Raw genomic sequence first — 44,302 nt, forward strand, 5'->3', positions numbered from 1 at the left:
GGTCAGCGGTGCGCTGGCGAGCCAGCGGGACGTCCTCGACGAGGTCGCGGCCCTGCAGGCGACCACCGACGGGCTCATCCGCGCGAACACCGAGCTGCTGGGCCTGCAGTCCGCGGAGATCCGCCAGGCGAGCAGCGACCCGGCCGTCGCGACCGAGACGATCCGGCAGTCCTTCGACCGGATCTACGCCTCGATCGACGCGATCGACGGGTTCCGTGCCGACGCCGTCGCCGCGATGGCGGCGACCGTCGAGTCGCTGTCCGGCGAGGTCCGCCGCGCCGAAGACCACCTGCGGCGTTCGCACGAGGGGGAAGCATGATCAGGAAGGTGCCGGCGCTCTTGTTGGGCGCCGCGTTGCTGGCGGGGTGTTCCGACTCTTCGTCCGCACCACTGGGGGATCCCGAGCCGGGGACGTTGCGGATCCTCGCGGGCAGCGAGCTGGCGGACATGCAGCCGGTGCTCGACGAAGCCGCGCAAGCCACCGGTGTGAAGGTGAAGTTCACCTTCACCGGCACCTTGGAAGGCGCCGAAACGCTGGCGAACGGCAGCGCCGACGGCAAGTACGACGCCGTGTGGTTCTCGTCGAACCGGTATCCCGCCGGCATTCCCGAAGCGGCGAAACGGCTCGGCAACCAGGTCAAGATCATGAGCTCGCCGGTGGTACTGGGCCTGGCCACGCCGGTGGTGCAGCGGCTGGGCTGGGCCGGCAAGCCGGTCAGCTGGGGCGAGATCGCCGCGCAGGCCGGGAAGAAGGCGTTCAGCTACGGGATGACGGACCCGTCGGCGTCGAACTCCGGGTTCTCGGCGCTGGTCGGGGTCGCGTCGGCGCTGGCGGGCGCGGGCAACGCGGTCGACGCCCAGCAGATCGCTTCGGTCACCCCGCAGCTGACGCAGTTCTTCAGCGCCCAAACGCTCTCGGCGGGTTCTTCGGGCTGGTTGTCGGACGCGTACGTCCGGCGCGCGAGCGGGCCGGACCCGGTCGACGGGCTGATCAACTACGAGTCCGTGCTGCTGTCCGCGAACGCGTCCGGGAAGCTGCCCCAGCCGCTCACCCTGGTCTACCCGAGCGACGGAGTCGTCACCGCCGACTACCCGCTCACGTTGCTGGCCGACGCCGGTTCCGACGCGCGCTCGGCCCACCAGCGGCTCGCGGACCACCTGCGGACGCCCGCGGTGCAGAAGCGGATCATGGAGACCACCCAGCGGCGCCCGGTCGTGCCCGGGGTCGCGCTGGGGACGCAGTTCGCGCTGCGCGACCTCGTCGAGCTGCCGTTCCCGGCGACGCAGCAGGCGGTGGACGCGTTGCTGTCGGCCTACTTCGACAAGCTCCGGCGTCCCTCACGGACGCTGTACGTGCTCGACACGTCCGGGTCGATGGCGGGCGAGCGGATCGACTCGCTGCGGTCCGCGCTGGTCGGGCTGACCGGCGCGGACACCTCCCTGACCGGGCGGTTCCGGCGGTTCCGGAGCCGGGAGGAGGTGACGATGCTGCCGTTCGACACCGGGCCGGGTGCACCGCGGACGTTCACCGTGCCCGAGGCGAACCCCGAGGCCGAGCTGGCGCAGATCAAGACGTTCGCCGAAGGACTGGCCGCCCGGGGCGGAACGGCGATCTACGACAGCCTTTCCCGGGCGTACCAGGTGCTCCAGCCGCTGGCGGCCGCGGATCCGGACCGGTTCACCTCCATCGTGCTGATGACCGACGGCGAGAACGCGAACGGCTCGTCGTTGCCGGACTTCCTGGCGTCGCTGGGGTCGTTGCCGCCCGCGGTGAAACAGGTCCCGGTGTTCACGGTCCTGTTCGGCGAAGGCAGCAGCGACGAGCTGACCCAGGTCGCGACCCGGACCGGCGGCAAGGTGTTCGACGCGCGCAACGTCCAGCTGTCCCGGGTGTTCCAGGAGATTCGCGGGTACCAATGATGCTGCGTTATCTGGGGTCGACCAAGAACCTCGCCGGCTGCGTCGGGGGCCTGCTCGGCGTCGGGCTGTACCTGACCGGGGTGGTCGGGTGGTTCTGGCCGTTCGTCGTGGTGGCGCTCTACGCCGCGGGAGCGCTGCTGGCGCCGGGGGAGAAGGTGCGGCTGGTGCCCGATGCGTCCGCCGGGCTGCGGGAGTCGCTGGACGGGCTCGAGGCCGCGGTTTCCGCGCAGGCGTTGCGGATGCCTGCGTCCTCTGTGGACACTGTGCACCGGATCGCCGAGGTGCTTCGCGACCTGCTTTCCCGGCCGGAGCGGCTTTCGGGCGATCCCGAGCTGCAGCACGCCGTCGTCCGGCTCGCGGGCACGGATTTGCCGCTGTCGCTGGAAACCTACCTCAACCTCCCGCGGTGGTTCGCGGCGCGGCGCAGCGGTGCGGGCGCGGAATTGGTGACTCAGCTGGGTTTGCTCGAGGCGGAAGCGCACCGGGTGGCCGAGCGGTTCTACGCGACGGAGGTCGACCGGCAGGCCGATCACACGCGGTACCTGCGGGACCGGGAAACCTGAACCCCTGTGGGTGATGATGTTCGAACGCGCGTTCGAGTAGCGTGGTCGATATCTCACCGGGAAGGGGAAATCATGAACGCGCACCGAGGTTCGGCAGAGTCAGCGTCATCGCGGCGGTGGTCAGCCAGCTCAGCAGGTCCGGCAGGGGAATGCGGGAAAGCCGTTCCGGCCATTCCTCCGCCACTGTGTGCAGCACGAGCTCGTCGTGCCGCGGCTCCACCTTCGTCAGTTTCAAGCCGGGCGGGAGTTCGGGCAGGGGAAGCACGATGGGCTGGAAGCGGCGGGGCGGCCGCAGCTGCCGTTGTCCGATGTGGAGGGTCTGTGGCACGAGCACCACGCCGTTGTCCGCCACTTGCGGGCGAAGGGTCAGGTGTCCCCAGTGTGGCCGCTTGGCCCAGTGGATCCGGAGCAGGCCGCCGTCGGCCGGTGTCGCGACGATCCCGGGGCGGGCTTTCGCCACCCGGTCCCGCAGCACGTCGGCGGAAACGGCGATCGCCAGCTGCACCCGCGCGGGTTTGGCGGCCGGCGTGGGCAGCGAGCGGAGGCGGACGTCTTCGGCGAGCACGGTGACGCGGCGGAGCGGGATGCTTCCGGCCGCGCCACCGTCGCCGGCTTGGGCGTCTTCGGTGTCTTCGGTGTCCGGTTCCGGCCAGTCGACGTCCTCGGCGACGATCCGGACGTCGCCGAGGCGTCCGGTGGCCAGCCGGAGGCTGTCGGCCGGGTAATCGAGTTCGGCGAGGGTGAGGCCGACTTCGCGGCCGCCCACCTTCGCGGTCAGCCGGCGGCCGACGAGCTGTCCGGTGACGGTGCGCACCAAGGCGGCCGGCGTGACCGGGACGTTCGGGAGCAGTGAACGCCCGGCCGCGGCCAGCCCGGCCAGCTCGGGCCACGGCGACCAGCCGTCGAACCACCTGCCGTCGCTCATCCGTCCAGTGTCGCCCACGGACACGAACGGCGGCGACGGCGGGTGGTTCCCGGGTGGCCCAGCGGATCGCCTCCGGTCACCGGCCCGCGAAGCGGGCGATGATGCCGGTGATGACGAGCCAGAACACCGCGGCGAGGCCGAAGTCCAGGATCACGGCCAGGCTGGGGTTGTCGACCGGGAACAGGCCGGGCCAGAACAACGCGAGAGGAACCGCCAGTGACTTGATGAACTGGAAGAAGGCATTGCCGGCATTCGCGCCGGCGAGCACCATGATCATGTAGAGAACTTCGATCCCCGCGAAGATCGCGCCGATCGCCGTGATGACCCGCACGGCCGTGTTCCGTCTGGTGGTGGTTCGCCAAGGAGACATGCCGCGAAAATTCCCGGATTGGGTGACCGATCAAACGCTCCAAGGCCCAGATTGCGCCGTTTGGCCGCTTCTGTTGCTCTCCGTCAACGCTCTGGCGCAGCTGGTGAGCAAATCAAGCCCGGTGTCGGCCCGCTTGTCCTTTTCGTAGTCCGCCTCAGGGGCGGTCGTCACCAGGTTCACCGGTCGCGGTCGCCCCCGAACCCACATCAGATGGCCCACCTGGCTACCTGTCGTAGCGATGCGGCGCGCTCCCTGCCGCGCCAGCTGCGTCCGGTCGGAGCGCTCTGGCCGACCTGGTCCTGTTCTACGCCGACTTGCCGGTGAGGCCATCCGCCTCAGCAACCGCATCACTGGAGGTCGTCTCGCGCTGCGTCGGCGGCATCGCCAAGGCCGGCCGGCGGCCTGAAGCCCGTGCCCAGGGCACACCTGGCCGCCTACGCCGGCATCACCGAGGTCGCCCGCAGTCCCGGAAGAGGCATCAAAGGCGAGCACCCGACCCGAACCGGCTACCGTCGGCTCAACCGCGCCTTCTCTTTCACCCGCGCGAGCCGTCCGCCTGGCCGGCCGTGTCGTCGGCCCCTATCCGCGCCTCCCCGCCGCCTCACCGGAGGTTGCTCGGTCCCACCAGCCGGCCTACAACCACAGGAAGAGAGCCGAGAGCGAGAAACGCAATTACCCCGCCTGCCTCGCCCGCCACCACTGCAACCACGCCACGTCCCCGCAACTGCACCCCACCCCCGCCGCGGCCTGACACCACACAGGGGGACCGCCAGGCGCGCAGGCCGTCAGCCTGGGCCTACCCGCGCCTCGCCGCCGCCTCACCGAGCAGCCGGGCCACTGCCCAGTCCTGCACAGCGAGCCCAACGGACTTGAAAACCGTCCGCCCACCAACCGCCGGCGGCGTACGCAGCGCCGACCCCAGCTCGATCAGCTCACCACGCTCGAGGAGCCCGCTCTCCACCGCGTGGATCACCTCGCCCGCCTCCTCAAGGGCGGCGTCGATCTGATCCACCACCACGCACCCCGCGGTGGCGAGCAACTCGGCGGGAAGCTCCCGCATGGACGGCAGATACGACCCGATCGCGTTGACGTGAACGCGGTCCGGCAAGTCATCGACAGCAAAGAGAGGAGTACGGGACGAAGTAGCACAACAGACGATCTCCGCATCGGACACCGCGTCCGGGGCACTCGAAGCCACCCGCACCGCCACCTCCGGGAACTCGGCCCGCAACCGGTCCACCAACGCCTGTGCACGCAACCCGTCACGGCCGAACACCGTCACGCGACGCACTGGCCGCACCGCCGCCACGGCGCGCACCTGGTCGGCAGCCTGGGCCCCGGTGCCGAGCAGCGCCAGCCGGCTCGCCGAGGGCGCGGCGAGCAGGTCCGTGGCGACGCCGGAGACCGCGCCGGTGCGCAATGTGGTGACCTCGACGGCGTCGGCGACCACCTGGCCGTCGGCGGTGTTCCACACCAGCGTGCCCAGGATCATCGGCGTCCGGCCGGGGGCCAGGTTGAGCGTCTTCACGACCGTCGTCGACGTCGGGGTGTGGCAGGCGGTCATCACGAGCGTCGTGGCTCCCGCGAAGGACAGCCGTTGCGGCACCACGAAACGGCCGGCGGCGAGGTCCAGGAATGCCTCGCGGACCGCTTCGACGGCGGCCGGCATCGGCACGGCCCTCCGGACGTCGTCGGCATCGAGCATGCGTGGCCCCTCCGGCATCGGGTCTGCCGCTAGCCTGGCGGCATGTCCGAGGCCACGCAAGATCCCGTCGAGGAGCAGCGGTTCTTCCGCGACGACTGGTACGGGGAGGAGATAACCGGGCGGCACTACGTGCGGTGCGAGTTCCACGAGGCCGACTTCTCCGAGGCGGTCACGCGGAACTCGGTGTTCACCGACTGCGTGTTCGGCAACGTGCGCTTCAACGCGTCGCGGCACACGGACTCGGCGTTCACCGGCTGCGCCTTCAAACGGTGCAACTTCTTCGACGCCGAATTCACCGGGTGCAAGCTCGTCGGCGCCACGTTCACCGAGTGCGAGCTGCGGCCGTTGCGGGTCACCGGCGGGGACTGGTCGTTCGTCGGCCTGGCGGGCGCCGACCTGCGGACGGTCACCTTCCAGGGGGTCCGGATGCGGGAAGCCGACCTCACCGGGGCGGACTGCGCCGGCGCGGTGTTCGCCGACGTCGACCTGTCCGGGGCGATGCTGCACGCCGTCAAGCTGCCGAAAGCCGAGCTGCGGGGCAGTGACCTCTCGGCGCTCGACCCGCTGAACGCCGAGCTGGCCGGGGCGATCGTGTCACCCGAACAGGCTGCGGTGCTCGTCACGTCGCTGGGGCTGCGGGTCCGGGCGTAGGCTCGGCGCGATCGGGAAGGGAGAGCCGCATGGGTGTCGTGACACCGGGGTTCCAGGGCCGTGCGCGCAGCGGCAACCCGCGGCTGCCGCCCGGGCAGTACCTCGCCGAGGACTTCCCCGTGCTGTCGGCGGGCCCGACCCCGCGCGTGCCCACCGAAACGTGGGAGTTCACCGTCACCACCGAGACGGGGGAGAAGCACGCCTGGAACTGGGCCGAGCTGATGGCCCTGCCCGGCGAGAAGCCCACAGTGGACATCCACTGCGTCACCCAGTGGTCCAAATTGGACACCCGCTGGCGTGGCGTCTCGATCGACACGCTGGTCGGCGGGCTCGACACCGAAGCCGACTACGTGATGGTGCACGCCTACGGCGGGTACACGACGAACCTGCCGCTGGCCGACCTGCTCGACGGCCAGGCCTGGATCGCCTACGAGTACGGCGGCAAGCCGCTGACCCCCGAGCACGGCGGCCCGGCGCGGCTGCTCGTGCCGCACCTGTACTTCTGGAAGTCCGCGAAGTGGGTGCGCGGGCTGGAGCTGAAGACCCGGGACGAGCCGGGCTTCTGGGAGAACGTCGGCTACCACGACTACGGGGATCCATGGCGCGAACAGCGGTATCAGGGCGACTAGCCTGGCGGGTCGCCCGCCTGGCCGGCTTCCGCGACGAGACACCCACGGCGCGCACGCTCGTCTTCGATCTGCCCGGCTGGCCGGGTCACCTGGCGGGCCAGCACGTCGACGTCCGGCTCACGGCCGCGGACGGCTATCGCGCGCAGCGCAGCTACTCCCTGGCCGCGCCGGCGGACGGCGACCGCGTGGAGCTGACGGTGCAGCGCGTCGCCGACGGCGAGGTGTCCGAGCACCTCACCGGCCCGTACGCGATCGGCGACCCGATCGAGATCCGCGGCCCGGTCGGCGGCTGGTTCGCCTGGCGCCCGACGGACCCGGCCCCGGTGCTGCTGATCGCGGGCGGCTCCGGCATCGTCCCGCTGATGGCGATGGTCCGGGCCCGCCGCGCGGCGGGTGTCCGCACGCCGTTCAAGCTGATCTGCTCGCTGCGCACCCCGGCCGAGCTGTACTACGCGGACGAGCTGCGCACACCGGTGGCGGGCGTGGACGTGACGTACGTGTTCACCCGCGAACTGCCCGAAGGCCGCTCCGGCATCCCCCGCCGCATCGACGTGGCGACGATCAACACGGCGGGCTGGCCGGCCGAGTTCGGCGCGTCGTGCTTCGTCTGCGGCCCGACGGGCTTCGTGGAAACGGTGGCGGACATCCTGGTCGCCCTCGGCCACGACCCGCACCGCATCCGCACCGAACGCTTCGGTCCCAGCCGCGATTGACCAGCCTGACCCCCCGAGCCGCCGATTCGCCCAGCAGGCATCCGATGATTAGGTGATCGCGTGCCCCGTTGAGCGGGAAATTGTCGACATCCCGTTCAAGAGATCCTATGTTTCCTTCATGCTGACCAAGTGGGGCTCGACGCGGCGCCGCACCGTGGTGACCGTCCTCCTGAGTGCGGGCGCACTGCTCGCCACGACCGGTCCGGCGGCCGCGGCCGGTCCCGATGCCGCCGGCCGGGACGTCTACGTCTCGCCCGGGGGATCCGATCAGGCCTCCGGGACCGCCGGCCACCCCGTCCGGACCCTCGACCGGGCCCGCGACCTCGTGCGGCAACGCGCCCCGCACCTCACGCGGGACCTCACCGTCCACCTCGCGCCCGGCGTCTTCCGGCTGGCCGCACCCCTGCGGCTCGACGCGCGGGACTCCGGCGGCAACGGGCACCGCGTCGTCTGGCAGGGCAGCGGCGACACCGAGCTGAACGGCGGCGTGCGAGTCACCGGCTGGCGGCCTGTGCCGGGTCGTCCGGGCCTGTTCTCCGCGCCCGCGCCCGCCGGGCTGGACAACACCCGCCAGCTCTACGTCGACGGCGTCCGCGAGCAACGCGCCCGCGGCCCCTTGCCGGTGACCGTCAAGGCCACCGCCACCGGCTACACCGCCAGCGCGGACACGCTCGCCCACTGGCACAACCCGAAGGACGTCGAGTTCGTGTACACCTCGGGTGAGGCGCTCTGGAACGTCCAGCGCGACGGCCTCGGCCAGTGGACCGAACCGCGCTGCCCCCTCGCCGCCGCCGACGGCACGACGATCACCATGGCCAACCCGTGCTGGGACAACTCGACGAAACGGGTGCTGTTCCCGGACATCCCCGGCCGCAGCGTCAACATGGTCGGCCCGGCCGACCTCACCAACGGGCGGCACCCCACCTACGCCGAAAACGCCTTCGAACTGCTCGACACCCCGGGCGAGTGGTACCTCGACCGGTCCACGCACGTCGTCTACTACCTGCCGAGGGCCGGCCAGGACCTGCGTCGCGCGGACGTCGAAATGCCGGTGCTGGAGAAGCTCCTCGACGCGCAAGGCACGGCTGCCGCGCCGATCCACGACATCGCGTTCCGCGGCTTGCGCTACTCCTACGCGACCTGGCTGACGCCTTCGTCGCCCGAAGGGTTCTCGGAAATCCAGGCGGGGTACACGATCACGGGTGCCGACGGCTGGGCCGTGCAGGGCCTCTGCCAGTTCGTGCGCGGCGGAACCTGCCCGTACGCCTCGTGGACGCGGGAACCCGCCAACGTCTCCGTCTCGCACGGCCGGCGCGTCGAATTCGCCGACAGCGTGTTCGCCCACCTCGGCGGGGCCGGGCTGGACCTCATCGAGGGCACCAAGGAAGCCCAGGTGCGCGGCGACGTCTTCACCGACATCTCCGGCAACGGCGTGCAGGTCGGCGGCGTCGACAAACCCGTCACCGACACCGACGCCGACGTCGTGCGGGACGTCCAGGTCACCGACAACCACCTCTACGGCCTGCCGCGCGAATTCCACGGCGGCGTGCCGATCGTCAACGGCTACACCGTCCGGAACACCATCTCCCACAACCAGATCGACCACGTCGGCTACTCGGCGATCTCCGTCGGCTGGGGCGGCTGGCCGGACAAGATCAAGCGGCCCGCGACGCCGAACCTGTCGCACGACAACGTCGTTGCGGACAACCTGATCTTCGACTACATGCAGATGCTCGACGACGGCGGTGGCGTCTACACCCAGGGCATCACCGGCACCTCCCTCGACGACGGCGAGAAGGTCACCGGCAACGTCATCCACGGCCAGTGGGGGCTCGGCAAGGCCGTCTACACCGACAACGGCAACACCTACGAGACCGTCCGCGGCAACGTCCTCTACGGCACGGCGTACTTCAACGTCGGCACGGTGCACGTCGACTACCGCGACGACCTCGGCAACAACGACCCGACGCTGATCGAGGGCAATTACTGGGAGCAGGGCGACCGCGACAAGGTCGACAAGGGCGCGATCACCCGCGGCAACCAGATCCTCGCCCGCCCGGCGGACGCCCCGCCCGCGATCGTCGCGAACGCGGGCCTGGAACCGGCCTACCGCCGCTTGCTTTTCCGTCCGGTCGGCGGGTGCGGGCCGGCCGAAGCACCGTCACGGGTCGGCACGTTCGCCGTCGCGGGCAAGCTGTACGCGACCTGGAACCCGACGTTCGCCTTCAACAACGCACCGATCACGGACTACGTGGTGACGGCCTCGGGCGGCGGCCGCACCCACTCGGCAACGGTGACGGCGGCCGACTTCGCGAAGCGCGCGTACGCCGAAGTGCCGGGACTGACGGACGGGACGCAGTACACGGTGACAGTCGCGGCGCGCAACGCGTTCGGCACGAGCGAGCCGTCACTGCCATCGGCTCCGGTCACGCCCGGCCTGCACCCCATCGCGCTGCCGGACATCCCGACGAGCGCACGGGCATTGCCGAGCGCAACGGCGGCCTCGATCCGCTGGAACCCCCCGGCCGCGGCGGGCGACACCCCGGTCCTGGGCTACGTGATCACGGTGTCCGACGGCCGCACGATCCGGGTCCAGGGCCGCGACGCCCTGGTCACCCAGCCGACGGTCAAGGGCATGACCAGGGTGATCGACGGCCTGCACCCGGCGACGGCCTACACGTTCACGGTAGCGGCGGTCACGGCAACGGGAACGGGCCCGGCAGCCACATTCACGGCCACAACGGCGGCTGCCTGAGCCGTCGGGCCTCGTTGTCCACAGCCCGGCCATGATGTGGACAACGAGGCCCGCTCACGGGCTTTCCCAGCTTTTCGTCGCACCCAGCCGATAGACTGGACCAGGGACGTCCCCCCGGAGAGGGTGGGGGCTGGGATTGAAGTCGGCTAAGTCGCGTCCGGGCGGGTGAGCAGCTCCCGCAGCGTCGCCAGCAGCTCCCGCCGGTCCGCCGCCCCGAGCTTCCCCCGGATGCGGGCCATGTGGTGCTCCACCGTCTTACCCGAGATGAACAGCTTGCTCCCCGCCTGCTTGTACGTCAGCCCCTCCACGACCAAGCGGGCCACCTCCAGCTCGCGCTCGCTCAGCGCCGCCAAGCCCGCCCCTGCCGCCGGCTCTGATGAGGATCCCGGTTCGCGGCGGGCCGCCGTTCCCTGGAACTGGCGGGCCGCCTCCAGGAGCTGGACCATCGCCTTGCGGTCGGACGTCCTGATCGCCGCCTGGCCCGCCAGGCGGGCCGCGTCCCAGCGGAGGCCCAGGTCGTGCAGCTCGGCCGCCGCCGCGGTGATGGCGTCCGGGGCGAACGTTCCGCCCAAGACCGCCAGCCAGCCCTGGGCCGCCGTGGCCAGGGCGCGGGGGTGGCGGCCGCAGTGGGCGTGGGTCGTCAACGTGGCCAGGTGGGCCTTGACCGCGTCCGCGTCCTCCAGCGTGATCGCCGCGTGCAGCTCGTGCCAGACCAGCGAGACCGTCCACAGTGGAGGCTCGCCGAGGCGGGCCAGCAGGCCGTGGGCGCGTTCGAACTGGCCGGAAAGCTTGGCGAACGCGCCGGTGCGGGCCGCGGCGATCGCCAGCTCGCCCAGCGGCAGCAACGTGAACAGGTCCGTCTGCTGCCGCATCGATGCCTGGTACGCCCGGTTCCACGACCGCTGCAGCCCGACGAGGTCGCTGGCCCGCCGGGCGAGGCCGAGCTCCAGCGTCGCGAAGAACAGCTCGTCCCGCGCCTCCAGGGGCCGGCCCGCGACGGCGTCACGGTGTTCCGCGGCCGTCGCCAGGTCGCCCGCCGTCATCGCGACCCAGCCCAGCAGCAACCGGTGCCGCACGGCCAGGAGGTCGCCGCCGGCCCCGCCGGCCAGCGCCCGGCTCAGCACCGACTCCGCCAGCGCCAGCTCGCCCGTGTGCAGCGCGACGAGCGCGGCCAGCGCGGCCGGGCTGTCCGGCAGCAGCATGCCGCCCAGGGCCGGCTCCAGCATCGTGGCCGCGCCGAGCAGGGTCGACAACGTCTCCGTCGCGCAGCCGGACACCGAATCCACGATGCCGCGGGCCATCCGGGTGGCCGCGCCGGCGAACAGCGTCGGCGCGACGCCCGGGGCGGGGGAGTCGAGCAGGCGCCGGGCCCCCTCGATGTCCCCGGTCCCGACCAGGGCAGTCGCCGAGAACGCGTCGGCGCGGCCCGCCCAGTGGTACAGCTCGGCGCTGCGGGCCAGTTCGCCGCGGTGGGCCAGCACGGTCGCCGCGATCTCCGCGCCCGCCGCGCGGGTTTCCGCGTCGGCGGCGCCGAGCATCCCGTCGCCGAGCCGCAGCGCGGTGTCGAGGTCGCCGGACAACGCGGCCGCGCGCGCCCAGCCCGCCGTGACGGCGGGAGAGCGGTCGCCCGCTTCGGCGGCGGCTTCGAACAACTGCGTCGCCAGCCGCGCGTCGGACGGCAGTGCCTCGCCTGCCGCCGCGGCGAACGCGGCCGCCGCGGACGCGCCGGAACTGCCGGTGCCGAGCAGGGACAAGGCCAGGTCGAGCACCGGGAGGCCGTTCGCCAGCTGCAGTTCGACCAGCCGCTGCACCGTCGTCAGCCGGCGCGCGGGCGGCCCGAAGTCGCGGACTGCGACCGCGGCCAGTGGCAGCAGCGTGTCGTCCGGGGCGAGCAGGCCGGTCGCGCGGGCGCCCTCGACGATGGCGGGCAGCTGGTCGGGACGGCGGTCGAGCAGGGCGCACAGCAGGTCGAGGTTGCGCCCGGCGCCGGCTTCGGCCGCGATCAGGTAGCGGAGCACGTCGTCGTCGAGCTCGTCCAGCTCGGGCCGGAACTCCTCCAGCCGCCCGAGCAGCGCGCGTTCGGCCAGCCGCGGCACCCCGCCGCTGCGGGCGTGCAGCTCGGCCGCGGCCGCCGGGTCGGCGGGCGAACCCGTCACGGCGGACATCAGCTGTGCCACGTCTTCGACGCCGAGCGGGCCGAGCTGCAGCAGCGTCCAGCCGGACGCCACCGCGGCCGGCCGGTGCGCGACGACGATCGGGCCGTCCGCGCCGGCGAGCAGGTCCTCGAGCTGGTCGGGGCCGAGCCGGTCGGCGTCGTCGACCAGCACGGCGTCGACGTCGGCGGCCCGGTAGCGGCGGTCGAGCGCGGCGAGCAGCACGCTTTTGCCGTAGCCGCCGGGGGCGACGACGGCGAGCCGCAGCGGGGCGGCCGGCTCGGCGGTGACGCGGTCGAGCAGCTGCCGCGCCGCCGGGTGCACGGGAACCGTGTGCGGCGGGGGGACCTGCGTGAGCAGATTGTTCAACAGTGACCTTCACCGGAGGGGACGCAATGGGTGGGGGCGGGGGTACCGGCGGGGCCGGCGGTGGCTTCGCGGGCGGTGACGGTGATCACGACGCCCGAAACGGCCGCGGCGAGCAGCAGGACCGCGGCGGCGAGCGGGCGCCGCCGGCGGAACAGGTTCATCGGGCCGGTGCGCTCGGGCAGTTCGAACGGCGTGATCTCGATCGGCGGCCGGGGCGGCCGCTCGCCGAGCTCACCGAGCGTGTCCACCTTGGGGAGCAAAGTGGTCTCGACGGCGGGGGGTTCCTGCGGGGTCCCCCGGTGGTCGGCGCGCAGCGCCGCGAGGGCGGCCGCGCCGAGCGCGGTGGTCGCCGGCGGAACCGGTCCCGCGAACACCGGGCAGGGGGGCCGGGCCGGCAGCGCGTGCGGGGGGACGTCCCCGCAGAACACCACGCCGGCGAGCCCCTTGGGGGACGTCGAGGCCGCTCCGGCGAGCGCGAACAGCGTGCTCAGCGCGGCCGCCGGGGCCACGCCTTCCGCACCCTGGCCGAGCTGCCAGCCACTCGCGCCGCTCGCCGTCGCCAGCGTCACGTTCACGCCGTCGGTGCCGTATTCGCACACCCCGGCCACCTGGGCGCCGGGGCCGGGGAGGGGCAGGTGCGCGCCGAGCGCGGCGATCGAGCCGGGAACCAGCGTCACCGCGGTGAACCCGGCGTCGGCCAAGGCCCGCCGCAGCACGTCACGGCGGTAGCCGCCCCAGTCGCCGGGGTGGGTCAGCACCAGGTGCTGCGGAGGGCCGCCGTACAGGTTCGCGGCGTGCTCGGCGATCCCTTCGACGAGCACGGTGGTGAGCGTCTCGGGCGGGAACGGCTCGCCTTCGACGAGCATCGGCACGTCGTCGCCGATCCGCCGGTGGAAGCCGGTGAGCAGCCGGGACGGGACCTGGGCGCCCGCCTCGGCGGCGGCGTCGCCGGTGAGCAGGTAGCCCTCGTCGTCGAGGAACAGCGCGGACGCCGCGGCGGGGGACCTCGTCCCCAGCCACAGGGGTTCGGGCTCACCCCACCCGGGGCCCTGCCGGTGGCAGGTCGCGGCGTGGGTCCGGCCCTGGGCCACATCGATGCCGAGGACGTAGGGCAACGGCGCTTTCCTCCTCACCTCGCGGCGGCCGATCGGGGGCAGGCAATCCCCCTAGGGTCCGGGGCATCCTCACCCAAACGGGTTAGTCAGGCAAGGGTCTGGAGGGATTTAACCCAACTGAGCGCGTCTCGGATGACCCCCTAACTCCCTAACGATGACATATCGATCCCCTATCGGCTGACCGAGCCGCGACTCGGAGTGATCCCCGATGTGCGCTGGGGGACGGTCTCCCTACCTTGATGACGGTGCACCGGTCCCTGCGGCCCGTGCTGTCCCCCGAACCACCGGATCTGGAGAAACCCATGGACTCCGTGCAGACCCTGCACGATTTCGCCCTGAACCTGCTCAACGACCCGACCGCCCTGGCGGCCTTCGGGACGGACCCGCAGGGCGTCCTCGCCGCCGCCGGTCTCGGCGACGTGAGCGCCGCCGACGTGCACGAGGTCATCCCGCTGGTGCTCGACTACGTGCCGGTGGACAGCCTCCCGGTCGTGGGCGCCCTCCCCGTCGTCGGCGACCTGTCCCCGGTCGGCACCGACGCCACCGGCGTCCAGGGCGCGATCGACCAGCTCACCGCCCTCACCGCGGGCCTCGGCCTGCCGGCCACCTCGGGCCTGCCGGGCGTCGGCGACCTGGGCGTCGGCGAGCTCCCCGTCGTGGGCGAGCTGCCCGCCGTCGGCACCGTCGGCTCGCTGCCGGGCGTGAACGTCGTCACCAACGCCGCCAACGTGACCGCCCTGGCCGGCAACGCCACCGGCGCCATCCTCGGTGGCGACCTGGCCCACGGCCTGGACTCGCAGGCGCTGGCCAACCTGACCGCGCTCCCGGCGCACCTGACCGACGCCAACACCGTCGCGCCGCTGGCCACGCTGGCCGAGCAGCCGGTCGTCGGTGGCGTGGGCACCGTCCACACGATCGGCAGCGAGGTGCTCGGCACCGCGTCGACCCCGGTCAACGAGGCCGTCTCGCACGTCGGCGACGTCAGCGGTGACCTGACCCACACCGTCAACTCGGTCGTGGGCAACGTCGGCGACTTCTCCGGCATCCTCAAGGGCGCCGGCGACCTCGACGTCAAGCACGTCACGAGCAATGTCACCGGTGCCGTCCACGGGCTCGGCGACGTCACTAACACCGTGACCTCGGCCACCGGCATCAACGTCGACCACAACGTCGTCGGCCAGGTCGGCGAGCTCGCCAGCGGCAACGGCACGGCCGTCCACGACGTGGTGTCCGACGTCGCCGACGTCAGCCACAACGCGCTGGGCAACCTGCACCTGGGCGACATCGCCTCCGGCAACGACATCCACCTCGGGCACTGATCCCCGAACCGGTCACCGGTGCCCGTCCCGCGGTCTGGGTGCAGCCGCGGGACGGGCACCCGGTGTGCGTACGGGGAGTGAACCGGGGACACTCGACCATCGTGACCGCACCGGCTTGGCTCGAAGTGCTCAACGAGACGCTGGACGCGTGCCGCACGCACGGCCGCGCCGACCTTGCCGAGCGCCTGCGCAGACGCCGGGACGCCCCCACCGGGCAGACCCGGCTCGGCGTGCTCGGCTTTCCCAAACAGGGCAAGGGTTACCTGCTCAACGCCGTGCTGAACGCGCCGGTGTGCGCGGTCGGCGACGCCGCGACCCCCGCCGTCCCCACGGAAATCGCCTACGCCCCCGAACCCGCCGCGACCCTGGTCGGCCGGTCCCGCGAACGGATCCCCGTCGCGGTCGAACGGCTCACCGGCGAACTCGGCGCCCGGCCCGCCGGCACGCTCAGCCGGGTCGAGGTCGGCGTGCCGCGCGAACTGCTCTCGGCCGGGCTCGTGCTGGTCGACACCCCGCCGGTCGGCGACCCGCGGTCACCGCGCACGGCCGCGGCGCTGGACTTCCTCGCCGAAGCCGACGCGGTGATCCTCGTCTCCGACGCGACCGCCCCGCTGAGCGCCGCCGAACTCGCGCTCGCGCGGCACGTGCGCACCTGGTGCCCGCACGTCGTGCTGGCGCTCACGAAGATCGACGCCTGTCCCGGGTGGCGGGCGGTCGCCGAACGTGACCGGGCGATGCTCGGCGAGGCCGGGGTCGACGCGCTCGTCCTGCCCGTTTCGGCCGTCGTGCGCCAAGCCGCCGCGAAGGCCGGCGACGCGGAACTCAACGCCCGCTCGGGTTTCCCGGAGCTGCTGGCCTGGATCGCCGAGCAGGCCGCGCGCCCGCACGAGCAGTCCCGCGCGCTGCTGGCCGCCGTCGGTGTCCGCGCCGCCGCCGCCGAACTGGTGGAGTCGCTGCGCGACCGCGTCGACGCGGTCGCGCAGGACGCCGGGCTCGGGCAGGCCGCGCTGCTGCAGCGGGCCCAGCGCCGCGCCGACGACCTGCGCCGGCAGAACACCCGGTGGCAGAACCTGCTCTCCGACGAAATCACCGACCTGCTGTCCGACGCCGAGTACGACCTGCGCGAGCGGACCCGCAAGATCGTCAACACCATCGACCGGACCTTCGACGAAGGCGACCCGGCGAAGGTGTGGGACGAATTCGCGCCCTGGCTGGACAACGCGCTGGCCGAAGCCGTCGACGTCAACTACACGTGGCTGGCCGACCGGGCGGAGTGGATCGCCCAGGCCGTCGCGGCGTGCTTCGGCGCCCAGTACGACCGCGCGCTGCCGGACCTGCGGCTCGACGGCTCCGGCCTGGAGTACCTCGACGACGTCGGGCGCCCGAAGATCGAGAAGTTCAAGATCGGCCAGCAGGCCTTCACCGGGCTGCGCGGGTCGTACGGCGGCGTGCTGATGTTCGGCCTGGTCACCAGCCTCGCCGGGCTGCCGCTGATCAACCCGATCTCGATCGGGGCCGGCGCGGCGTTCGCCGCCAAGACGATCAAGGACGAAGGCGGGATGCGGCTGCAGCGGCGGCAAGCCGTGGCCAAGCAGGCGGCGCAGCGGCACGTCGACGACGTCTTCCTGCGGTTCAGCAAGGAATGCCGGGACGCCATCCGCGTCGTCCAGCGGCGGCTGCGCGACCACTTCACCGGCCTGGCCGAAGAACTCGCCGACGAGCTGACGCACGAGCGGGAGACGATCCTGGCCGGCACCGCCGAGCGCGAGCGGCGGACCGGGCACATCCGCCGCGAAATCGACCGGCTCGCCGCGCTGCACCAGCGCGCGGGCGAACTCGGCACGATCGCCGGACGGCAGCAGCGGCGGGAGCTCTCGGCGTGACCCAGGACGTCCGCGACCTGCTGCACGCCGCGGCCGGGCTCTACCGGGACGACCCGCGGGCTTCGGCCCTGCTGCACGACTGCCTCAACCGGCTGGAGCAGCCGCTGCGCGTCGCGTTCACCGGGGCGCCGTCGTCGGGGAAGACGACGCTCGCCGCCGCGCTGGGCGAGTGGCCGACGCGCGCGCTGCGCGACCTCGTGCTGCTGGACGACCCCGGCCCGGCCGACGACGTCCCGGACGCGACGGTCCGGCTGGTCCGCCACCTCGAACCGGACGAGCTCGCGGCGGCGCACCCGCCGGGCGGCTCGGCGTTCGCCCGGCAGAGCGCGGTGAACTCGGTGCTGGTGCTGTCGCGGGCCGACGAGGTCGGCGCGGGCCGGATCGACGCGCTGCTCACCGCGAAGCAGCTGGCGCGCCGCGCGTGGCGGGAAGACCCGCTGTGCACGGGGTTCCTGGGCGTGATCGCCGTCGCCGGCCAGCTCGCCTACGGCGGCCGGTCGCTGCGCGACGACGAGTTCGACCTGCTGGCCGCCTTCGCCGCGGTGCCGCGCGAAGAGCTGGAACGGCACGTGCTGTCGGTGGATTCGTTCACCGATCCGGCGTTCCCGGGCCCGATCCCGGTCGAGACGCGGCGGTCGCTGGTGGTGCGGTTCGGGATGTTCGGCGTCCGGCTGGCGCTCACGCTGATCCGCACCGGCTGCGACGACCGCGTCAAGCTCTCGGCGGAACTGGTGCGCCGCAGTGGGCTGGGCGAGCTGCGGGACACCCTGGCCGGGTGTTTCGTGGCGCGGGCCGAGGCACTGCGGGCGCGGACGGCGATCATCCGGCTGGAGGCGCTGCTGGCGGCGCACCCCCGTCCGGGCGGGGATCGCCTGGTGTCCCGGGTGGAGCGCTTCGCGGCGGCGGCCCATGACTTCCGCGAGCTGCGGCTGATCGCCGACATCCGCGGCGGCCGGACGGCGCTGTCCGGTGCACCCGCGGAGGAAGCGGTCCGGTTGCTGGGCGCGCAGGGCACGGCCCCCGCGGACCGCCTCGGGCTGGAACCGGACGCGGACCCGAACGAGATCTACGACGCCGGGCTGGACGCGCTGCGGCGCTGGCGGCACGAGGCCGAACGTCCGGACCGCCCGCACGCCGAGCGGACCGCGGCGCACGTGGTGGTGCGCTCCACCGAGGGGCTGCTCGCGCTGTTCGCCTAGAGGACGGCGGTCACCTCGACCTCGACCAGGTGCTCCGGGACGTCCAGGGCCGCGACGCCGATGAGCGTGGCGGGCGGCTTGGCCGTGGTCCCGATCTTGGCGCTGCCGCGGGCGATGCCGTCGAGCAGGGCGGGCATCTTCTCGGGCTTCCAGTCGACGGCGTAGACGGTCAGTTTCGCCACGTCGTCGAACGATCCACCGGCCGCGGCCAGCGCGGCGGCGACGTTGACGTAGGCCTGCTCGACCTGGTCGGCGAGGTCGGGCCCGGTCTCCCAGGCGACCTGCCCGGCGACGAAGACGAGCTTCGTCCCCTCGGCGACGGCGACCTGGTGGTAGACGTCGATCTCGGGCAGCTCGGGGGGATTCACCATGGTGACGGTCATCTTTTCCTCCGTGCTCTCTTGTGGTTACTCAGGAACCATAGGAGAGTGTGGGAGGATGCGGAAGAAGGCACTTTTCGGTGACGGGGGAACCAGATGGTGACCAAGCAGGACACGGACCTTTCCCGCGCGGATTCCCTGGCGCGCGAGATCTTCTCGGACGTCGCCAACAAGTGGGCGTTCCTGATCATCGAGACCCTCGGCGAGCGCACGCTGCGGTTCAGCGAACTGCGCAACGAGGTCGCGGGCATCAGCCACAAGATGCTGACGCAGAACCTGCGCATGCTGGAGCGCAACGGGTTGATCGAGCGCGAGGTGTACCCGACCGTCCCGCCGCGCGTCGAATACACCCTCACCGAGCCCGGCCAGGGCCTGCGCGCGACGGTCGACAGCATGTGCGGCTGGACCCAGCGGTACATCGAGGACATCGAATCCGCCCGGCGCAGCTTCGACGGCTGACGGCGTCACGAAAACACCGACCGGCGAGCCGGTTCGGGACCGGTTGTCCGGTGTTGACGCCCCGCCGGGCCGGGCGGACCATAGACCGGTCTATGGTCCATCGCCGGCCCGAAGGGGACTCCCATGCCCGAAGACGTCCGCCCGCGGGTCCGGTTGTTCGGCGAGCTCCTGGCGCACTGGGCGCGGGAACGTCCAGCGGACACCGCGCTGATCTTCGGGGACCGGTCGTGGACCTGGGCGGAGTTCGACGAGCGGGTCCGGCGGCTGTCCGGGGCCCTTGCGGCGGCCGGGATCGCGCACGGTGACCGGGTGGCGTTCGTCGACAAGAACCACCCCGCCTGCCTGGAGACCACCTTCGCCGCGGCCGGGCTCGGGGCCGCCAATGCCGTCGTCAACTGGCGGCTTTCCGGCGGCGAACTCGCGTACGTGCTCAAGGACGCGGGTGCGAAGGTGGTCTTCGTCGGCGCCGAACTCGTGTCCGCGCTCGAGGCGATCCGAGACCGGCTGCCCGCGCTGGAGCGCGTGATCGTCGTCGGCGGGGACGCCGACGAGTACGAGTCCTTCCTGACCTCCGCCGAGCCGCACAGCGGGACCGGTGTCGACACCGACGACGGCGTGCTGGTCATGTACACCAGTGGCACCACCGGCTTCCCGAAGGGCGCGGTGCTGACCCACCGCAGCGTCCTCGCGCACGGCCTCGCCGCCGGGACCGCGTTCCCGATCGGCCCGGGTGAGGTCAACCTGGTCGCGATGCCGCTGTTCCACGTCGGCGGCAGCTGTTACGCGGTTTCGGGGTTCCTCTACGGGGAACCGTCCTACCTGACGCGCGAGCCGGACGCGGCGTCGCTGTTCGCGGCGCTGGGGGCCGGGATCACGCACGCCTTCCTGGTGCCCGCCGTCGTGGCCGGGATCGCGCAGGCCGGCGAGGCCGCGCTCCAGGCGTTCTCCCGGCTGAAGTACCTCTGCTACGGCGCTTCGCCGATGCCGCTCCCGCTGCTGCGCACGGTGCTCGCCGCCTGGCCGGACGTCAAGTTCGCCCAGGTCTACGGCATGACCGAGCTGTCCGGCGCGGTCACCGCGCTGACCCCCGAGGCCCACCGGGACGAAGCGCGTCCGGAACGGCTGGCCTCGGCGGGCACCGCACTGTCCGGAGTGGACATCCGGATCGTCGACCCGGTCACGGCGGAAGACGCCGCTGTCGGCGAGGTGTGGGTGCGCACCGAGCAGCGGATGGCGGGCTACCTCGGCAAGCCCGAGGCCACCGCGGAGACCATTGTGGACGGCTGGGTCCGCACCGGTGACGTCGGACGTCTTGACGACGGCGGGTTCCTGTTCCTCGAGGACCGCGTCAAGGACATGATCATCACCGGCGGCGAGAACGTCTACTCGCCCGAAGTCGAGCGCGTCGTGGCGGAATTCCCCGGCGTCGCCGAGGTGGCCGTGATCGGCGTGCCGGACGAGAAGTGGGGCGAGCAGGTCAAGGCCGTCGTCGCCGGCGACCAGCTCGACGCCGAGAAGATCGTGGAGTTCTGCCGCGAGCGGCTGGCCCACTACAAGTGCCCGCGCAGCGTCGACGTCGTGGCGGCGTTGCCGCGCAACGCCACCGGCAAGATCCTCAAGCGTTCGCTGCGCGAGCCCTACTGGCGGGGCCGGGACCGGAACGTCTGATGCCACCGGTCACGCGCCGCGGGTACTTCGAGGCCGCGCTGGAGGTGCTGGCGGAGCACGGGTTCGCCGAGCTGAACGTCGGCGTGCTGTGCCGCGGCCTCGGCGTCACGAGCGGGTCGTTCTACCACCACTTCGGCGGCTGGCCGGGGTTCGTGGCGCAGCTGCTGGAGCACTGGGAAAACCGCCAGGTCCGCATCCTGCGCGAGGGCGGCTTCGGCACCGGCGGCCCGGCGGCCGACTTCGCCGCGCTGATGGACCTCACCCTCGGGCTGCCCCACGAGGCCGAGGCCGCGATCCGCGCGTGGGCGAAGAACGACGAAACCGTGCGCGCGGCGCAGAAGCGCGTCGACGACGCCCGGCTGCGCACGGTCGGCAAGGCGGTCGAAGGCATCGTCGGCGACCGGGCGCTGGCCCGCACGCTGACGTCGCTCGGGATGGCGCTGCTGGTGGGGCACCAGCAGCTGGCGTCGGCAGGCGAGCACGGCGAGCTGACGGAGCTGCTCGCGGAGTACACGCGGCTGGTGCACTCCCGCGGCTCGTGAGTGGTAAGGCGGGTTCTAACCCGCGTTACCACTCACGAGCGGGTCAGGCGTTGCCGAGCACCCGGGTCACGGTGATCTCGATGACCACCCGCTGTGGGTTCGGCTTGGGCTGCCGGTAGCGGGCGGCGTACCGGTTTTCCGCGTCCCGCACCGATTCCGGGTCGTCGCGCAGCACCGCTCGTCCCTCCAAAGTGGACCAACGCGGGCCGTCGAGCTGGCAGACCGCGACCGGGATGCCGTCCGGGCCCGCGGCGCGCACCAGCCGGGCCTTGACCGAGGGGGCGAAGGTGATCACGCGGGCGAGGCCGGCCTCGAAGTCGACGGTCACGCCGACCGCGACGACGTGCGGGGTGCCGTCCGGGCGGACCGTGGTCAGCGTGGCCAGGTGGCGCTCGGTCCAGAACGCGCGGAAGTCCGGCCCACGGCCGTCGAGGTCGATCTTCATGACCTCCACGCTAGTCCGTCCGGGTGGGCGGGGCGCCGAGGGACCCACGCACGGTAATAGTAAGGAAAGTTTCCTAACCCTCTTGACCTGGTCTTGAAGCTTCTGTCAGGCTTCGATCACCTTCGCCGCAGCCAACGATGTCCCTACGGAGGAGCCATGAAGAGAGTCATCCGGGCGGCGGTGGTTTCGGCCGCGCTCACCGCGGGGCTGGTGAGCGTGCCGGCGGCCGCGTCCGCGGCCGGTACGCCGTACGTGCCGGGCACGCTGCGGCCGTCCGTCTCGCAGGCCACGCAGGATGCGGCGCTCCAGAAGTACTACGACTTCTGGAAGAAGAACTTCCTGACGACCAAGTGCGGCACCGGCACTTACGCCGTGCTGTCCAAGGACGCCGACCACTCCTTCGTCGCCGAAGGCGAGGGGTACGGCATGACCATCTCGGCGATGATGGCGGACAAGGACCCGCAGGCGCGCTCGATCGTCGACGGGATCCTGAAGTTCGTGAAGGCGCACCCGTCGGTCAACAACAAGGACCTGCACGCGGCCGAGCAGGATTCGAACTGCAAGAGCGTCAACGGCAGCGACTCCGCCACCGACGGCGACCTCGAAATCGCCTACGGCCTGCTGATCGCGGACAAGAAGTGGGGCAGCGGCGGCGCGGTGAACTACAAGGCCGAAGCCGTCCGGATCATCAACGCGATCAAGAAGAGCGAGGTCAACGGCACCACGAAGTTCACCCTGCTCGGCGACTGGGGCAACGACGCGGAGTACAAGAACAGCTCGCGCTCGTCGGACTGGATGCCGGGCCACCTGCGCGCGTTCGCGACGGCGACCGGCGACAGCTTCTGGACTTCGGTCCGCACCCGCTCGGAGACGGCGGTGAGCCGGCTGCAGTCGTCGTACGCGCCGAACACCGGGCTCTTGCCGGACTTCGTGGTGAACACGAACTCGACGCCGAAGCCGGCGCCGTCGAACTTCCTCGAGGGCCCGTACGACGGCAAGTACAGCTGGAACGCCTGCCGCGACCCGTGGCGCCTCGGCGCGGACGCGATCACGGCGTCCGGGAGTGCGGCGGTGGCGCAGGTCCGCAAGATGAACACGTGGATCAAGTCGGCCACGGGTGGTGACCCGGCGAAGATCCAGAGCGGCTATTCGCTGTCGGGTTCGAAGACCGAGAGCGGCCAGCACCCGTGCTTCACGGCGCCGTTCGCGGTGGCCGCGATGACGGACCCGGGCAGCCAGGCCTGGCTGGACAAGCTGTGGACGGCGGTCTCGTCGTGGTCCCCCGACTCGACGGACTACTACGGAACGGGCATCACGATCCAGGTCCTGCTCATCCTGAGCGGCAACTACGTGGCCGCCTAGCTCGGCTCGCGCGGCGGCAGTCCCGCGGCCCGGTAGATCTCGTCGATCACGGTCATCGTCTCGACCGCGTCGGCCGCCGAGGTCTTCACCGGTGCGCCTTCCAGGACTGCCGCCGCGAACGCCTCCAGCTGGTACGCGTAGGACGCCCGCCGGGGGAACTTCTCCGTGCGGCGGGCGTCGCCGACGCGGACCGAAACGCGGTGGTACGCCTGCGGGGCCACCGGGTTGAGCACACGGATGGACCCGCGCGAGCCGATCACCTTCGCGCTGAGCTTCAGCAGGGAAGACGACCACATCGAGCACTGGATCCGCCCGGTGTGGCCCGAGGGGAACCGCAGCTCCGCCGTCATCGCCCGGTCGATCCGAGGTGACCGCAGCTTCGCCGAGGCCGAAACCACCGACGGCGTCTCGCCGCCGAAGACCCGCGCCATGTGGACCGCGTAGCAGCCCGCGTCCATCGTGGCCCCGCCCGCCAGGTCGTAGTCGTAACGGATGTCCGAGAACTTCGGCAGCGGGAAGCACAACGCCGTCTCGACGCGCTGCAGAGAGCCCAGCTCGCCCGACGCCACGATCTCCTCCACCCGCAGCGCCAGCGGGTGGTAGCGGTAGTGGAACGCCTCCATCACGACGCGGTCCGAAGCGGCGGCCGCCTGAGCGACCTCCCGGGCTTCCGCCGCGTTGGCCGTGAACGGCTTCTCGCACAAGACGTGCTTCCCGGCCGCCAAGGCGGCGAGTGTCCAGCGTCCGTGGAGGCCGTTCGGGAGCGGGTTGTAGACGGCGTCGATGTCCGGATCCGCCAGCAACTCGTCGTACCCGGCGAAGACCCGGGGGATGCCGTGCCTGGTCGCAAACGCTTGCGCGCGGTCGCGTGAGCGGGCCGCCACCGCGGTGACCGACACCGGTGAAACCGAAGACGCGGGCTTGATCAGGGCCGCCGGGGCGATGCGAGCCGCCCCCAGGATGCCGATCCGCAGGCTCATGGTCGCGAAGTTAGCACCGAACCGGATTTCAACAGATGGTTGACCTCTTCAACAACGAGTTGTAGCGTTCCGGCCAGTCGAACAGTGGAGGTCCGCTATGTCCCGTTCTCGTGCCGTGCAGGCGGGAATGTTGCTCGCGAGTGTCGCCGTGCTGGTGGCGGCTTGTGGTGGCGGTCCGGACGGTGCGGGCGGGACGTCGCAGGCCGCCGGGGCGCCCGCGTCCGGCATCCCGGACACCGCCGCGATCGTCCAGGGCGTGCAGAAGGACGCCCAGCTGAACGCGGGTTTGCCGGACACCGTCAAGCAGGCCGGCCTGCACCTGGCCTCGAACCTGCAGTCCGCGCCCAACAACTTCTACGCCGCCGACGGCAAGACCCCGATCGGCTACGAGGTCGACCTCGCCAAGGCGATCGCCGCCAAGCTCGGTGTCGCCGTCACCCACCAGGACATGGCGTTCGGCTCGCTGATCACCAGCCTCCAGTCCGGCCGCATCGACCTGACCATGGCCGGTATGAACGACACCAAGGCCCGCCAGGCGCAGATCGACTTCGTCGACTACTTCACCTCGGGCATCACGATCATGATCCGCAAGGGCAACCCGGACGGCATCACCGGCCCGGACACCCTGTGCGGCAAGAACGTCGCCGTCGTGCAGGGCACCAGCCACCAGAAGTTCGCCGAAGCGCAGAGCGCCAAGTGCACGCAGGCCGGCAAGCCCGCGGTCAATGTCACCGCGACCGACAGCGACAACCAGAACCAGAACCAGCTGCGCACCGGCCGCGTCGCCGCGATCCTCAACGACCTCCCGAGCGCCGTCTACATCTCGCGCACCGCGGGCGACGGCAAGTTCTTCGAGGTCGTCCCGGGTGAGCCCATCGAAGGCGGGCCGTACGGCATCGGCGTCAACAAGCAGAACACGCCGCTGCGGGACGCCGTGCAGAAGGCGCTGCAGGCCCTGATCGCCGACGGGACCTACGGCAAGATCCTGCAGGCCTGGGGCGTCGAGCAGGGTGCCATCGAAAAGGCCGCGGTCAATGGCGGCTCCTGAACCGCTCCCGATCGTCCGGCTCCGCCACTGGGGCCGGTGGGTCGCCGCCGCGATCATCCTCGCGCTGCTCGTCCTGCTGGGCATTGCCCTGGGTAACGCCCAGATCGCGTGGAACCAGGTGCCGGACTTCGTCTTCTACAAGGTGATGGCCACCGGCCTGCTCAACACCGTCGTGCTGGCGGTGCTGTCCCAGGCCGTCGCGATCGTGCTCGGCATCGTCATCGCCCTGCTGCGCCGCAGCGCCAACCCGGTCGCCCGGTGGTTCGCCGCCGGGTACATCTGGATCTTCCGCGGCCTGCCCGTGCTGCTGCAGATCCTCCTTTGGTACAACCTGGCGCTGGTCTTCCCGGTCATCGACATCCCGTTCCTCGTCCACGAGCAGACGAACGTGCTGATCAGCGCGTTCACCGCCGCGTTCCTCGGCTTGGCGCTCAACGAGAGCGCGTACATGGCCGAGATCGTCCGGGCCGGGCTGAACAGCGTCGACAGCGGACAGACCGAGGCGGCGAAGTCGATCGGCATGACGCCGGCCGCGACGCTGCGCCGGGTCGTGCTGCCGCAGGCCATGCGCGTGATCATCCCGCCCACCGGCAACGACTTCATCAACATGCTCAAGGGCACGTCGATGGCGTCGGTGATCGGCGTGACCGAGCTGATCCACGCGGCCAACAACATCTCGTCCAACAACCTGCTGGTGATGGAGACGCTGCTGGCCGCGGCCGTCTGGTACATGGTCGTGGTGACCGTCGCCGGCGTTGGCCAGCACTATCTGGAACGTGCCTTCGGGCAGGCCGATCGCGGGCCGCTCGCCCGGGCCGGCAAGGCGTTGCGCGGCGTGCCGCTGGTGAGGAGTGCCCGTGTCTGATCCACTGCTGCGCGCCGTCGGGGTCCGCAAGTCCTACGGCCACACCGAAGTCCTCGGCGGCATCGACCTGGAAGTCCACAAGGGACAGGTCGTCTGCCTGCTCGGCCCGTCCGGCGCCGGGAAGAGCACGTTCCTGCGCTGCATCAACCACCTCGAGACCATCGACGCCGGCCAGATCTGGGTCGACGGCGAGCCGATCGGCTTCCGGCAGCGCGGCGGCAAGCTGTACGAGCTGCGCGAACGCGACGTCGCCCGGCAGCGCCGGGACATCGGCATGGTGTTCCAGCGGTTCAACCTCTTCGCGCACCGGACGGCGCTGGAGAACGTCGTCGAGGGCCCGATCCGGGTGCTGGGCGTGAAACCGGACGAAGCCCGCAAGCAGGGGCTGGCGCTGCTCGACCGCGTCGGCCTCGCCCACCGCGCGGACGCGTACCCGGCGCAGCTGTCCGGCGGGCAGCAGCAACGGGTCGCGATCGCCCGGTCGCTGGCGATGAAACCGAAGCTGATGCTGTTCGACGAGCCGACGTCGGCGCTGGACCCGGAGCTGGTCGGGGAGGTGCTCGAGGTGATGAGTACGTTGGCGGGGGAGGGGATGACGATGGTCGTCGTGACGCACGAGATGAGCTTCGCCGCGGAGGCCGCCGACGAGGTGGTGTTCCTGGCCGACGGCGCCGTCGTCGAGACCGGGCCGCCGTCGGAGGTACTGAGCGCGCCGAAGCACGAGCGGACCCGGCAGTTCCTGGCGAGGATCCTCGCGTGACGCGGATTTCGCCCCGGTACCTGCTCCAGTTCGACGAGCCCGCCGGCTACCTCGACTTCGCCCGCTTCGGCCCGCCGTCGCACGCGGTGCTCGACACGACGGCCGCCCTGCTCGACCAGGCCACCACGGCCGGGCCGTCCACAGTGGACGAGCTGATGCGGCAGGAGATCCGGGCCAAGGCCGCCGCCGCGCGGCTGTCCGGCTCGGACACCGACCACACCGTCCTGCTGCCGAACACCAGCCTCGGGCTGTTCCAGGCCGCGTTCCACAGCACCGGCGAGGTGCTCGTGTCGGCCGCGGAATTCCCGGCCAACACGTATCCGTGGGCGCGTGCCGAACAGGCCGGACGGCTTCGTGTGCGGCGCCTGACCGGCGGTTACGTGACTCCCGAGCGCGTCGCCGAGGCGTTGACGCCGGAGATCACGACGGTCAGCGTCAGCGCGGTCGACTTCCGCACCGGCTTCCGCGCCGACCTCGCGGGCCTGCGTGACGTCGTCGGCGACCGCCTCCTGGTCGTCGACGGCATCCAGGGCTTCGGCGTGATCGAGGCGCCGTGGGAGGTCGCCGACGTCCTGGTCGTCGGCGGCCAGAAGTGGCTGCGCGCGGGCTGGGGGACCGGCTTCGCGGTGTTGTCCGACCGCGCGCTGGAGCGGATGGACCCGGTGCTGTCGGGCTGGACCGGAGCGCGCGACCCGGGCCTGTTCGACGACGAGATCCACCCGCCGGACGGCACCGCCCAGTCGTGGTCGATCTCGAACCTCAGCCCGATCACCTCCGGCGCGTTCGCCGAGGCCCTCGAGCTGGTCGAAGAGGCCGGCGTCGGTCCCATCGCGGCGCGGATCGCCGAGCGGCTGGGGGAGTTCGGAGAGGTGCTCGCCTCCTGCGGCGCCGAGGTCGTGTCGGCCGTCGACCGGCGCGCGGGCATCCTCGCGTTCACCCTGCCCGGCCACCCCGCCGAGCAGGTCGGGGCGGCGCTGGCCAACGCCGGCATCGCGGCGACCGTGCGTCCCGAGCACGTCCGGCTTTCACCGCACGCGTCCACCCCGGCGGCCGCCGCGGGCCTGTTGCGCTCGGCGTTGGAGACGTTGACCGCACCCCGGCAGCCGCTGGTCGTCCCGGCCGCGGGCGCGACGACGCACGAGGTGCTCACCGCCCTGGTGCCGGCCATCCCGGGGCTCGCGGCGATGCTCGGGCCGGGCAACGAGGTCCTGCTGCACGACCTGAGCCGGCTGCCGGATTCGATCATCGCCATCGCCGGCGACCTCACCGGCCGCAACGTCGGCGGCCCGATGACCGACCTGCTGCTCGGCCTGGTCCGCCGCGGCACCACCCAGGACCTGACGAACTACCGCACGCACGGCCCGGACGGCCGGCCGATCCGCTCCTCGACGCTGTTCCTGCGCGACGCCGACGGGGTCGCGGTCGGCTGCCTGTGCGTCAACAGCGTCGAGGAGGCCGCGTCCCCCGGCGGCGACGGTGAGCCGGAGACTTTCCCACCGGACGTCGACAGCCTGCAACGGTTCCTGGTGGACCGGGCGGTGACCAAGGCGGGGATCCCGGTGGACCTCATGAAGAAGCGGCACAAGGCGGCCGTGGTGCGGGAGCTCGACGAAGCCGGTTATTTCCTCATCAAGGACGCGGTCGACCACCTGGCCGGGCGCCTTGATGTCACCCGCTACACGATCTACAACTACCTCAACGAGATCCGCGCCTGATCGGCCCCTTGCCACCTGCGCTTTCCGGGCGGACCATGGCCCGCATGACCGAATCGGACACGCGGGCCCTGGTCCGGCTCGAAGCGGACGGCGAGGCGGACGCCGAGGAGTTCGACCTGCTGGCCAGCCGGCTGCGTGCCGAGCTGGGCGAACTGGACGTCGACCTGCTGGCGGTCCCGGGCGAGCTCCCCCCGGGCGCGAAGGGCGCCGACCCGGTGACGATCGGCTCGCTGATGGTGGCGTTCAGCGCCGCCGGCGGCGTGTTCCCGGGGCTCGTCGAGACGCTGCGCGAGTGGCTGGGCCGCCAGGCGGGCCGCCACAAGATCAAGGTGACGATCGACGGCGACACGGTCGAACTGGAGCGAGCGACGACGGCCGAGCGCCAGCAGCTGATCGACGCCTTCGTCCAGCGGCACGGCTAACCGCTATGCGCTGCTGATCGCAACCGAGACGGACGCGGACCCGGCCCTGCGGCGCTGACCGCCCCCGGCGGCGACGCGCGCGAGCCGGGGGCGTTGCTGAGCGAGCCGGAGCTGATCACTCCAAATAGGACTCCACGGCATCCGCGGCAAAGGAAACCCCGCCATGGCCACGGATCTCCGCCTTCAGCTCGGCCAGCCGCGAAGCCACCGAAGCCGACGAAGACACGTCCTCGACCGCCTCCCGCAGCGAAGAAGCCGTCACCGAATCGGCCGGCAGATGCCGCCCCACTCCGAGGGCCTCCAGCTGGGCGGCGTTCCCGAACTGGTCCGCCGCCTGCGGGATCGCCACCGTCGGGACGCCGAACCACAACGCTTCCGTCGCGCCGCCCATCCCGGCGTGCGTGATGAACGCCGACGCCGCTTCGAGCACCGCCAGCTGCGGCACGCTCTTGTGCACCTCCACCGAGCCGGGCAACGGCCCGAGTGCCGCCGGCGAGACGTGCTTCCCCAGCGAGATCACGACGTGCCAATCCGAAGCGAACGCCGAAACGCACGCCTGGTACACCGGAAGCTGGTCGTTGAACGCCGTCCCGAACGACACCAGCAGGACCCGCCGGCCCGACGCCGGCGGCGTCCACGACCGGTCGGCCAGCCGCGCGGGATCCAGGCAGGGTCCGACGAACCGGACATGCGGACCCACCCGGCCGGCTTCCGGCTGCATCGCGCGCGGGATCAGCGACAGGACCCGCGCCGGGTGCCCCAGCCACTTCCAGGGATCGGCCTGAACACCGTGGGACGAAAGCCATCGCGACAACGTGGCCGCGTAGTCCACACCCGACGGTGACGTCTTGATCGGCTCCATCACCGAAGCCATGTCCTCGTCGTAGCCCTCCCACGCCACCAGCGTCGGCGACAGCTGGACCGCGGGCACGCCGTAGCGCGCGCCCAGCAGCGGCGCACCCAGCCCGCCGATGTCGTACAGCACCAGGTCCGGCCGGTCGGTGTCGAACCGGGCCGTCAGCAGCGGGTGGACGGCGATGGCTTCGTCGAGGAAGACGCGCATCGCGTCGGCCGGGTCGTCCGGCCACACCGCCGCCTCGCCGAGCGGGAAGGTCGTCGGGTGCTCGACGACCTCGGCGCCCGTCGGCGCGACCAGCGAAGCCAGCGGCGCGCCGACGACGTAGGACACCCGGTGCCCGCGGCGGACCAGTTCGCTGAGCACGCCCAGCGACGGGTAGATGTGGCTCGGCGCGGTGCAGCCGACCATGACGATGTGTTTGCGCAGCATGGTGCTCCTTCAAAACGAAGAAAGAACAGACGGCGCGCAGGTGAAGGGACCCTCCCGGTCGGCGGGGAGTCCGGCGGTCACGCCGTCTCAGACGAGGCGGATCCGGGTGAAGGCGATCATGAAACCGACCGTACGGGATCCCGGATCGGCCGCGCCACCCGATTTCCACCTTTCGTAGGGCATTCGCGGTCATGCCGCCCCGGCGGACCCCGGCCGGGACTAGGGTTCTCCCGCCCGAAGACGCAGGGGAAAGGGAGAAAACAGTGAGACGTGCCGCAATCGCCGCGGTGGCCGCCGCCGCGGTGGCGTCCGCGCTCGTGGCCGCCCCGGCCGCGACCGCCGCGCCCGCCGCTCCGGCGGCGATCGCCTGGGGACCGTGCACCGATCCCACGCTGGTCGCCGCCGGTGCCGAATGCGGGTACCTCGGCGTGCCGCTCGACTACCGCAAGCCGGCCGGGGAGCAGGTCCAGCTCGCCGTCAGCCGCGTCAAGCACAAGGTTCCGGACGCGCAGTACCAGGGCGTCATGCTGACGAACCCCGGTGGCCCCGGCGGTTCCGGCCTGCTGCTGGCCACCCGCGGCCCGCGCGTACCCAACCACGCCGGTGACGCCTACGACTGGATCGGCTTCGACCCGCGCGGCGTCGGCGCCAGCAAGCCCGCGCTGAGCTGCGACCCGAACTACATGGACTACAACCGGCCGCAGTACGTGCCGTTCACCCCGCAGCTGGAGCGGACCTGGCTCGACCGGTCCAAGGGGTACGCCGAAGCCTGCGCGAAGAACAACTCGCGCGCGCTGCTGGAGAACATGAAGACGACCGACACGGTCAAGGACATGGACTCCATCCGCCAGGCGCTCGGCCAGAAGCAGCTGAACTTCTACGGCTACTCCTACGGCACCTACCTCGGCCAGGTGTACGGCTCGCTGTACCCGCAGAACGTCCGCCGGATGGTGCTCGACTCGACCGTCGACCCGCGCGAAGTCTGGTACGGCGCCAACCTCAACCAGGACGTCGCCTTCGACAAGAACATCCTCATCTGGTTCGGCTGGGTCGCCCAGCACGACGACGTCTACCACCTCGGCAAGACCCAGGCCGCCGTGCAGCGGGTCGTCAACGAGCAGCTGCTCAAGACGTCCTTCAACCCGGCCGGCGGCGTGATCGGGCCGGACGAGATCATCGACGTCATCCAGCAGGCCGGCTACTACCAGCTGCGCTGGACGCTGCTCGGCGACGCGCTGTCCCGGTTCGTCAACAAGGGTGACTGGCAGAACTGGAAGACGCTCTTCGAGGCCTTCGGCGGCCGCGGCGACGACAACGGCTACGCGGTGTACCTCGCCGTGCAGTGCACCGACGTCCAGTGGCCGCAGAGCTGGAACCAGTGGCAGCGCGACAACTGGCGGACCTTCGCCAAGGCGCCGTACTTCACCTGGCAGAACGCGTGGTTCAACGCGCCCTGCCTGTACTGGCCGGCGAAGGCCGGGAAGCCGGCCAAGGTCGACGGCCGGGGCGTCCAGAGCGTCCTGATGATCGACGAGACGCTCGACGCGGCGACGCCGTTCGAGGGCAGCCTCGAGGTCCGCAGCCGGTTCCCGGGCGCTTCGCTGATCTCGGAGCCGGGCGGCACCAGCCACGCGATCACCCCGCGCGGCAACGCCTGCGTCGACACCAAGATCGCGGACTACCTGGCGACGGGCGCGCTCCCGGCCCGCAAGCCGGGCCGCACGGCCGACGTCGAGTGCGCGCCGCTGCCGCAGCCGACGCCGCCGGCCCCGACGGCCGCCAAGTCCGACGTCGCGGCGACGCAGGGCCTGGTGGCCGGGCGATTTGCCGGCTGACCTGCGTAAACCCTGAGAAACGGGGTGCCGGGCACACTGCCCGGCACCCCGTTTTTTATGGGCTTCGCGTGCTTTCCGACGCCGGGGGCTTTGAGTTCGCGTGGACTTTGTGTTACAAAGTGCGCAGCAACTTTGCGATTCAAAGTCCAAGAAAGGAGGACGCCATGACTGGGGGACCGGCGTTCGCACTGCACGGCCTCACGAAGCGGTTCGGGCAGGTCACGGCGGTCGGCGGGGTGACCGTCGAGGTCGCGCGCGGCGAGGTCGTCGCGCTGCTCGGACCGAACGGCGCGGGCAAGTCGACCACCGTCGACATGCTGCTCGGCCTGACCAAGCCGGACGCGGGGGAGGTCACCGTCGCCGGTGGCAGCCCGCGCGAAGCCGTCGACCGGGGGCTCGTCGGCGCGATGATGCAGAACGGCGCGCTGCTGCCGGACGCCACGGTCGGCGAGATCGTCGGCCTGATCGTCTCGACGCACGAGAAGCCGCTGCCCGCCGAAGAGGTGATCGCCCGGGCGGGTCTCGAAAAGCTCGTCAAACGCCGCTGCGGCAAGCTGTCCGGCGGCGAACGGCAGCGCGTCCGGTTCGCGCTCGCGCTGGCCGGCGATCCGCAGCTGCTCGTGCTCGACGAGCCGACCGCGGCGATGGACGTCGACGGCAGGCGCGCGTTCTGGGCGGCCATCCGCGAGTTCGCCGCCGGCGGCCGGACCGTGCTGTTCGCGACCCACTACCTCGCCGAGGCCGAGGACTACGCCGACCGGGTCGTGCTGATGCGCCACGGCGTCGTCGTCGCCGACGGCCCGGTCGCCGAGGTCCGGGCCGCGGTGTCCGGCCGGGTGCTCAAGGCCGCCGTCCCGGGCGCCACCGAGGCCGAACTGGCGCACCTGCCGGGCGTCACCGGCGTCCAGCTGCGCGGTGGCCGCGCCGAGCTGGCCTGCGCCGACTCCGACGCGGCGATCCGCGCCCTGCTCGCGGCGCACCCGGCCGCGTCCGACATCGAAATCACCGCGCTCGGCCTCGAAGAGGCCTTCCTGGCGCTGACCGCCGAGGAGGTCGCCGCGTGAACACGACATACCTGAGCCTGGAGATCAAGCGGATCGTCCGGAGCCCGCAGTTCACCATCTTCACCATCGGCATGCCGGTGGCGATGTACCTGCTCTTCGGCGCGATCTTCGGCGACTACGTCCTGGACAACGGCCTGCATTCGAGCACCCAGACGATGATCGGCATGGCCGCGTACGGCGCGAGCGGCGGTGCGTTGTTCACCGGCACCCGGGTGGCGCAGGAACGCACGGACGGCTGGCAGCGGCAGCTGCGGCTCACGCCGATGCGCGGCTTCGGCTACCTGGCCGTCAAGGTCGCCTCGGCGATGGCCGTCGCCCTGCCGGTGCTGGTGGCGATCTTTTTCGTCGGCTTCCTGCGCGGGGAACCGCTCACCATGGCCGAGTGGGGCAGGCAGCTTGTCTTCCTGTGGGCGGCCACCCTCCCGTTCGCCGTCCTCGGCCTGGCGATCGGCCTGTTCGGCAAGGGTGACACGGTCGGCGCGGTCACCGGTGCCCTGATGATGCCGCTCGGCATGCTCGGCGGCCTGTGGATCCCCTTGGAGATCCTGCCTGGCTGGATGGCGACCGTGGCCCACTTCGTGCCCACCTACTGGCTGCGCCGGGTCGGTCTCGACCCGTTGGTCCACGCGCCGGGAACGTGGGTGGCCGTGCTGGTGCTCGCGGGCTGGCTGGTCGTGCCCGCACTGGTCGTGGTGCGCCGGTTCCGGCTGGACACGGCCCGGCTGTGAATGCGTGTTAGCTTCCGTGCAGTCGAGGGGTCTGCACGGACGGAGGGCGAACCAGGTGGATGACGAGCCGATGTCGGCCGAGGAATCGCTGAACCTGATCGCCCAGCAGAACCGGCGGACGCGCCGGGAACTGGGCGGGGGCCCGGCGCGGATGCTCGTCGCCTGGGCCTTCGCCTGGATCGTCGGGTGGGGCTTCACCTACGTCACGACGCTGCCCGGGGTCGCGGTGCCCCCGTGGGTCGCCGGCGGCGTCGTCGTCCCGCTGCTGTTCCTCGGCGCCGTCGGCTACTCGACCTTCACCAGCATCCGCACCGGCCGCGGGATCCGGGGGCCGTCCCGCACGGTCGGGGCGATGTACGGCTACGGCTGGGCGCTCGGCTCGATCGGGCTGATGGTCGTCGACATCCGGATCACGAGCTTCCAGGCGCTGTCCACGGACCAGGTGTCGCTGCTGTGGACCGGCACGTGGCTGCTGCTGACCGGCGTGATGTACCTGGCGGGCGGCATGGTGTGGCAGGACAAGCTGATGTACGGCCTCGGCGCGTGGATGATCGTGTCGGCCGCGCTGAGCGTGCTGGTCGGGTACCCGGCGAACTTCCTCGTGCTGACCGTCTGCGGGGGCGGCGGGTTCCTGCTCGGCGCGATCGTCTACTTCATCCGCGAGAAGACCGGCCGATGAGCGAACTGCCGCAGCTCGACCCGGTCATCCACGCCCAGGCGCGGCTGCGGGTCACGGTCGCGCTGGCCGGGCTGCGCTCGGGCGACCAGATCACCTTCCCGCGGCTGCAGCAGCTCCTGGACATGACGGCGGGCAACCTCTCGACGCACCTGCGCAAGCTCGAGGACGCCGAGTACGTCGAGATCACCAAGGCCTACGAGCACCGCACGCCGGTCACCCTGGTCCGGCTGACCGCGGCCGGCCGGGCGGCGTTCGAGAGCTACACCAAGGCGCTGCACCAGCTGCTGGACGCCACCGGCGGGGACTGACGTGGGCCGCTGGGTGATCCACCTCGACCTGGACGCCTTCTACGCGTCGGCCGAGCAGCTCACCCGCCCGACGCTGGCCGGGCGCCCGGTGCTCGTCGGCGGCCTCGGCCCGCGCGGGGTCGTCGCCGGCGCCAGCTACGAATCGCGGGCGTTCGGCATCAAGTCGGCGATGCCGATGGCCCAGGCGCGGCGGCTGCTGCCGGCGAACGGCGTGATCGTGCCGCCGCGGTTCCGCGTCTACGAGCGGCTCAGCCAGGAGGTCTTCGCCGTCGTCACCGAGGTGGCGCCGGTGCTGGAGAAGATCTCCCTCGACGAAGCCTTCGCCGAACCGCCGTCGCTGCTCGGTGCGTCCTTCGACGCGGTGACGGAGTTCTGCGCGCGGCTGCGGGCCCGGATCCGGGCGGAAACCGGCCTGGTGGCGTCGATCGGCGCGGGCAACGGCAAGCAGATCGCGAAGATCGCCTCCGACGAGGCCAAGCCGGACGGGCTGCTGGTGGTGCCGCAGGGCACCGAGCGGGAGTTCCTCGCCCCGCTGCCGGTGCGCGCGCTGTGGGGCATCGGCCCGGTCGCCGAGGGCAAGCTGCGGTTCATCGGCGTCCAGACGCTCGGCCAGCTGGCGGCACTGTCCGAACAGGACGCCGTGGCCACGCTCGGCGGCGTGGTCGGCCGCGACCTGCGGCGGCTCGCGACCGGCGCCGACGACCGCCCGGTGGCCGGCCGCGCCGAGACCAAGCAGGTCAGCGCCGAGACGACGTTCGACACCGACATCAAGGACCTCGCCTCCCTGAGAGTGGAGGTCCGCCGGATCGCCGTGGGCGCGCACCAGCGGCTGCTCAAGGCCGGCCGGGTGGCCCGGACGGTGGTGATCAAGCTGCGCCACACGGACATGCACACGGTCACCCGTTCGGAGACGATCTCCGCGCCCACGGACGACCTGGCCGAGCTGGCGGCGACGGCGGAGCGGCTCCTGATCGACCCGGCGGAGTTCGGCGGCATCCGGCTGGCGGGCGTGGCCTACAGCGGACTGTCGGTGCCCCACCAGGACGCGTTGTTCACCCTGGCCGCGCCCTCGGCGCCGTCGACGGTGGTGTCCACCGCCCCGGCGCCGGCCGCCGCACCGCCGTCGGAGTGGCGCCAGGGCGACGACGTGGTCCACGAGGAGTTCGGCACGGGCTGGGTCCAGGGCGCGGGCCACGGCCGGGTGACGGTCCGCTTCGAGCACCGGTCGTCGGGACCCGGCATCGCGCGAACGTTCCCCCAGTCGGACCCGGCCCTGACCCGCGGCGACCCCGGCGACTGCCTACGCTGACCGGTCGTGAGTGGTAAGGCGGGTTCTAACCCGCCTTACCACTCACGACCCCGCCGAGCAGCCTTGGAGCTTGGCGAGTTCCTGGCCCGCCAGCAGGAACGCGCCCACGCCGTACGCCGCGGTGTCCGTGGCCTTCGCCGTCGCCGGGCGGTCGCCGACCGGCTGGACGTATCCCACCTTGCCGTCGGACTGCAGGGACTTCGTCGACAGCGCCGTCCACGCCTTGTCGACCACTGGGCGGAAGCGGGCCGCGTCGAGAACGCCCGCGGTGATGCCCCAGCCGAGGCCGAAGGTGAAGAACGCCGTGCCGCTGGACTCCGGGCCGCCGTGGTCCCACGGGTTCAGCAGGTCCGAGTTCCAGAAGCCGTCACGGCGCTGGACCAAAGCCAGCGTGGCCGCCATCTTCTTGTACACGCGCAGGTACTCCGGCCGCCGCGGGTCGTCGGCCGGCAGCACCTGGAGCACCTTCGTCAACGCCGCCAGGGCCCAGCCGTTGCCGCGCGACCAGAACACGCCCGACCCCTTGAACCGCGCGTCGCGGTACCACAGGCCGGTGAACTCGTTGAACAGCTTGTGTTCCGAGGAACGGAACAGCTGATCCATGGCGTCCAGATAGGACGGATCGTGGTCGATCAGGCTCATCCGGGCGAACGACGGCATCGCCATGTTCAGCGCGTCGACGTAGTTCCAGTAATCGCGGTGACCGGCCTGCACGGACGCCACCTCGGCCTTGATCCGGGTGCGGATCGAGTCGAGCGGGATCTCCGGGTGGAAGTAGGTGTAGAGGTCCAGGTACGCCTCGCCGGCGGCCTGGTTGTCCGGGAAGAACGGCCGGTTCGGGTCCTCCGGCAGCAGGTACTTGTTGGCCTGCGCCCAGGGGTAGGTCTTGTGGTTGGACTGGCCGGTGGTCCGGACCAGGGCCAGGTTGCCGACGTGGAACGTCGCGTTCTGCCAGTCCGGCGCGTCGAGGTTCGTCCCGTTGGCGACCCAGTAGTTGCCCGCGGACACCATTTCGTCCGAAACGGCGCAGGAAGCGGCCGAAGCCACCGCCGGTGATGACAGCAACGCACCCGCCAACGCCGTGGCCGCGAGCACGCCGAAGCCGCGAATTCCCGGGAAACGCATGAAAGCGTCCTCCTCAGCTCATGGCGGCGGTCATCCGCAGCGAGTGAAGCGCGTCCCGGTAACCGTGTCAAGGTACCGATCAGCGGTACGCCGCAACGGTTTCCAGCAAACGGCGGCACGCGGATTCGGCGCCGTCGGCGTTCTTCGCCAGCACCAGCGTCAGCACCCGGGAATGCGCCACGAGCTCCATCGGCTCGCCGTGCGCCTTCAGCGCGGCGACCACGGGCACCTGCAGCTGCGCGATCAGTGTGTTCCCCGACGCCCGGAGCAGCGCCGCGTGGAACCGCGAATCGGCGTCCCGGAACGCTTCGCCGTCGCCTCGCTCGACCGCGTCGGCCATCTGCGCGTAGGCCGAGGCCATCGCCGAAAGCTCGTCGGGACGCCGGTGCCGCGCCGCGATCCGCGCCGCCTGCGGCTCGATGGCCAGCCGCAGTTCCAGCAGCTCGCGCAGGTGCTCGCGGCCGCCGGGACCGCCGACGCGCCAGGCGATGACGTCCGGGTCGATCGCGTCCCACGCCTCGGGTGGCAGCGTCCAGGTCCCGACCCGCGGCCGCGCGGTGACCATGCCCTTGGATTCGAGCACGCGCAACGCTTCGCGCACCACCGTGCGGGACGCGGAGAACCGGCGGCCGAGCTCCTCGGGGACGAGCGGCTGCCCGTCCCCGAGGACGCCTTCGACGATCAGCCGGCCCAGTTCGTCGACGATGCGTGCATGGAGGTTCCGCACCGCTACTCGGGCAGGCCGACGCGCCGCTCCCCGCTGCGCAGCTGCTGCAGCACGACCGCGATCACCAGCAGGGCACCGTGGGCGACGTTCTGCCAGAACGGGTTGATGCCCAGCCCGGACATGCCGTTGTCGAGCACGCCCAGGATGACCACCGCGAGCACGGTCGAAATGATCGACCCGCGCCCGCCCTTGAGCATCGTGCCGCCGAGCGCGGCGCCGGTGACGGCCTGCAGCTCCAGGCCTTCCGACCCGGACGTCGGCTGGCCGGACCCGGTGCGGGCGGTGATCAGCACGCCCGCGATCGCCGCGACCACGCCGACGAGGGCGTACACGCCGATGATGTACCGGTTGATGTTGATGCCGGCCAGCCTGGCGGCGGTGTCGTTGCCGCCGATGGCGTAGACGTTGCGGCCGATGTCGGTGTACTTGAGCAGGAAGTGCAGCAGCGCCGCGACGATCAGGAACACCCACACCAGCGACGGCAGGCCCGCGATCGCCCCCTTGGCCAGGAAGATGAACAGGTCGTCGCCGCCGGTGTAGCCCTGTGCCTTGCCGTTCGAGATGACCTGCGCGATGCCCTTGTAGGTGGCGAGCATGGCCAGCGTCGCGACCACCGGGTTGACCCGGCCGAAGATGATGATCATGCCGTTGACCAGGCCGCACAGGATGCCGACGCCGACCGCGGCGAGGATGCCGACCTCGGCGTTGCCGGTCGAGGTGAACACCATCGCCGAGATGACCGAGGCGAGCCCGGCCATCGAGCCGACCGAGATGTCCAGCGCGCCCAGGATGATCACCAGGGTCTGCACCAGCGCGAGCAGCCCCATGATGGTGATCGCGCTGCCGATCAGCAGCAGGTTGTTGGTGCGGAAGAAGTTCTCGTTCAGCACGCTCAGCAGGATCACCAGCGCGATCAGCGTGATGATCAGGCTCGAGTTCTGCACGCCGATGCCGGTCAGGACCCGGCGTGCGGTGCTCGGCTGCGGCGGTGCTGCAGGGGCCGACGTTTCCTTGGTGGGGGTGCTCATGCGCCGATCTCCTGGGCTTCGTCCACGGCTGGTTCGGTTTCGGGGATGGCGAGGGTCAGCACGGCTTCCTCGGTCGCGTCTTCACGGCTGATCTCGCCCGCGAGCCGCCCGGCCCGCATGACGAGGATGCGGTCGGCCAGCGTCAGCACCTCCGGCAGGTCGGAGGAGATGACCAGCAGCGCGATGCCTTCGGCGGCGAGGCCGTCGATGATCCGGTAGATCTCGGCCTTCGCGCCGACGTCGACCCCGCGCGTCGGCTCGTCGAGGATCAGCAGCTTCGGCCGCCGCGCGAGCCACCGCGCGAGGACGGCCTTCTGCTGGTTGCCGCCGGAAAGCTTGCGGACTTCCTGCTCCATCGACGGCGTCCGCACGCGAAGCTCGCGTACGTACTCCTCGACGAGCGCGCGTTCCTTCGCCCGCTTCACGACCCGGAAGCGGCGAAGCCGGTCCAGGACGGCGATGGAGACGTTGTCGCGTACGGACCGCTGCATGAGCAACGCGTCCGTCTTGCGCTCTTCGGGCGCGAACCCGATGCCCGCTTTGACGGCGTCACCCGGGTTGTGCGCGCGCAGCCGCTTGCCGGCGAGCTCCACGGTCCCGGACCGGATCGGCAGGTCGCCGACGATCGCGCGGGCCAGCTCGGAGCGTCCCGCGCCGACCAGCCCGGCCAGGCAGACGACCTCGCCCGCGCGGACCTGCAACGAGATGCCGGTGACGTCGTCGGTCGTGACGTCGGCCAGTTTCAGGACCACGTCGCCGGTGTCCTGGGTGACGCGGCGTTCCAGCGCCGACAGGTCGCGGCCGATCATCATCCGGACCAGGCCGGCCTCGTCGGTCTCCGCGGCCTGCTGGACGCCGACCAGTTTCCCGTCGCGCAGCACCGCGACGCGGTCGGCGAGCTGGAAGATCTCCTTCATCCGGTGCGAGACGTAGACGACCGCGACGCCGCTGTCGCGCAGCCGGCCGATCAGCCGGAACAGCGCCTCGACTTCGTGTTCCGACAGCGACGACGTCGGCTCGTCGAACGCGATCACCTTCGGCGGGGTGGCCGCGGTGAGGACCCGGAGGATCTCGACGATCTGCCGCTGCGCGGCCGACAGCGCGACCCCGAGCGTCGCCGGGTCGAGCACGCCTTCGAAGCCGTACTCGGCGAGCGCGTCCTGGGTGGCCTTGGTGAGCGTGCGGCGGCTGAACACCCGGGCCTTCGCGGGCAGCTCGCCGACGAAGACGTTCTCCGCCACGGAAACGTGCGGGATGATCTCGGGTTCCTGGTAGATCACGCGCACCCCGGCGGCCATCGCCGCGCGCGGGGTGTCGAACGTGACCTCGGTGCCGTCCAGGAGCAGCCGGCCCTCGTCCGGGCCCTGGTCACCGGACAGCACGCGCAGGAGCGTCGACTTGCCGGCGCCGTTCTCGCCCATCAGGGCCAGGACTTCGCCGGAGCGGAACTCCAGCGAGACGTCGTCGAGGGCGGTGACACCGGAGAAGCGCTTGCCGATGCCCTCGACGGCGAGTGCGGGAGAAGAGCTGGACATGGTCGCCTTCCGTACGGCGGTCGTGAGTGGTATGGCGGGTTAGAACCCGCCTTACCACTCACGAGGGTTGTGGGTCAGGTGCAGTTGACGCCGGCCTGCTTGGAGTTGTCCTTGTTGACGATCGTGGTCTTGGCGATCGTCTCCGCGGGCAGCTCCTTGCCGTTCTTCACCTTGTCGACCAGCACCTGGATCGCCGAGCGGCCGACCTCGGCGCCGGAGATGTAGAGCGCGGCCTTGTTGCCGGTGTCCTTGTTCGCCGCCCAGTCCTTGCAGGTGAGGTACGCGCCGAGCCCGACGCCGATGATGTTGTTCGCCTGGACGCCGGAGTTGGCCAGCGCGGTCACGACGCCGGTTTCGTTCTCGTCGTTGCAGCCCCACACGACCCAGTGCTTGACGCCCGGGTTGGAGCCGATCACCGCGCCGGAGCGGTTCTGCGCGTCGACGGGGGAGTTGTCGGTGCCGACGTCGATGACCTGGACGTCGGCGCCCGCGGCCTTGGCGAACGCCGACTTCGCCGCGTTGACGCGGTCGGTGCAGACGGTCAGGTCCTGCTTGTACGCGCTGATGATCTTGGTGTCGGCGGCGGCCCAGCCCGCGGCCTTGAACAGCTTCCCGGCCTCGGTGCCGACCGAGTCGCCCATCTGGCTGCCGTTGAAGCCGACGAACGGGGCCTTCGCGCCGGTGCCGTCCTTGATGACGTCGTCGGAGGCGATCAGCGGGATGCCCGCGCTCTTGGCCTTGTCGATCACCTGCGGGCCGATCGCCTGGTCCGGGACGACGATGGCGACGCCGTTGGCGCCCTGCGCGACCGCGGCGTCCAGTTCGGTGATCGCCTTGTTGGCGTCTTGGCCGAGGTTGACGACCTTGAGCTCGACGCCGAGCTCCTTGGCCTTCTCCTGCGCGCCCTGCGCCTGCTCGACGAAGTACTGCTGGTCGCCCTGTTTCTGCAGGTAGTACAGGGTGACCTTGCCGTTCGCAGGCGCCTGCTGCTGTGGTGCCGCGGTGTCTTTGCCCGAAGAGCAGGAGGCCAGCAGAGCGCCGGAAATCAAACAACAACCAACAACGCTCCAGGTACGAAACCTGTGCGGGTATGTGGACATCGAGTGCTCCCATGAGGGCCGAGGTCGGGTGGGTCTGGTCGAGTTCGCGAAGTGACTCGTATTACAAAACACCCGTTCGAGGAGCGTCAAGGCGGAGTTAGCGGAGTGAGACCTACTCTCGGTAGTTTCTTGATCACCCACCCGAGGGTCATTTATCGTATTTTTTCCACTCTGGGCTGCGCGTTGTCCGGTTTTGTCTCGTGGCGATGTTCTGATCGGTGTTGTCGACTGTGGTGGAAGTTTCACGCGACCGGGCACGCCGTCTCTGCCGGATATGCCCGGCTGGCAGGATGGCCGGACCACGTTAGGGGGACCGATGACGAAGCACCGCGTCGCCGCGCTCGCCGGGGTTGCTCTCCTGGCCGCGGCCTGCAGCGGCCCGCCGCCGCAACAGGGGCCGGCGCCGACGCCCTTTCCCGAGACGGCCGCTTCTTCCGCGGGAGCCGCCGCTCCCGAGGGCTCGTTCAGCGTCGTCGCCACCGGGGACGTCCTGATCCACCCGGCGCTGACCGAGCAGGCCGAGGCCGACGGCGGCGGGAAGATCGACTACCGGCCGCTGCTGGCCGGGATCAAGCCGCTGATCTCCGGCGCCGACCTCGGGATCTGCCACCTCGAGACGCCGCTGGCGCCGGAGGGCGGGCCGTACAGCGGGTACCCGTCCTTCAGCGCGCCGCCGGAGATCGCCGACGCGATCAAGGACACCGGCTACGACACCTGCTCGACGTCGTCCAACCACACGATCGACCAGGGCGCCGAGGGCGTCACCCGGACTTTGGACAAGCTCGACGACGTCGGCGTCAAGCACACCGGCTCGGCGCGGTCGGCCGCCGAGGCCGCGAAGCCGCTGATCCTCGACGTCCACGGCGTCAAGGTCGCCCAGGTGTCGTACGCGTTCGGCTTCAACGGCATCAAGGTGCCCGCCGGGAAACCGTGGCTGGCCAACCAGATCGACGTCGACGACGTCCTGGCGGCGGCTCGGAAGGCTCGCCAGGCCGGAGCGCAGGTCGTGATCGCGAGCCTGCACTGGGGCGTTGAGTACCAGCACGAGCCGACGGCCGAACAGCGGTCGCAGGCCAAGAAGATCCTGGCGTCGGACGACGTCGACCTGATCGTCGGCCACCACGCCCACGTGGTCCAGCCGTTCGAGAAGATCGGCGGCAAGTGGGTGGCCTACGGGCTCGGCAACAGCGTCGCCCGCCACTCCGAGCCACGCGGGGACACCGAGGAAGGCGCGGCGGCCCGCTTCCGCTTCGTCCGCGACGGCGACCGCTGGAAGGTCGACAAGGCCGAGTACATCCCCACCCTGATCAAGCTGGACACCCCCATCCGCCTGGTCGACTTGTCGACTTCGCCCGCGTCCCCGCAGGTCACCAAGGCCCTCCAGGACACGGACAAGAACATCCTGAGCCTGGGAGCAGACAAATCCGGCCTAACCCGCCCCAGCCAGTAACCCCTGGCTCGCGTACCCAAAGGGTCGGTTCGCGTACCTGGAGGGTCGGATGGTGAACCGACTGTCCAGGTACGCGAACCGACTGTCCAGGTACGCGAGTTCGCCGTTCCGGTACGGGGTTCAGTGGGTGCGGGTGGTGATGAGGCGGGCCAGGGTGGCCAGTTCGGCGGTGGCGCGGGTGGGTGGGCCGGTCGCGGTGAGGTCGCGCAAGGCCTTGGCCAGCAACGCCTCCGCCTGGGCCTGGCTCCACTGGCGTCCGCCCGCGGCCTCGACGAGGGAAGCCGCGCGGGCCAGCGCGGGCTGGTCCAGGGGCTTGTGCCCGGCGTAGAGCTTGGCGAGGTCCGCGCCGGCGGGGGTGCCCGAACACAGGGCCGTCACCACCGGCAGTGACTTCTTGCGGTTCTGGAGGTCCGAGTACACCGGCTTGCCGGTGACGACCGGGTCGCCCCAGATGCCGAGCAGGTCGTCGACGTGCTGGAACGCCAGGCCCACCGCCCGGCCGAACGCACCGAAGTGGTCCGCGCCGGGCGTTCCGAAGGCCGCGCCGAGCGTGCAGGCCGCGCCCAGCAGGGCCGCCGTCTTGCCCTCCGCCATCCGGACGCACTCGCCGGGGGTGACGTCGTCGCGTTGCTCGAAGTCCAGGTCCGCGGCCTGTCCCTCGAGCAGGGCCAGCGTCGCCGCCGACAGCACCTTCGCGTTCGCCGCCCCGCTCGGGGCCAGCACCTCGAACGCCAGGCTCAGCAACGCGTCCCCGGCCAGCACCGCCGGCCCGGTGCCGAACACCGTCCACGCCGTCGCGCGGTGCCGCCGGGTGGTGTCGCCGTCCATGATGTCGTCGTGCAGCAGCGAGAAGTTGTGCACCAGCTCGACCGCGACGGCGGCGGGCACGGCGTCGGCCGCCTCCCCGCCCGCGGCTTCCGCGCACAGCAGCACCAACGCCGGCCGCAGCGCCTTGCCGCCGTCGGTGGCGGCCGGCCGGCCGTCGGCGTCCTGCCAGCCGAAGTGGTAGGCGGCGATCCGCCGCATCGTCTCCGGCAGCCGCTCGGCGGCCGCCCGCAGCGCCGGGTCGACGAGCCCCTTGCTCCACGCGAGGACGTCGGCGAGCGGCCGGGCCGCGGTGCGCGTGTTCATGGTGGTCATCAGCGACCGACCTGGACGTCGTCGAGGGTGCCGAGGGCGTCGGGGACGAGGACGGCGGCGGAGTGGTAGGC

Annotated in this window: 42 protein-coding genes; 26 read left to right on the plus strand and 16 right to left on the minus strand. The window is 71.3% G+C overall.

Going from position 1 to position 44,302, the window contains the following annotated elements; translation table 11 throughout:
- The 3 genes from C2L58_RS02840 to C2L58_RS02850 form a co-directional block, all read left to right on the plus strand.
- Positions 1–319 (plus strand): toxic anion resistance protein (locus tag C2L58_RS02840; protein ID WP_199191071.1); only part of this gene is annotated, 319 nt, incomplete at its 5' end.
- Positions 316–1,920 (plus strand): substrate-binding domain-containing protein, encoded by a 1,605-nt coding sequence (locus C2L58_RS02845; protein WP_369903965.1) that lies wholly within the window; start codon positions 316–318, stop codon positions 1,918–1,920. The genes C2L58_RS02840 and C2L58_RS02845, both read left to right, overlap by 4 nt.
- Positions 1,917–2,483, plus strand: a complete 567-nt coding sequence (locus C2L58_RS02850; RefSeq protein WP_103335573.1) for a hypothetical protein — start codon at positions 1,917–1,919, stop codon at positions 2,481–2,483. Before C2L58_RS02845 ends, C2L58_RS02850 begins: the two co-directional genes overlap by 4 nt.
- 70 nt (positions 2,484–2,553) lie before the next feature.
- On the opposite strand, the gene C2L58_RS02855 is transcribed toward C2L58_RS02850, so the two are convergent.
- The 3 genes from C2L58_RS02855 to C2L58_RS02870 all read right to left on the minus strand — a co-directional run bounded on the left by C2L58_RS02855 (position 2,554) and on the right by C2L58_RS02870 (position 5,483).
- Positions 2,554–3,408, minus strand: coding sequence for a hypothetical protein (locus C2L58_RS02855; RefSeq protein ID WP_103335575.1), 855 nt, complete (start codon positions 3,406–3,408; stop codon positions 2,554–2,556).
- A 76-nt stretch (positions 3,409–3,484) separates the two neighbouring features.
- Positions 3,485–3,739 (minus strand): hypothetical protein, encoded by a 255-nt coding sequence (locus C2L58_RS02860; protein ID WP_103335577.1) that lies wholly within the window; start codon positions 3,737–3,739, stop codon positions 3,485–3,487.
- Positions 3,740–4,574: 835 nt separating this feature from the next.
- A complete protein-coding gene (locus C2L58_RS02870; protein ID WP_103335580.1) occupies positions 4,575–5,483 on the minus strand; it encodes an ornithine cyclodeaminase family protein in 909 nt (302 codons plus the stop codon).
- A 42-nt stretch (positions 5,484–5,525) separates the two neighbouring features.
- On the opposite strand from C2L58_RS02870, the gene C2L58_RS02875 reads away from it, so the two are divergent.
- The 4 genes from C2L58_RS02875 (at position 5,526) to C2L58_RS02890 (ending at position 10,231) form a co-directional block, all read left to right on the plus strand.
- On the plus strand, positions 5,526–6,134 hold the full coding sequence (locus tag C2L58_RS02875) for a pentapeptide repeat-containing protein (RefSeq protein WP_103335582.1): 609 nt from the start codon (positions 5,526–5,528) through the stop codon (positions 6,132–6,134).
- A gap of 29 nt (positions 6,135–6,163) precedes the next feature.
- Positions 6,164–6,763: a sulfite oxidase-like oxidoreductase gene (locus tag C2L58_RS02880; RefSeq protein WP_103335584.1), complete on the plus strand. Its 600-nt coding sequence runs from the start codon at positions 6,164–6,166 to the stop codon at positions 6,761–6,763.
- Positions 6,733–7,476 (plus strand): ferredoxin reductase, encoded by a 744-nt coding sequence (locus tag C2L58_RS02885; protein WP_103335586.1) that lies wholly within the window; start codon positions 6,733–6,735, stop codon positions 7,474–7,476. The genes C2L58_RS02880 and C2L58_RS02885 overlap by 31 nt, the downstream gene beginning before the upstream one ends.
- Before the next feature lie 118 nt (positions 7,477–7,594).
- Positions 7,595–10,231 carry a fibronectin type III domain-containing protein gene (locus C2L58_RS02890; protein WP_103335587.1) on the plus strand — a complete coding sequence of 879 codons (2,637 nt, stop codon included), beginning with the start codon at positions 7,595–7,597 and terminating at the stop codon, positions 10,229–10,231.
- 146 nt (positions 10,232–10,377) lie between these two features.
- Here C2L58_RS02890 and C2L58_RS02895 read toward each other — a convergent pair whose 3' ends face one another.
- Together C2L58_RS02895 and C2L58_RS02900 are read right to left on the minus strand one after the other, a co-directional pair.
- Positions 10,378–12,753 (minus strand): helix-turn-helix transcriptional regulator, encoded by a 2,376-nt coding sequence (locus tag C2L58_RS02895; protein WP_103335589.1) that lies wholly within the window; start codon positions 12,751–12,753, stop codon positions 10,378–10,380.
- On the minus strand, positions 12,750–13,868 hold the full coding sequence (locus C2L58_RS02900; RefSeq protein WP_103335591.1) for a molecular chaperone DnaK: 1,119 nt from the start codon (positions 13,866–13,868) through the stop codon (positions 12,750–12,752). Before C2L58_RS02900 ends, C2L58_RS02895 begins: the two co-directional genes overlap by 4 nt.
- 302 nt (positions 13,869–14,170) lie before the next feature.
- On the opposite strand from C2L58_RS02900, the gene C2L58_RS02905 reads away from it, so the two are divergent.
- From C2L58_RS02905 to C2L58_RS02915, 3 genes are all read left to right on the plus strand, one after another.
- On the plus strand, positions 14,171–15,187 hold the full coding sequence (locus C2L58_RS02905; RefSeq protein ID WP_103335593.1) for an IniB N-terminal domain-containing protein: 1,017 nt from the start codon (positions 14,171–14,173) through the stop codon (positions 15,185–15,187).
- A 101-nt stretch (positions 15,188–15,288) separates the two neighbouring features.
- The gene (locus C2L58_RS02910; protein WP_199191072.1) at positions 15,289–17,070 is read left to right on the plus strand and encodes an isoniazid inducible protein IniA; all 1,782 of its coding nucleotides are present in this window, start codon (positions 15,289–15,291) and stop codon (positions 17,068–17,070) included.
- The gene (locus C2L58_RS02915; protein WP_103335596.1) at positions 17,067–18,269 is read left to right on the plus strand and encodes a GTPase; all 1,203 of its coding nucleotides are present in this window, start codon (positions 17,067–17,069) and stop codon (positions 18,267–18,269) included. Before C2L58_RS02910 ends, C2L58_RS02915 begins: the two co-directional genes overlap by 4 nt.
- Here the strand turns inward: C2L58_RS02915 and C2L58_RS02920 are convergent.
- On the minus strand, positions 18,266–18,652 hold the full coding sequence (locus C2L58_RS02920) for a RidA family protein (protein WP_103335598.1): 387 nt from the start codon (positions 18,650–18,652) through the stop codon (positions 18,266–18,268). The genes C2L58_RS02915 and C2L58_RS02920 overlap by 4 nt on opposite strands.
- Before the next feature lie 93 nt (positions 18,653–18,745).
- Here C2L58_RS02920 and C2L58_RS02925 point away from each other — a divergent pair, with 93 nt between their 5' ends.
- From C2L58_RS02925 to C2L58_RS02935, 3 genes are all read left to right on the plus strand, one after another.
- The gene (locus C2L58_RS02925; RefSeq protein WP_103335599.1) at positions 18,746–19,108 is read left to right on the plus strand and encodes a winged helix-turn-helix transcriptional regulator; all 363 of its coding nucleotides are present in this window, start codon (positions 18,746–18,748) and stop codon (positions 19,106–19,108) included.
- A 123-nt stretch (positions 19,109–19,231) separates the two neighbouring features.
- A complete protein-coding gene (locus tag C2L58_RS02930) occupies positions 19,232–20,776 on the plus strand; it encodes an acyl-CoA synthetase (RefSeq protein WP_103335601.1) in 1,545 nt (514 codons plus the stop codon).
- Entirely contained in the window at positions 20,776–21,318 is a 543-nt protein-coding gene (locus C2L58_RS02935) for a TetR/AcrR family transcriptional regulator (RefSeq protein WP_103335603.1), read from the plus strand. Before C2L58_RS02930 ends, C2L58_RS02935 begins: the two co-directional genes overlap by 1 nt.
- Before the next feature lie 43 nt (positions 21,319–21,361).
- On the opposite strand, the gene C2L58_RS02940 is transcribed toward C2L58_RS02935, so the two are convergent.
- Complete coding sequence (locus tag C2L58_RS02940) at positions 21,362–21,763, minus strand: PPOX class F420-dependent oxidoreductase (protein WP_199191073.1); 402 nt, start codon at positions 21,761–21,763, stop codon at positions 21,362–21,364.
- 156 nt (positions 21,764–21,919) lie between these two features.
- Here C2L58_RS02940 and C2L58_RS02945 point away from each other — a divergent pair, with 156 nt between their 5' ends.
- Positions 21,920–23,125, plus strand: a complete 1,206-nt coding sequence (locus tag C2L58_RS02945; RefSeq protein WP_103335606.1) for a glycosyl hydrolase family 8 — start codon at positions 21,920–21,922, stop codon at positions 23,123–23,125.
- Here the strand turns inward: C2L58_RS02945 and C2L58_RS02950 are convergent.
- Positions 23,122–24,105, minus strand: coding sequence for a Gfo/Idh/MocA family protein (locus tag C2L58_RS02950; protein ID WP_103335607.1), 984 nt, complete (start codon positions 24,103–24,105; stop codon positions 23,122–23,124). The two genes, C2L58_RS02945 and C2L58_RS02950, sit on opposite strands and share 4 nt — an antisense overlap.
- A gap of 97 nt (positions 24,106–24,202) precedes the next feature.
- Between C2L58_RS02950 and C2L58_RS02955 the strand changes: the two genes are divergently transcribed.
- The 5 genes from C2L58_RS02955 to C2L58_RS02975 are packed head-to-tail and all read left to right on the plus strand — an operon-like array spanning position 24,203 to position 28,915.
- Positions 24,203–25,153 carry an ABC transporter substrate-binding protein gene (locus tag C2L58_RS02955; protein WP_103335609.1) on the plus strand — a complete coding sequence of 317 codons (951 nt, stop codon included), beginning with the start codon at positions 24,203–24,205 and terminating at the stop codon, positions 25,151–25,153.
- On the plus strand, positions 25,140–26,018 hold the full coding sequence (locus C2L58_RS02960; protein WP_103335610.1) for an amino acid ABC transporter permease: 879 nt from the start codon (positions 25,140–25,142) through the stop codon (positions 26,016–26,018). Before C2L58_RS02955 ends, C2L58_RS02960 begins: the two co-directional genes overlap by 14 nt.
- Entirely contained in the window at positions 26,011–26,778 is a 768-nt protein-coding gene (locus C2L58_RS02965; RefSeq protein ID WP_103335612.1) for an amino acid ABC transporter ATP-binding protein, read from the plus strand. Before C2L58_RS02960 ends, C2L58_RS02965 begins: the two co-directional genes overlap by 8 nt.
- A complete protein-coding gene (locus C2L58_RS02970) occupies positions 26,775–28,493 on the plus strand; it encodes an aminotransferase class V-fold PLP-dependent enzyme (protein ID WP_103335614.1) in 1,719 nt (572 codons plus the stop codon). Before C2L58_RS02965 ends, C2L58_RS02970 begins: the two co-directional genes overlap by 4 nt.
- Before the next feature lie 44 nt (positions 28,494–28,537).
- Positions 28,538–28,915: an effector-associated constant component EACC1 gene (locus C2L58_RS02975; protein WP_103335615.1), complete on the plus strand. Its 378-nt coding sequence runs from the start codon at positions 28,538–28,540 to the stop codon at positions 28,913–28,915.
- A 115-nt stretch (positions 28,916–29,030) separates the two neighbouring features.
- Here the strand turns inward: C2L58_RS02975 and C2L58_RS02980 are convergent, their stop codons facing one another.
- On the minus strand, positions 29,031–30,203 hold the full coding sequence (locus C2L58_RS02980; RefSeq protein ID WP_103335617.1) for a macrolide family glycosyltransferase: 1,173 nt from the start codon (positions 30,201–30,203) through the stop codon (positions 29,031–29,033).
- Positions 30,204–30,466: 263 nt separating this feature from the next.
- Between C2L58_RS02980 and C2L58_RS02985 the strand changes: the two genes are divergently transcribed.
- The 6 genes from C2L58_RS02985 (at position 30,467) to C2L58_RS03010 (ending at position 36,126) form a co-directional block, all read left to right on the plus strand.
- The gene (locus C2L58_RS02985) at positions 30,467–32,038 is read left to right on the plus strand and encodes an alpha/beta hydrolase (protein ID WP_233225520.1); all 1,572 of its coding nucleotides are present in this window, start codon (positions 30,467–30,469) and stop codon (positions 32,036–32,038) included.
- A 164-nt stretch (positions 32,039–32,202) separates the two neighbouring features.
- Complete coding sequence (locus C2L58_RS02990; protein ID WP_103335620.1) at positions 32,203–33,102, plus strand: ABC transporter ATP-binding protein; 900 nt, start codon at positions 32,203–32,205, stop codon at positions 33,100–33,102.
- Entirely contained in the window at positions 33,099–33,830 is a 732-nt protein-coding gene (locus C2L58_RS02995) for an ABC transporter permease (protein ID WP_103335621.1), read from the plus strand. The genes C2L58_RS02990 and C2L58_RS02995 overlap by 4 nt, the downstream gene beginning before the upstream one ends.
- A gap of 55 nt (positions 33,831–33,885) precedes the next feature.
- A complete protein-coding gene (locus tag C2L58_RS03000) occupies positions 33,886–34,509 on the plus strand; it encodes a hypothetical protein (protein WP_103335623.1) in 624 nt (207 codons plus the stop codon).
- Entirely contained in the window at positions 34,506–34,817 is a 312-nt protein-coding gene (locus C2L58_RS03005) for a winged helix-turn-helix domain-containing protein (RefSeq protein WP_103335624.1), read from the plus strand. Before C2L58_RS03000 ends, C2L58_RS03005 begins: the two co-directional genes overlap by 4 nt.
- Position 34,818: 1 nt before the next feature.
- Complete coding sequence (locus C2L58_RS03010) at positions 34,819–36,126, plus strand: DNA polymerase IV (RefSeq protein WP_103335626.1); 1,308 nt, start codon at positions 34,819–34,821, stop codon at positions 36,124–36,126.
- Positions 36,127–36,168: 42 nt separating this feature from the next.
- Here the strand turns inward: C2L58_RS03010 and C2L58_RS03015 are convergent, their stop codons facing one another.
- The 5 genes from C2L58_RS03015 to C2L58_RS03035 all read right to left on the minus strand — a co-directional run bounded on the left by C2L58_RS03015 (position 36,169) and on the right by C2L58_RS03035 (position 41,590).
- On the minus strand, positions 36,169–37,251 hold the full coding sequence (locus C2L58_RS03015; protein ID WP_103335627.1) for a glycoside hydrolase family 88 protein: 1,083 nt from the start codon (positions 37,249–37,251) through the stop codon (positions 36,169–36,171).
- Positions 37,252–37,330: 79 nt separating this feature from the next.
- Positions 37,331–37,978, minus strand: a complete 648-nt coding sequence (locus C2L58_RS03020) for a FadR/GntR family transcriptional regulator (RefSeq protein WP_103335629.1) — start codon at positions 37,976–37,978, stop codon at positions 37,331–37,333.
- A 2-nt stretch (positions 37,979–37,980) separates the two neighbouring features.
- Positions 37,981–39,006, minus strand: a complete 1,026-nt coding sequence (locus C2L58_RS03025) for an ABC transporter permease (protein WP_103335631.1) — start codon at positions 39,004–39,006, stop codon at positions 37,981–37,983.
- Entirely contained in the window at positions 39,003–40,541 is a 1,539-nt protein-coding gene (locus tag C2L58_RS03030) for a sugar ABC transporter ATP-binding protein (RefSeq protein WP_103335633.1), read from the minus strand. The genes C2L58_RS03025 and C2L58_RS03030 overlap by 4 nt, the downstream gene beginning before the upstream one ends.
- Positions 40,542–40,615: 74 nt before the next feature.
- Positions 40,616–41,590: a substrate-binding domain-containing protein gene (locus C2L58_RS03035; RefSeq protein WP_103335634.1), complete on the minus strand. Its 975-nt coding sequence runs from the start codon at positions 41,588–41,590 to the stop codon at positions 40,616–40,618.
- Positions 41,591–41,957: 367 nt separating this feature from the next.
- Here C2L58_RS03035 and C2L58_RS03040 point away from each other — a divergent pair, with 367 nt between their 5' ends.
- On the plus strand, positions 41,958–43,091 hold the full coding sequence (locus C2L58_RS03040) for a CapA family protein (RefSeq protein WP_103335636.1): 1,134 nt from the start codon (positions 41,958–41,960) through the stop codon (positions 43,089–43,091).
- Between the two features lie 120 nt (positions 43,092–43,211).
- Here C2L58_RS03040 and C2L58_RS03045 read toward each other — a convergent pair whose 3' ends face one another.
- Positions 43,212–44,231 (minus strand): family 2 encapsulin nanocompartment cargo protein polyprenyl transferase, encoded by a 1,020-nt coding sequence (locus tag C2L58_RS03045; RefSeq protein ID WP_103335637.1) that lies wholly within the window; start codon positions 44,229–44,231, stop codon positions 43,212–43,214.
- A partial coding sequence (locus C2L58_RS51440; RefSeq protein ID WP_369903980.1) for a hypothetical protein occupies positions 44,231–44,302 on the minus strand: 72 nt, incomplete at its 5' end. The genes C2L58_RS51440 and C2L58_RS03045, both read right to left, overlap by 1 nt.

The organism is Amycolatopsis sp. CA-126428 (assembly GCF_002904335.1).
Classification (GTDB): Bacteria; Actinomycetota; Actinomycetes; order Mycobacteriales; family Pseudonocardiaceae; genus Amycolatopsis.

Excerpts from the sequence above, each read along its gene's own strand:
- C2L58_RS03005 (WP_103335624.1), top strand. The coding sequence starts at position 34,506 with ATGAGCGAACTGCCGCAGCTCGACCCGGTCATCCACGCCCAGGCGCGG.
- C2L58_RS03015 (WP_103335627.1), bottom strand. The coding sequence starts at position 37,251 with ATGCGTTTCCCGGGAATTCGCGGCTTCGGCGTGCTCGCGGCCACGGCG.
- C2L58_RS02880 (WP_103335584.1), top strand. The coding sequence starts at position 6,164 with ATGGGTGTCGTGACACCGGGGTTCCAGGGCCGTGCGCGCAGCGGCAAC.
- C2L58_RS02875 (WP_103335582.1), top strand. The coding sequence starts at position 5,526 with ATGTCCGAGGCCACGCAAGATCCCGTCGAGGAGCAGCGGTTCTTCCGC.
- C2L58_RS02930 (WP_103335601.1), top strand. The coding sequence starts at position 19,232 with ATGCCCGAAGACGTCCGCCCGCGGGTCCGGTTGTTCGGCGAGCTCCTG.
- C2L58_RS02955 (WP_103335609.1), top strand. The coding sequence starts at position 24,203 with ATGTCCCGTTCTCGTGCCGTGCAGGCGGGAATGTTGCTCGCGAGTGTC.
- C2L58_RS03040 (WP_103335636.1), top strand. The coding sequence starts at position 41,958 with ATGACGAAGCACCGCGTCGCCGCGCTCGCCGGGGTTGCTCTCCTGGCC.
- C2L58_RS02885 (WP_103335586.1), top strand. The coding sequence starts at position 6,733 with ATGGCGCGAACAGCGGTATCAGGGCGACTAGCCTGGCGGGTCGCCCGC.
- C2L58_RS02950 (WP_103335607.1), bottom strand. The coding sequence starts at position 24,105 with ATGAGCCTGCGGATCGGCATCCTGGGGGCGGCTCGCATCGCCCCGGCG.
- C2L58_RS02850 (WP_103335573.1), top strand. The coding sequence starts at position 1,917 with ATGATGCTGCGTTATCTGGGGTCGACCAAGAACCTCGCCGGCTGCGTC.
- C2L58_RS02845 (WP_369903965.1), top strand. The coding sequence starts at position 316 with ATGATCAGGAAGGTGCCGGCGCTCTTGTTGGGCGCCGCGTTGCTGGCG.
- C2L58_RS02925 (WP_103335599.1), top strand. The coding sequence starts at position 18,746 with ATGGTGACCAAGCAGGACACGGACCTTTCCCGCGCGGATTCCCTGGCG.
- C2L58_RS02935 (WP_103335603.1), top strand. The coding sequence starts at position 20,776 with ATGCCACCGGTCACGCGCCGCGGGTACTTCGAGGCCGCGCTGGAGGTG.
- C2L58_RS02905 (WP_103335593.1), top strand. The coding sequence starts at position 14,171 with ATGGACTCCGTGCAGACCCTGCACGATTTCGCCCTGAACCTGCTCAAC.
- C2L58_RS02870 (WP_103335580.1), bottom strand. The coding sequence starts at position 5,483 with ATGCTCGATGCCGACGACGTCCGGAGGGCCGTGCCGATGCCGGCCGCC.
- C2L58_RS02990 (WP_103335620.1), top strand. The coding sequence starts at position 32,203 with ATGACTGGGGGACCGGCGTTCGCACTGCACGGCCTCACGAAGCGGTTC.
- C2L58_RS02975 (WP_103335615.1), top strand. The coding sequence starts at position 28,538 with ATGACCGAATCGGACACGCGGGCCCTGGTCCGGCTCGAAGCGGACGGC.
- C2L58_RS02855 (WP_103335575.1), bottom strand. The coding sequence starts at position 3,408 with ATGAGCGACGGCAGGTGGTTCGACGGCTGGTCGCCGTGGCCCGAGCTG.
- C2L58_RS02940 (WP_199191073.1), bottom strand. The coding sequence starts at position 21,763 with ATGAAGATCGACCTCGACGGCCGTGGGCCGGACTTCCGCGCGTTCTGG.
- C2L58_RS02980 (WP_103335617.1), bottom strand. The coding sequence starts at position 30,203 with ATGCTGCGCAAACACATCGTCATGGTCGGCTGCACCGCGCCGAGCCAC.
- C2L58_RS02945 (WP_103335606.1), top strand. The coding sequence starts at position 21,920 with ATGAAGAGAGTCATCCGGGCGGCGGTGGTTTCGGCCGCGCTCACCGCG.
- C2L58_RS02960 (WP_103335610.1), top strand. The coding sequence starts at position 25,140 with ATGGCGGCTCCTGAACCGCTCCCGATCGTCCGGCTCCGCCACTGGGGC.
- C2L58_RS02920 (WP_103335598.1), bottom strand. The coding sequence starts at position 18,652 with ATGACCGTCACCATGGTGAATCCCCCCGAGCTGCCCGAGATCGACGTC.
- C2L58_RS03045 (WP_103335637.1), bottom strand. The coding sequence starts at position 44,231 with ATGACCACCATGAACACGCGCACCGCGGCCCGGCCGCTCGCCGACGTC.
- C2L58_RS03025 (WP_103335631.1), bottom strand. The coding sequence starts at position 39,006 with ATGAGCACCCCCACCAAGGAAACGTCGGCCCCTGCAGCACCGCCGCAG.
- C2L58_RS02890 (WP_103335587.1), top strand. The coding sequence starts at position 7,595 with ATGCTGACCAAGTGGGGCTCGACGCGGCGCCGCACCGTGGTGACCGTC.
- C2L58_RS03030 (WP_103335633.1), bottom strand. The coding sequence starts at position 40,541 with ATGTCCAGCTCTTCTCCCGCACTCGCCGTCGAGGGCATCGGCAAGCGC.